Below are 51,906 nucleotides of genomic sequence, written 5' to 3'. Positions count from 1 at the left end.
CCGGCGGCATGAAATCACCAACTCAAGGGAGAGGATGGAGCATTACCTCGGCAATCGGTTTCCTGGGTACAGCTTCAAGCTGGTCGCCTTCGCGCCAGTCGGCGACGAAGACGATTTCCGCGTCCTGCCGGTGATGAACTTCATCGACGGGGAGGGGGTAAGCCGGATGTGCGAGGAGCCGAAGCGGTGGCTGCTGCAGGAGATCGGTGCTGCTTGCTCGGAATTCGAACTAAAAGGAAAGCGAAGCTTCGCAGCCTAGAAAAAAACGCAGAAGTCGGAATGGTTCGTTTGGTCAGTTCCGACCTTTTATCAACTGCGCTATCTGGCTGACGATCTTTGTGAAGCCTGAGGTCCCTGACTGGGTGATTGCATATATGATGCCGATCGCCAACCCGTTTCCGAAGGTGAGCTTCTGGCTGTATACAAGCCATCCCAGGCCTGCGAGAACAGCAATCGCTGCCAAGACTTGGATGGCGAGTGCCGTGTAGGCTTGAGCGCGCCCAAAGTTGAAACGCGATGTGCGCGACTTTTTCGAAAACTCACGCGCCTCATCGTTCATCGCTTTGATGAACCCGGGGTCATGCTTTTCGATGACCTCAATAAGTAAATCCGGTCTGTCAGTGTATTGATTAATTTGAGCAATTATCTCGGCGTATAGAGCCGGGGGGATGCCCTCTGGGGCAGGCGGCAGGACATCGCCTTCTTTGACGTCATCCTGCCGCGCTGTTGTTTTTGGCCTTGAAGGGCCGCGCGGCTTACGCATGCTTAGCGCGCTTCCTCATTTCAGCGATGAACGCCCTATGGAAGAGCTTCGGGTACGCTGCTATCTCAAGCGCGAACGTATCCTCACTAAGCGTGTCCCATGCATCCTCAACTAGCGGCGGCTCAAGAGTGTAGCAGCTAGAGTAGATGCACTTGGAGCCAAACTTGTCTCGCGACGGTTTGGCCGTGGCGCGGACTATCTGCCGTTTGCTGACCGATTTTAACATGTCGCTACCTTTGGGTTCATACCCATCGATACGGATCCGCATCCATGGGCAGCTATCACACATAATATGGAGATTGAAAAGTTAATTTTCATCCAGTATATGCGCGTGCCTTGCAGGAAACTGACTAAAGGCAGCATCGTTCCGCTTTTCAGGCTGGACTAGGTAAAGCATCTACATAAGCGTTCAATGCCTTTCAAAATCCAGGCAACGTATTCAGCACCATCCTGACCAAGCCGATTACCTCGACTGAAACGCCGTCGTCAGTATCGAACTGCCGATGCACGATGATTGGTTTGTGCTTCGGATTGCTCGATCGAGGATGAAACTCCGTCCGGTCTTCGTAGATCTCGATCTGCTTGACCGACCATTCCCGCATGTGGCCGCCGTCGCGGGTGCGCTGGACGACAACCACCATTCCATCTCTCAGCACGACACGGCCGGCGATATCCTCGTAGGCGGTGGCGACGACCGTATCGCCTGGCAGGATCGGGCGCGGCTTCAGCTCGTTCATGCTGTCACCTTCCACGTCGAATATGAGCTGCCTGGCGTTCGGGAAATTCTCATCGCGCGGAACGGTGATCTCTTCCGGCTCCGACTGGTCGAATTCGTCGACTTCACGAAATAGGCCGGCGGCGACGATCCCGGCCTTTCGTGCCGGCACCCACTTCGATGAAGAAGGCTTGATCTCACCACCTGGCGGGTCAACGCCAAGATATGCGGCGATCTTCGGTATTTCGTTGACCTTGAGCTTCCGCTTGCCTTTCAAAAGCTGGGTGATCTGCGGATGCGCGATCCCGAGGTGGGCGGCAAGGCCTACCTGAGTTTTGCCCGGCTGTTTCAGGGCTTCCCGGATCCAATCCAGATACATGTCGGTCGGTGCGTCAGTCATTGTACAATTTTCGCACAAGCCCGAAAAACATGCATTTAGGAAAATCGTACATTCACTATTGCCTAAACTGTATGAATAACGTACATTGCTGGTATGAGATGCGAACCGGCAAACACGATCATCAAGAAGTTCAAGGGCTTGAAGCCTCTCGCTGAGGTGACCAACGTCCAGCCGCACACCGTCATGCGATGGCGCATGCCGAAAGAGAAAGGCGGGACCGGCGGTGTCGTGCCCCACTGGCATATCCCGGCCATTCTTGAAGCTGCTCGCGAACGCGGTCTCGACATCCGTCCATCTGATTTTGCACCGGTGCTGGAGACTGCAGCATGACGAACGCACAAGGCGTAGCCCGCGACCAACTCCGCGCCTTCATTGAGCGCATCGAGCGCCTCGAAGAGGAAAAGAAGACCGTCGCCGACGACATCAAGGATGTCTACGGCGAGGCCAAAGCCATGGGCTACGACACGAAGATCATGAAAAAGGTCATCGCGCTCCGGAAGAAGGATGAGCAGGAGCGCACGGAAGAGGAGATGATCCTCGATTCCTACCTCGCTGCACTTGGCATGATCCCTCAGTTCGAGATGTTCGAACCGGACGAGGTAAAACCGGCATCCCGAGAGGAACGCCGTCGCCAGCGCATGTCGGAAGACATGGACGACCACAAAGTCCTCATCGACGAGATGGCCGATGCTGGCCTGATCTCCGAAGACGCTCGCGCAGAGAACAAAGCCCTTGCGGATGCAGTCGCCACAAAGTTTGGCAACGGTCCTGCAAAGGCTCTTCAATCCCCGCGCAAGGCGGCGGAGGCGGTATCCGAGAGGACCCGCACCAATCCCGTGGCGAACGTCGGGGAGGAGGCTGCGGACGAGATCGCCGCTGTTTCTGATGATCCGGCTAGTAGGGCCTCTGAGGAGAGCGAGCGTCAGCGCGCCTCGATGGTCGGCTTTGCTGACGATTGCCGAACCGGAGGCAAGGAGCAGTCGGCTGCGGCCGCTGCACCGGTAGGGGATGCCGCCGCGAATGCACATGGCATCCCCGACACCTTTTCCGAAAACGACGCCGTCGCGGCTGTAGCGACGGTTCTCCCCAGCGCCGAGCGCGTAACTCCCCATAGGTCGGGCAGCGCCGCCGCCAACGCAGGAGGCGATCATGTAGACCGCGAACAATCCTCCGCTGCAACGGCCGGAGCGCTCGTCAGACAATCCGCTCCGGCCTCTTTCAACCTCAGACCTCATTGCCAGCACCGCGACATGTGTCGCTCGGGAACGATCGACCACTGCCATTCGTGCAAGGTCGCGATGCGGGAAAGGGAGATGGCATGAGCATCCTGGTCACCCACGACGGCACTTGCATCATCGTCGATCCCGAACTCGGCCCGGTCTCTGGCCGGAACCGGGAAGAAGCCGAAGCCGAAATCCGCCGGCGCAAAGCATTGCGACAGCGGTCCGACGGCGGGCTCAACATCATTCATCGGCACGTGGAAATCCAAACGGGGAGGGTCGCATGACCGCGGCATTCGTCACCATTGGAATTGCTTTCGCCCTGATCTGTATCGGCTGCGCGGTGATCTTCTGCATCGTTGGAGCCAGGTGCGAGCAGGCAAAGGACGAAATCGGGACTGAGTTTCCAAAACTGGCGGGCGGGGACTGATCACACCTCCGTCAGGGCTGCCGGTCCGTCTCCTCCTCCCGTGGACCGGCAGCCATCACTTTGATCCTCACCCTATCGTCTTTGAGCCGCATCACGACGGCTTGGACGAGAGGGCCAAGGGGTTCGAACGGGGCCGAAGACACCGGCGGAGTGTCTTCGGCGGCAGGGCAAGCGGCGGATTTAGCCCTGCGAGGGAAGGGAATTACGGCATCCAGGCGGCGTCCTGAGCCGGAGAGGGAAATGCCCTGATTGGCGTCAGTGCTTCCCTCTCCATCAATATCGGTCCTGCACATCTGAAGTCTCCGTGGAACGAGATCAGGTTTAGCGCAGGAGGCCGACAAGGTGTTGGGTTTCAACGACAAGGATTTGGGTTCTCGCCCCAAGGAAGTAGCTGACAGGAAGAAGGTAATGAGTCCGACTTTGACGGCTAAAAACTTGATGAGGGATGCGTGGCCGCTCCAGCGGTACGTCAAACTCGACAACATTTTCTATGAAGCAGTGCGGTTCATTTCACCGCGCGTCACCAAGAAATTTACCGCCCGTCGCGCCCGCTCGATCTGGGAAGGCACGGCGCGCCGGATCGATAGCGATGAAATGGACGCCTTACGGGCGGCTCTGATCGAGGAGAGCAAAATTGAAGCACGAGAACTCCGCGCCCGTCTGGCTTCGCTGGATCAAAAGATTGCCTCCTTTGAGGCGGCTGCGCATCGCCAAGCGGTGGCGCGCCCGGGCCAAGAAATGGGCCGATAGGGCGGACTGGATTTGCCCGGAATTGAAAGGGGATGACCAACGATGAGCATCCATCAGCCGACCCTATTCGAAGGCGTTAAGCGCCTGGTCTATGACGAGGCAGTCGAGATGACGCTCCAGTCGATGCAGGCCTATGGTCCCGCTCACGACCATTGGGTGTTTGCCTTCTCTGGTGGCAAAGACAGCACCGCGACACTGACCGTCATAATGCACCTGATGGATGCCGGCCGGCTTGATCCACCAAAGACGATCACCGTCCTTTATGCCGATACCCGTATGGAGCTCCCGCCGCTTGCGATCGCCGCTGCTCGTCTGCTCGATCGCCTCCGGGCTCGCGGGATTCATTGCGAGACCGTGTGCGCCCCGATGGATCAGCGCTTCCTCGTTTACATGCTCGGTCGTGGTGTCCCGCCTCCGAACAACAACACCTTTCGTTGGTGTACCCGGCAGATCAAGGTCGACCCGATGACGGCGGCGTTGGAGCGTCGGATCAACGAGCTCGACGGTTCTATCCTCATGATTACCGGAGTTCGGCAGGGCGAGAGCGCTGTACGCGATGGTCGCATTGCCATGTCCTGCGGCAAGGACGGCGCTGAGTGCGGGCAGGGCTGGTATCAGCAGGTCGTTCCTGAGGCCAAGGGTATCCGTGGTCGGATCGCAACGCTCGCCCCGATCCTTCACTGGCGCGTCTGCAATGTCTTCGACTGGCTCAAGATATACGCACGGATGGAAGAGTACGGCGCCTGGGATACCTCGGCCCTCGTGGATGCCTATGGTGGCGACGAGGCGCAAGAGGTCAACGCTCGAACCGGATGCAACGGTTGCCCGCTCGCTGCTCGCGACTTGGGGCTCGAGACTGTTATCCGCGTTCCGTACTGGTCTTACATCGCCCCTCTGCTCGGCCTGAAACCGCTTTACCGCGAACTGCGCGAGCCGCGCAATCGGCTCAAGAAAACCGGCATCGATGCCAACGGCGATATTGCCACGGCGAAGAATAAGCAGCGCATGGGGCCGCTCACCTTCGAAGCCAGGCGGATGGCGCTCGATCGTGTCTTGTCGATCCAAGCCGAAATTAACCTGTCCGCTCGCCAGATTGGCCGTCCAGAAGTCGATCTCATCGATGCGGGAGAGGAAGCCCGCATCCGCGAATTGATCGCTCTCGGTACCTGGCCGAACGGCTGGGCCGGCGATGAACCTACCGCGGACACCCCAATGGATGCCGTCTTCGCCGACGGATCCGTTCAGCCGCTATTGATGTGAGCCTCCGATGAGACGCCCGAGACCTTTCGATTATCTAAGCTGCGCGTTGCCTAGGGCGCGGTCTTCTGCGGCGCGGCTCGACTTCTCGCAACCGCTCAATCAAGCGCTGGTTGAAGTCAAGCCGGTCGACCCCAAAGTGAGCGTGCCGGTGGCAGTCGGGGCATACTCCGATCACGTTGCAAGGGCTGTCGGGGCCGCCGTCGGACAGACGATGCACGTGGTGGCATTCGATGTAGAGGCTGCCGTTGGCGCGTTCAAAAGGTCCTGGACGCCGGCAATGCTCGCACTGCCCACCGGCGCGAGCCAAGACGTAGTCTCGAACGTCGCAGCTCCGAGCGAAGACACTGCGCTCTACAGGGACGCGTTCGGGAGTTGGCTCTGCAGCCTCGAATGCTCGGCGGCGAAGCTCTTCAATATCGACTTCCGCATTCGGCAAAATCGGTTCGACGTGTTCGATGTTGACGACGACGTCTCCTACGCGGCGCAATTCGAAAACGATTGCATCTCGCATCTCGTCATTGCGATCTGGCGCGCGTTCGTAATGGTGACGCTCGTAGACCATTTCACCATCATAGCGAAGCCCGCCGGGCACCGACGTGAACAGGTGGATAGCTTCACCGTTTTTCCAAGAATCCACAATAGCTCGGTTGCCAGACTTCATTTCCATCGGCCCGACCTGACCTTGGCCAAAGTACTCGAAGACACCATCGCCTCTCCAGCGATCGGCATAACCGTGCTGGCGTCCTTCCTCGCCGCTTATGATGAAAATGATGGGGGTGTTGGCGGGAGTGATGATGCCGCTGCGCTGTTGCCCGTTGTAGACGCCGTGGATATCCGCGACGCGATTGTAAATCTGGCCGATGTTAAAGGGCATGCCGTCCTCGCTGAAATCACGCCTACTCTTATGGGGTGCGGCTCTTTCTGCAACGTTAAGGAGGCGGTCGAATGAATTACGTCGACTTCCTCAAGAACAAGATTAAGCTCGCTCCGGTCTCAGGCCTGCACGTTGATCCGCAAGACGTAAACCCGATCTTAAAGCTCCACCAGCGCGATATCGTCGTTTGGGCGGTGCGAGGCGGAAAGCGCGCGATCTTCGCGGCGTTCGGTCTCGGCAAATCGGTCATCCAGATTGAAATTCTCCGGCTGGTGACAAAGGTTGCCGGTGGCCGTGGGCTGATCGTTCTTCCCCTCGGCGTCCGTCAGGAGTTCCGCCGTGACGGCCAGATGCTCGGCGTCGATATCAAGTTCATCCGCCGCATCGAAGAAGCTGGTGAAACCGGCCTCTATATGACGAATTACGAGACGGTCAGGGACGGAAAGATCGACCCGAACCAGTTCCTCGCCGTCACCCTGGACGAGGCCTCGGTTCTTCGGTCCTACGGCTCAAAAACCTATCAGACGTTCCTCTCGCTGTTCGACGGCGTGAGGTACCGGTTTGTCGCGACGGCCACGCCCAGCCCGAACCGGTATAAGGAGCTGATCCACTATGCAGGCTTCCTGGGCATCATGGACACCGGACAGGCGCTCACCCGCTTTTTCCAGCGTGACAGCACCCAGGCGAACAACCTGACGCTCTATCCTCATAAGGAAAAGGAATTCTGGCTGTGGCTGAACTCCTGGGCGATCTTCCTGCAGTCGCCGGCCGACCTCGGGTATTCGGCTGAAGGCTACGACCTCCCGCCGTTCACGGTCATCTATCACGAGGTTCAGTCGAACATCGCCGACGGCGGTGTCGATCGCGACGGCCAGTCTGCCTTGTTCAGGGACACGGCCGTCGGCGTCGTCTCCGCATCTCGCGAGAAGCGCGACACGCTTGATGCCCGAATTGCCAAGATGACCGAGATCCTGGCCGAAGCGCCAGAGGATCATTTCATCATTTGGCATGACCTCGAGGACGAGCGCCGCGCGATCGAAAAGGCCGTTCCGACGGCCGTGTCGATCTACGGCAGCCAGGACCTCGACGCCCGCGAGGACGCCATCATCGATTTCAGCAATGGCAAGTTCCAATACCTCGCCGCCAAGCCGGTGATTGCCGGCTCCGGCTGCAACTTCCAGCGCCACTGCCACAAGGCAATCTTCCTGGGCATCGGCTTCAAGTTCAATGACTTCATCCAGGCGCTGCACCGCATCTACCGATTCCTGCAGGTCTATGAGGTCGAAATTCACATCATCTACGCCGAGAGCGAGCGGGAAGTCCTCCGCGCGCTGCAGGCGAAATGGGAGGCTCACAATCGCATGGTCGAGAATATGAGCGAGATCATCCGCCAGCATGGCTTGGACAAGCTCTCCGCAGCGGAGGTTCTGTCCCGCACGATCGGGGTGGAACGGATCGAGGCGAGGGGCGACGGCTGGCAGGTTGCCAACAATGATTGCGTCGAAGAGACGAAGCTGATCGCTGACAACTCCGTCGACCTGATCGTAACCTCTATCCCGTTCTCGAACCACTACGAATACACGCCGAGCTACAACGACTTCGGCCATACCGACAACGACGATCACTTCTTCCAGCAGATGGATTTCCTGACGCCGGAGCTGTTGCGCATCCTCAAGCCCGGCCGGGTCTACGCCTGCCACACCAAGGACCGGATCCTGTTCGGCAATGTCACCGGCATGGGAATGCCGACGGTCAATCCGTTCCACGCCCGAACGCTCTTCCACACCATGTCACACGGCTTCGCCTACATGGGCATGATCACCGTCAACACCGACGTGGTGCGCGAGAACAACCAGACCTATCGCCTGGGCTGGACAGAGAATTGCAAAGACGGGACGAAGATGGGCGTCGGCTCGCCCGAATACATTCTGCTCTTCCGCAAACTGCCGTCCGACACCTCGAAGGCCTATGCCGATGAGCGCGTTATCAAGGACAAGGAAGATTATACCCGTGCCCGGTGGCAGGTGGACGCTCATGCGTTCTGGCGGTCATCCGGCGATCGGCTGCTGACGCCGGAGGAGCTTGCAGCGCTCGGGCCCGACATGTTGGCCAAGGCTTTCACCGAATGGACGTTGAAAAACGTCTACGACTACGAGACGCATATCCAGATCGGCGAAGCGCTGGAAAAGCGCGGAGCTCTGCCTTCGACGTTCATGAGCCTGGCGCCCGGCGCGCACGATGCCTTCACCTGGCACGATGTGAACCGGATGCGGACGCTCAACGGCGACCAGACGAAGAAGGGTCTGGAAAACCACATCTGCCCCCTGCAGTTCGATATCGTCGATCGCCTGATCAAGCGGTTCTCGAATGAGGGCGAGCTCGTCTTCGATCCGTTCGGCGGGTTGTTCACGGTCCCGTATCGGGCGCTCAAGCTTGGCCGCCGCGGCCGCGCCTCCGAACTTAATCCCGGATATTTCCTCGACGGCATCAAGTACCTGCAGGCGATGGAGCGGGAAATCGCCACCCCGACGATGTTCGACATCTTCGAACGCGAAGAGGTGGCAGCCTGATGGTGTTACGCACTTACCAGCACGCCAGCCTCTCGGGCAGCCTCTACAAATGCGCTTCTAGCCTCGTCAGGCTTGTTCTTGCGTTCCAAAACGCCTGCGCACATCGCCAGGGCGCGCGTCAGTGCCGGGCCTTCCTCGATCGGCCAATCCTCAATGAGAGCCCAGGACGCGTCCTGTGTCGTGCCCACCGTCGTCTCGACCGGGGGCTCGCCGACAGCAACAACGACGGGTTTCGTCCAAGGCGTCTGCATCAAGTCTGTCCTTCAAATGTCGGAGGCAGACTAGAGCATATGTCACATCGACGCGAGGTGGCATAATGACCCTTTGCGAAACCTCGTGGCGTCATCAGAGAGGCCGCAATTGCAGCCTCTCCTCGTTCCGGGAACGATCAAGCGGAAATTCGTCCGCCGCCCGTCGTTCCGCCGATCATCCAGGGCTGGACCGCCGGCGCCTTCACGAGAATGCCCTTCTTCTTTCCGAAGGCCCGCATTGCGTCCCGCGCCACGTTAAGCGGCTTATGTCCGTCGTGGGCCATGAAGCAGGTCTTGAGGGTGACCTCATGGATGAGGTCTCTGTCGCGTTCGGGCCAATCCTCGAGAAAATCGATAGCATCATCGAGGGTGGTTATCTCACGGACGATGCCTTTCTTCTCTTTGAGATAAACCGGTCGGTCGAACATCTTCGGGGTCATTTCTACCTCACTGAAAACGTTGGTGATCAACAAGGAAAGCGCTGCGGCGCAGCGCCATCGTATGATCTGTGTTTTCTCGTTTTCCCTTTCAAGATCGCTGACGGGCATGCCGGAGTGGAATGCGAGAGGAGGGGGATCGCATGACCTTCTCCGAAGCCTATCAACGCCACGGGCCCGATACGATCGCCATCAGCGAAGCCCTCGGCATCCCCGAGCACGAGTCTGACCGGCTCATTAATGAGCGGATGGACCGGAAGTACTCCGACAAGGTCGAGAATGGCCGTCCCCGTGCCGATTTGCGCGACATCCGCGCCTGCACCCGCGCAGCGAGGCGATAATGTCTGAATTGTCTTTCGAAGACGTTTTTGAGCTACTTCATCTCGATACCGAGACTGGCAAGCTGTTCTGGAAACCTCGTGGCCCGCACCTTTTTAGCGAAGGCGGAAAGCGCGGCGCGCAAGGAAACGCGAACTTCTGGAATCGGCGGTTCGCCGGTCAGGAGGCTTTCACCGATACCAACGGAAGAGGATATCTCCGCGGGAGCATTTTCAACCGAAGGTATCGAGCCCACAGGATCGTTTGGCTGCTTCATACTGGAAAATGGCCGGCGGATCAGATCGACCACATAAATGGCGATCGGATGGACAATCGGCCGATCAACCTTCGCGAAGTAGATACTGCCGGCAATACAAGAAACCAGACACTAAGCCGCGCGAATACAAGCGGCGTTTGCGGCGTCCATTACCATAAGCAGATCAACAGATGGGTTGCTGAAATTACTGTTGATCGGAAGAGGATTTTTCTCGGGTCTTTCGACGATCGGGAATCTGCTGCAATCGTACGACTTGCAGCTCAAGAGAGATTTGGCTTCTCGGCGAGACACGGGAGGCCGGCATGACCGAACGCATGTCCGCCAAGCAGTACCAGGATGCGATGGCAAAGCCGAAGCGCGGGAACAAGTTCGGCGCCCGAAAGACAGTTGTCGACGGGATTACCTTCGACAGCAAGCGCGAGGCGGAAGTCTACGGCGAACTGAGGCTCCTTGAGCGCACTGGCCGGATCTCCGGTTTCGAGCGCCAGCGCAAATTCAACCTGATCGTCAACGGCAAGATCATCGGGAGCTATCGCGCCGACTTTGCCTTCATAGACCACGACCAGGACAGCCGATTCCGAGTGGTCGACGTGAAAGGCGTGATCACTCGAGACTTCCGGCGCGTCCAGAAGATCATCAAGGCAGCCTACAATATCGACGTCGAGGTGTGGAAATGACCGACTGGTTCCGCTCCTGGCATGGCGCTCCGACAGATCCGAAATGGCTTGGCATCGCGAAGCGTGCCGGCGTGGCTCCTGGGATCGCCGTGGCGGTGGCTTGGGCGTTGATGGATCGTGCCTCCCAGGCAGCCGACCGCGGATCGATCGAAGGCTATGACGCCGAAGGCCTTGCATATTTCTACGGCTGCGAGCCCGAGAACGTTGAAGCCATTGTCGCCGCCATGGAAGACAAGGGTATGATCGCCAATGGCAGGTTCTCCAGTTGGGAGAAAAGGCAGCCGAAGCGAGAAGACGGCGCTGCCGAACGCGCAAGGGAATGGCGCGAACGCAAACGAACGCAAGCGAACGCAAGCGCAACACCAGATACAGAGACAGATACAGATCCTTCGGAAGACGCGCGCGCGCCTGAAGTCGATCTTCCTTTCGAGGAATTTTGGGAAGCATACCCCAACAAGACGGGCAGGCCTTCGGCAGAAAGAGCCTTCTCCCAAGCCATCAAGCGCGCCAGCCTCGACGAGATCATGGTCGGCGTCCGTGCCTATGCCGCCAAAACCGACGATCGCCAGTGGTGCTCCCCGGTCAAGTGGTTGTCCGACGACCGCTGGAAGGATCAGCCAGCACGGCCTCCCGACAAGCCGCCTCCCAAGCCGAACGGCCTTGCTCACCTGCAGAAACCTCAAACCCGAGAAGAATACCTCCGCTCCGAATTGGAGCGTTCCGAAAGGAGCTTCAGATGATTGCGGTAACGAGTAGCGACAAACCGGACTTCCGGTTCGGAAAGCGAAACAAATCTTCACCGCTATGCCCGGTGAGCCCGCGCGAGCTGGAGTGCATCCGCTGGGCCTCGTTCGGCAAATCTGCCGAGGAGATGGCTGAGATCATGGGGACGACGCCCACGGCAGTGCGGGCGGCGCTCAACCGAGCCGGTATCAAGACCGGTTGCTATGGCCGCCCGGCACTGGTGGGTAAAGCTCTCAGGGAAGGGTGGATCGAATGACCCGGCTCGCTCGCGTAGACATGGATTCCGTTGCGCCGCTTCTTCCTGGTGACAAGGTTGCCGGCCGGGTAGCGGCGAAGGGGGAGCATTTCGAATGGGCGCCGACGCTGGCCGGCAAGGTTCATTCGAGCGATCCACTTATGACCCGCGCCCCGACGGCGCAGGAGCTCGGCCAGCCGGCGTTCATCGATCTCAAAGGCATCAAGATCGGTCGTCTGACGGTGATCGGCATCGCTGCTGAGGTCGTCTCGTCCAATGGCCAGAATTGGGTGGTTCGCTGCGTCTGCGGCGCCTACGAAACGCGGAAGGCCAGATACATCAAGGCCTGTGTCGCCGGAGACAATCCCGGCGCGACGGAACCGATGTGCGATTGGTGCCACCAGACCCGGCGGCTCCAGATGGGCCGGTGTAATCCGAAGAAGGCTGCTGCGGCTACCGAGGCGATCATGGAGGCATGCCGATGAGCGGCACGGCGAATACCTCGGCACCTCAAACACCAGCGCTAAAGAGCAGCTTGGAGCCCGCCATAAATGACGATGACGCCAATGAATATACCTACTATCGCCGCCGCTACGCAGCATCCGATCAGTATCATGCTGCCGCCTCCAAACTTTGGTTTCGGACGGTCGCTGCTCCGACCCGCTTTCCGGGTTTCCATGGCATTTCCGATCTTGTGACCATTGAAGACCCCGAACTACCGCCAAGCCGCGGTAGTTCCCAATGAGGATGCGCCAGCGCCCGGACTGAGGGCAATGCGTGCCCACACTACTGATGCAGATAGGTAATCCCGAGCGGCGGCTCGAACACGAGGGAATGAAGATGGCGGAAACAAACTGGTATGCGGTGCGCACGGTGCCTGGCTCTCAGCGGATGGCGCGTGTCCTTGAGCCGGCGAACGATGAGACGGAAGAACAGAAGGCTGACCGGGTGCGGCGCAAGGGCGAAAGCATTGTCGAGCGCAATCTGCGAAACGAAGGCATCGACGTTTACATGCCGTCGTTCTGGGCCATCACTCAGCACCAGCGGACGAACAAAATGCGGGAGAAGCGCTTCCCGCTCCTCATCGGATACGCATTCGTCAACATCCACCAGCGCGACTTTGAACGGGTTAGGGGTGTCGAGGGCGTCATGTGCTTCATGCGGCCCTCGCCGGATCGTGGCCCTATCGTCTTCAGGGATACCGATATCGGTGGCCTCATGCTCGCAGATTTCGAGAAGCAGCAGGTATGGGAGCGCGAGCGCGAGGAGCGGCTGATCAAAGCTCAGTCCTACCGTCGCAACGCGCTCAACAAGCGCCTCGGCCTGATATTCCCAAAAGGCAAGCGGAAGAAGATGCCGCTGAGGATCCTCGCCGAAGCAGCGATCGACAGCCTCTCACCTGCCAGTCGTCAACATGTTTTGTTGATTCTCAACGAACTTAAGGCCATGGACCAAGAGATGGAGGCTTGCCGCAGGAGCGCAAATCACCTATATTCCGCAGCGTGATTTGGGCGTTCAGTCGGACCTTGCTATGAGCAAAGGGAATACTCGACGGCCCACCGGGGAGAAAATCCGCCTCCCGCTCCATAGAAGAAATGCGTCCTTTGCAGTCTCATCGGAAAAGAGCAGCTGAATGCCGGCGGTACCAGTGGATCACCGCATCCCGCTGGTTCATATGGGTCCATTCACAGCCGAGAACCTCGTGCTGTCGTGTGGCGGCTGCAACCGAGAGCGCGGGCACATGTCGATTATCGAATACCTGCTGTATCGAGCGGTTCGAACCTAGTCCCTAGGCGGAAGCGGCGTAGTTGGCCGCACTCCGCGGAGCACATCGCTCGCTTCGGCAATTGCCATGCTGATCAGGTATTCAAGCATCGTGTATTGGCGAGCCCGAGCGATGGCGGAAAGCTCGATGAGCATCTGCAGTATGTAGGCTAATCTTTCGTCCGTGTTCAGATTTCTCGCTGCTTCCGGCATGGCGTCCCCTCTAACCCAGCGGTAGCAGAGTACGCCAACGCAATGGGACATCAACTCCCTATATTGAGGGTAGATTGGCAGAGATCGGGAAGGCGGGCAGTCGTTCGTGAAGATTGGGGTTCGTGCCCGGTCGTCCCTTCCCGCCTCCGTTCAACGGCAAGCCAAGGCTTGTTCGTTCTGCCGAGAGGGTGACATCTATCCCGCCCATGCCACGGCATGGCTCGGCAACCATTCACGCAGGCAGGGCAAACGGTAAGCCACGCGGCTCATAACCGCGAGATAGTCGGTTCGATTCCGGCGCCTGCAACCATTCCCGCGCCGGCGGCTTCCGGCAAATCAAAAAGGAGAAGACGCATGAGCGTACAGGCAATGTTCTACGTGAAGGAAATCAACCACCGCGCTACCGGTCAGCCTGACGCGGTGAACGTCGAGGTCAAGATGGCCGCCGCATTCGGCAGCTATCTGCAGGGCCTGCCAGAAAGCAATGGCGATTGGTCGAAGTGGACGCCGTCCGGCGAGCTTTCCATGACCATCACGAACCCGTCGGCCATTGACCAGTTCGAGATCGGCGCAGTCTATTCGCTGACCTTCGATAAGGCCAGCTGATGCAATAGGAGGCGAGGCCTACAACGGCCCGCCTCCGTTCCCATCAGGCGTCCCATAGGCGCGCTCCGGCAGTTCACGAGTATCTGGCAGACCGGCGGCCCTGGTGATCCGGCTGAGGCGGTTGATTAGCAGCATCAGCAATGAGCCGCATCCGCCTGAAAATTTGAGCTTTGGGTCGCCAATCCCCATCTCCCCCGTCATCGTGTTTCCAAAATTGTTGCACTGAAGTGAAAGCTCTGGCTCATTCAGTGAAATACCCAGGGCATGAGCAAATTTATTCCTGATCCTCCTCAGATCATCGATAACGGCGACCTCGTCACTATGCAGGATTCCAAGAGCACGTAGCATTTTTGTCCGGCTGCTAAATTCGTTCAGTGGCCCGTTCGGGCCAAAGAGCGCATCTCGCTGCCGTGGGTTAAGCGCAACGAAGTGCTCATTCAGCATTCTCATCAGAACATCGTCAATGATCGATGCCCATACCAGCACGAGACCGCGATGGGTGCCGGTGGCATTCTCAGCGTTTGCATCCGCCAGGTATCGTTGAATAAGTTCTTGAACTTCCTGTGGCGTCATTCCGCCCTCCCACATCAAACCCAAACCCGCGCAGATCAACGCATTGGTCGAGAAGAAAGGCAAGAGCCGGTGATGGCCGAAATGCCAAAACGCCCAATCCCACCGGAAGAGATGATCGAGGATACATCCATCCGCTTTGAGCCCGCTCCCGATCTGGTAGAGTGGGCCCGGTCCACCTTCATTGACGAGGCCGCCAACCTCGTAAACGAGGATCATGCTCACCTGCGCTTCGCCTCGATCGGCGCCTTATGGACGAATGTCCCCAATGGGAGACATGGCCGCCGGATCATCGGTCAGTGCGAAATGGGATTGCCGCCGGCCGGCAAGTGGTCGCGCGCCAGGACCGAGCTTCAGTTACAGCAATGGTTCGGCGACGTGCCGGACTTCCTGCTGACGTTCGATGCCCATTACGCCTCGACCTGCTCGGATGCGGAGTTTATGGCGCTGATCGAACACGAGCTATACCATGCAGGACAAGAGCGCGATGCGTTCGGCGCTCCGAAGTTTCGCCGCAACGGTAGTCCAGCTTTTGGGCTTCGGTCACATGACGTCGAAGAGTTCGTCGGCGTCGTCCGTCGTTATGGGGCAGACGCCGCAAACGTTCGTGCTCTCGTAGACGCAGCAAACCGACCGCCAGAGATATCCCGCGCCAGCACCGGCCATGTGTGCGGGACGTGTCAGTTGAAGGTGGCTTAGGCGTACCCCCATCGCGATCGGATCTGGCGGGCGACTACATTCGAAGCGTCATACGGATCATAATCCACGTTAACAGTGAAGGCGTTGGGGTCGAACCTGATGAATGGCGTCACCGGTCGCCTATTTCCAGTTAAGCAAATTCCTTCGATCCGCCATTTCGCTACGTTCACGAAATGGTCGAGATAGGCGAGAGCGTCGTGCGGGCAGGTAGTGGTAGCATCATGGCGCAGCGCGACGATGAGATGGGTAGTGTCTGCGCCTTGGATTTCTCTCTGCACCATCGCAACGAAATCAGGCGGCGGTAGAGCTTTGGGCCTCCGCTCCTGAGGAGCGCTTATCTCAACGAAGACTCTGATCTCTGCATTGTTAGAGAGTGCCAGCCGCCAGTCAGCTTGCCGGTTCCAGGCGCCAGTCAATCCCCGAATTGCCGATGACTTCCTGGTGTTAGCATCGCCGACAATTGCCCATACCTTCATTTAATCCCCCATAGCTTACCTTGACTGGAGCCTGACACACCAATGGCGAACGGAAAGTTACCGGAGGCTGTGAAAACCTTCATCGTGCAGAGCCTCGCGTGTTTTGACACGCCGTCTGTAGTCGTCGAGGCGGTCAGGAAGGAATTTGGCGAAACCATCACACGCCAGTCGGTGGAAGGCTACGACCCGACAAAGAAGGCAGGGTCCAACATCGCAGATAAGTGGCGTGCCCTCTTCGAAGAAACTCGCAAGACCTTCCTCGAAGACACTGCATCGATTGCGATAAGTCACCGGGCGGTGAGGCTTCGCGCTCTCCAGCGCATGGCCGACAAAGCCGAGACGATGGGAAACATGGGGCTCGCGGCGTCACTCTATAAGCAAGCGGCAGAGGAATCTGGCGGCGTCTATACCAACCGGCGCGAGCTGACAGGGAAGGACGGAAAGGACTTGCCGGTTCCAGTATCGCCGGTGACGATCTTCCAGTTGCCCGACAATGGCAGGGGATGAGAAGGGCGCGGCAGCCCAGACTATAATCAGGCCGCAGCCCGGGCCGCAGACGCAGTTCCTAAGCTCTCCCGCAGACATCGCCATATATGGCGGCGCGGCTGGCGGCGGGAAGACATGGGCGCTGTTGATGGAGCCGCTAAGGCACGTCAGCAATCCGGCATTCGGCGCAGTGTTTTTCCGTCGGAACCTGACGCAGGTTCGCAATGAGGGCGGTCTCTGGGACGAAAGCGAAAAGCTCTATCCTCACCTGAGCGCCACGCCGCGCTCGGCGCCGGACCTGAGTTGGACATTCCCGTCAGGAGCAGGGGTGGCGTTCGCCCACCTCGAGCACGAGAAGACGATCTATAATTGGCAGGGGTCTCAGATCCCGCTCATCTGCTTCGACGAGCTGACGCATTTCAGCGCCAAGCAGTTCTGGTACATGCTCAGCCGTAACCGTTCGATGTGCGGTATCCGGCCATATGTGCGGGCGACATGCAATCCCGACGCGGATAGCTGGGTTGCCGAATTCATTGCATGGTGGATTGATCAGGAGACCGGATTAGCCATCCCCAAGCGGGCCGGTGTTCTTCGGTGGTTCATCCGCATAGGCGATTCCATCATCTGGGCCGACAGTCCTGAGGAACTGGCCCACCATACAAACCCGCTGACTGGTGAGCCAATCCCGGCGAAGTCTGTCACATTCATTCCTGCCAAGCTCAGCGACAACGCCATGCTGATGGCGGCCGACCCCGGCTATCTCGCCAACCTCATGGCGCAGCCGACCGTTGAACGGGAACGCCTTCTCGGCGGCAACTGGAAGATCCGACCGGCGGCGGGGCTTCTGTTTCAGCGCGGATGGTGCGAGGTCGTCGATGCGATCCCTGCCGGAGTGGTCCGGTGGATGCGCGGCTGGGATTTGGCATCAACCCCGAAGACGGAAGGTAACGATCCTGACGCGACGGCCGGAACCAAGATCGGCAAGCTGGCCGATGGTCGATACATCGTCGCCCACCACTGCAGCGACCGGTTGTCACCATCCGGCGTCGAGCGGCTGATCAAGAACACCGCCGAAGCCGACGGCAAGGAAGTACATATCTCGCTGCCACAGGATCCTGGGCAAGCCGGCAAGTCACAGGTGACCAATCTCACGAAACTGCTCGCAGGCTTCACGGTCAGGGCAACACCGGAATCCGGCGACAAGGTCACGAGGTTCAGCCCGTTCTCGGCGCAGGCTGAGGCCGGTAACGTGCTCGTTCTTCGGGCTCCGTGGAATGATGGCTGGTTTACATCGCTGGAAGGCTTTCCGGAAGCGAAGCATGACGACGACGCGGACAGCACGAGCCGCGCATTTAACGCGCTGCTAAGCGCGAGCACCTACACGCTTGCCAATGTCTAAGGAACAAGAATGTCCAACGTGATCGCATTCATGCGAGATAGCTTGACCAATCTTGTTTCCCGCATGGGCACGGATCGGGACAAGGCATCCTCGTCCTTCTATGCTCACTCGGTCCTGTCGGATGAGCAGTTGATCGCGGCCTACAGCACCTCATGGCTGCCGCGGAAGATTGTCGATATTCCGGCACTGGACGCCTGCCGAAAGTGGCGTGACTGGCAGGCCAAGAAGCCACAGATCGAGGCGATCGAGGAAGAAGAGAAGCGCCTGAATGTCAAGGGCAAGATCCTTGAGGCTGCAAAGAAGGGCCGCTTGTTTGGCGGCGCTGCGGTCTATATCGGGACAGGCGAGCCGAACCCCGCCGAGCCTCTGGACGTTGAGCGCGTCAAGAAAGGTGGGCTGCGCTATCTGAACGTCATGACGCGCCGTCAGCTCGCCGCCGGTGAAAAGGAGCGCGATCCGGAGTCGGAATGGTACGGCAAGCCGAAGAACTATGTTCTCAGCGGCGCCAACGGGACACAGCTGACCATCCATCCGTCGCGCCTGGTGCTGTTCAATGGCGCCATGCCGGCAGACGATGAGATCACGACCAGCGCATGGCAGGGCTGGGGTGACAGTGTCCTGCAGTCGACGCTGGACGCGGTGAAGAACGCGGACAGCACGGCCGGGAATATCGCTTCCCTTATTTTTGAAGCCAAGGTCGATATCATCCGCGTGCCGGACTTCATGGCGAACCTCAGCAATGAGACTTATCGTCAGAAGATCATCGAACGGTACACTCTGGCCAACACCTCCAAGGGCATCAACGGCACGCTGTTGCTCGACAAGGAAGAGGAATATGAGACCAAGAGCGCGCAGCTCGCCGGTCTGACAGACATCCTCATGGCTTTTATGCAGATTGTCGCCGGTGCGGCCGATATCCCTGTAACGCGCCTTCTGGGCCAGTCACCTGCCGGAATGAATGCCACCGGCGCCTCGGACATGAAAAACTACCACGATCGCATCCAGTCGATGCAAGAGTTAGAGTTTCAGCCGGCGATGCGCCGATTGGATGAGGCGTTGGAACGGTCTGCCGGGGTGAATGACCCCAAAGTCTACTATCGCTGGTCTCCTCTGGAGCAGATGAGTGAGAAGGAGCGTGCGGACATCTTCAAGACTACGGCGGACGCCGCTCGTGCGATCGTCGGCTCCGGCACAGGGCAGGAGATCATTACGCGCGATGCCATATCAGAGGCTCTGATCAACCGATTGGTGGAAGATGGCGTCTTGCCCGGCCTCGACGCTGCTGTGAAGACGCATGGGACGCTTGGGGAAAACGAGCCCACCGAAGAGGAGATCGCAGCCTCCGTGGCTGCAGAGGCAGCGAACAGAAATAACGTGGCGCGGATGCAGGCCGCAGCGAATGACGCCGCGCCCCGGACGCTCTACATCCGCCGCGACGTGCTCAACGCCGACGATATCCGCGTCTGGGCAAAGGGGCAGGGCTTCGACACCGTGCAGGACGGCTTGCACGTCACCGTCATCCATACCCGCACACCGATGGACTGGATCAAGGTCGGCGAGGACTACTGGGGCGAAAACGGCAGGATGACGATTGCCGAGGGCGGCCCGCGCTTGATGGAGCGGTTCGGAGACGCGATCGTGCTGCAGTTCGCTTCGTCGCGCCTGACCTGGCGGCATGAGGACATCAAGCGGCTCGGCGCCGCGACTGACTTCCCCGAGTACCAACCACACATCACCATAACTTGGGCGATGCCGGAGGGAATGGACCTCTCCAAGGTTCAGCCGTACCGCGGCAAGATCGAGCTCGGCCCGGAGGTCTTCGAGGAAGTGAGGGAACTCGGCAGGGGGTTAGAAGACTACAATCAGCAGTCCCGCCCAGAATAGTGCCGACAGTTCTGCCGCTACCAGGAATCCGAATATCGTATCACTCAACTGCTCCTCCCTCAGGCAACCTCCATTGCCTGAGGGAGGATAAGCGAGAATCTAAGGTTTTGCCACCTGCGTTCTGGGGCCGTCCCTTTGAGCGTTACTCAGCTGAGCAGTGAATACATCACAGCGCCGACAGAACTCCAGAAACCGACCAGCACCAGAAACATCACAACAAGGAACAGTTTCGTCATAGTTGGATCTCCACGGTTCATACCACGACGGGGAATTTCTATTGCTGCGGTCTGCGCTTTCCATCGGTCTCAAGTCTGAGGCCAAGTAGGACTATGGCCCCAGTTGAGCGGGGCATTCGCCGAGGACAATCGAGGCAAACAATGCAACTCTTCGACACTGTCACCTTGGACGGCCTTCGCCGTACCCAGGATGGATACCTCGTTGCCGACGCTCGGGTAGCCCGTACCGGCATCCAGTTATACACCGGGCTGGAGGTTGATCCGGAGGACAAGCACGGTCTCCGCGATAAGGCGGTGGTGCGCGTGTACCGGCCCGAGGAAGAGGTCTTCGCCAAGGATGCGATGCACTCCTACGCCTACCGCCCGGTGACCGAGGATCATCCCTCGGATATGGTGACGGCTGATAACTGGAAAGAACATGCCGTCGGCCAGACCGGCGGCGAGGTCGTGCGGGACGGCGAATTCGTCCGCGTGCCTCTCGTCCTCATGGACAAGAATGCCATCGCCAAGGTCGAGGGCGGCAAGCGCGAGCTGTCCATGGGCTACTCGACCGAGCTCAAGTTTCAGGACGGCGTTACGCCACAGGGCGAGCAGTACGACGCGATCCAAACGAGCCTCAGGATGAACCACCTCGCCGTAGTCTCCGCGGCGCGGGGCGGTTCGCATTTGAAAATCGGAGACAAGTCCCAACCGAAGGAGAAGGACATGACCCTGAAGACGGTAACCGTCGATGGAATCCCGGTCGAGGTGACCGACCAGGGTGCCACGGTGATCAACACGCTGCAGCAGCGGCTTGTCGATGCCGGAAAGAAGTTCGCGGACGTAGAAACGGCACACCAGACCAAACTCGCCGACGCCGAAAAGGCCCATGCCGCCGCGATCGCCGAAAAGGACAAGGCTCTCGCCGCCAAGGATGCCGACCTCGCCAAGAAAGACGCCGAGATCGATACGCTGAAAGGCAAGATCGTCGATGGCGCTGCGCTCGACAAGCTCGTCGCCGACCGCGCCGACCTTGTCGCAACAGCAAAGGCGATCGCCAAGGATGTGAAGACCGAAGGTCTGAGCGACGCTGACATCCGTAAGGCCGCCGTCGTCGCCAAGCTCGGGGACGCCGCGGTGAAGGACAAGGCCCAGGCCTACATCGATGCGCGGTTCGACATCCTGGCGGAAGACGCGAAGAAGGCAATGAATGCCGATCCCTTCGCAAACGTGGTTCGTGACGGCCTCACTGCCGCCAGCGATGCCGACAAGGGCGTCACCGACGCCTACACGCAGATGATTGCCGACATGAAGGCCGGCAAGACTTCCGCAACGGTCAACTAAGGAGGACGCTCAGATGGCGACTTACCAGACCACCTACACCAACGCTCCTCCGAAGGGCCTGCACGGCCAGATCGCTTCCGAGGAGAAGTGCAACAAGATCAGCCGCACGGTCGAGGATGCTGCAGGCATCAAGTTCGGTACCCCGGTTCAGCGAGGCGCCGGCGATCACGGTGTCACCGCAATGTCGAGCGGCGACTTCCTCGGCATCGCTGTGCTCAATCCCGCCGTCCCGGCCAATGCCGCCAATCCGGATGCCTATCCGCAGTACTTCGCCGGGGCTTTCATGACCATGGGACCGATGTACGTCCTGGCGGGTGGGAACGTCTCCGACGGCGGCGAGGTCTTCTACAACACCTCGACGGGCCGTTACGTCGGCGCGGCGGGAGCCAATATCATCGGCCCACTGCCGGATACCTTCTTCGAAACCTCCGGCGCCAACGGCGACGTCGTCGAAATCTCCGTCCGTCTCCGTCCGGTGACGCCGGCGCCCGCGGCTTAACCGATCCCGAAAGGAACAACCACCATGAACCAGATTATTCGTCAGCCTTTCGCGGACGCGCAGGCTGCGTTCCCCTTCGTGATCTCGCAGGGGCGCAATATTGAGACCCGCATCTATCAGCGGCGCTATCCGACCTTCAACTACGGGGCGCACGTTCCCGTGGTGACCGAGGGGAACGCATGGGCCATCGGCACCATGTTCTTCACCGTAGACATCGCCGGCGAGGCCAAGTTCATCTCCGGCGCTGCGAACGACCTGCCGTTCAGCTCCGCCACTCGCGACCAGGCGGCGCATGATTATGCGATGATCGGCGCCGGGTGGGAATGGAACCTTGAGGAGGTCAACCAGTCCGCCCTCTACGGCATTCCGCTGAATGACGTGAAGGCGATGAGCTCCTCGCAGTCGATCGAGCGTCTGCTCAACTCGATTGCGATGGTCGGTTCGACCGAGAAGAACTGGACCGGCCTCATCAACAGCCCGGCCGTGTCTCGCGTCGACGTGGCAGCCAACGGCAGCGGCTCGTCGACCTACTGGTCCACCAAAACCAATGACCAGATCCTCCAGGATATCAACGATCTGCTCGGCAGCATCCGCGACAATACTCTTGAGGTCGAATGGGCCGATAGTCTCCGTCTTCCTCCTGAGGCTTTCCGCCTGCTCAACAACCGTCGCCTCGGGGCGGGGGATGGTGTGCTGAACCTTCTCGATTACCTCCGGAAGAACAACGTCTACACGGCGGAAACCGGTCAACAGCTCGACATCCAGCCGCTTCGCGAATTGGCGACGGCATCGCAGGACGGCGGCGGCCGCATGGTCGCCTATCGCCGGGACGAGGAAGTACTTCGCTTCCATCTTCCGATGCCGCGGCGTGTGCTTCAGCCTCGCCAGAAGTCCATCATGGGCTTTGAGCAGGGGGTAATCGCCCGCACCGGCGGTACCGAAATCCGGCTGCCGGGCGCAATGGCATACGGTGACGAGATCACCGCGCCGGCGGCTTGAGGGGGGACCTGATCCATGAAGGTCACGAATAACAGCAAGGCACCGCAGGGCGTCCACACGCTCCGCGGTGTCGCGTTCATCAAGCCTGGCGAGAGCAAGGACCTGGAACTGGACGAAGCACAGGCAGGCCGTGCCGCGCGGCTCAAGTTCCTCGAGATCACGGGGCGGCCTTCCGAAGCGCCGACGGTGTCCGTAAACTCGCCGGCCATCGAAATCCCGCCGAACGAAGTCGACCAGTTGCGCCAACAGCTCGAGGCGAAGAGCGCCGAGATCGAAAGGCTGACTGCTCTGGTGGCTGAGCGGGACGCCGAGATCGAAAGGCTGAAAGAGAAGGCGGCATCCGGCAGCAATGGGGACGCACCGATCGGCCCCTTCGAGGTCAAGGAGACCTCGCCCGGCTGGTTCGCAATCTTCGGTGCCGACGGCAAGCAGATCGGCAACAAGATGCGCGAGGACGACGCCAAAGCCTTCCAGGCGATGAGTCCCGACGATCAGGCCAAGTATCTGGCAGATTGATCTTTGGCCCGGCCGGCGACGGCCGGGCCTCCTGTCACCGGAGAGAGACATGGCAACGAACCCTTTCAACCGCGGCATGAACGTGGCGGCCGATCTCGCGCCGGTAACGCCAAATGACGGCACAGACTTGCCGGAATATGGCCGAGGCATCCGGGTTCGCCCCGATGGTGCGGCCGGTACCGTTCATTTCCGTAACAATGCCGGCGTCGAGCGGACGACGGCCATGGCCGCAGGGGAAACGATCCTCGTCGGTGTCACCCGAATTTATGCCGCAGGCACCACGGCCACCGGCATCGAGGTTCTGATCTGATGGCCGGGTATGGCACCGACGACGGGTTCAAGGCCTATGCCGAAGCCGCCGGCTATGTCATCCCTGACGGTACGACCGATCCCCAGATCGCCGCCGCTCGCCAACGCGGGGCGCTGTTCATCGATCGGTACGAACCGAAATTCCCCGGCACTCGCACCGACGGTTATCAGCAGGAGCGCGCATGGCCGCGCACCGACGCCACGACGTATTACGGAGAGGCGATCCCGTCGGATGTCATCCCCACGGCCATCGTCAATGCTTCCTATGAAGCCGCCTTCCTCGAACTGACCAACCCCGGCAGCTTGTCGCCGGTGGTGACCGGTACGGCGATGGTGAAACGCGAGAAAGTTGGACAGCTTGAGGTGGAATATTCAACCTCCACTTCAACGGACATCGACGACATCGTGGCTCTCGCCACACCGGTCGTCACGGCAATCGAGGGGATGCTGTGGCCGTTCCTGATGCCATGCCTGCCTGGGATCTTAGTTGTGTGACGGGTATCAGTTCGCCGGGTACTGATACCAGACCTTTGGGCAACCGGGCGGCGGATTTTGGACCAGGCAGCGATCTGCCATCTCCTTGCCCCCCTTGGAATAGTCCGCGGTCGCAAGGTTCTTGAAGGTGATCTTGATGGTGTTGCCGCGACTTCCCTCGGTATAAGCCTCGTTTGACACCGCCAGCCCCAACGTTCCGCCCACTCCAAGAGGGATCGATTTCGCATCGGCCGAAGCGGTAGCCTTATTGGTGGACTTCGCCGCAACATTGAACTCGATGATGGCCTCGTCCGCGATCATGCCCGCTTTCGGACGATTTGCTGCTCGTTGTTGTACCTCGTACAGCGCATCGGCCACCTCGATGACCGCGGCCCTGACTGTAATGTCCGACGGTTTCGCTGTCTGGATTGGTGTAGTGCATGCGGATAGAAGCAGACCGGTCAATACTGCCGGCGCAGAATAACTAATTTTCATTTCGCCCCCCGATACTAATCGTCCTAGCAAATCAGAGCGTGGAGAATAAGTCTATGGCGACTTTCGACTATCCACGTTTGAGAATAACTGCGAAAAACATAATAACTAAGTTCGGCCAGTCCGGCGCCATCAAGCGCACCACGCCTCCCGATCCGATCTTCGGCGGCGATCCCACGGTAACAAGCTACCCCGCCGAGCTTGTGCCGATGACCTATGACCAGCGGTATATTGACGGGACGAACATCCTCACCAGCGATCGGCAGATTTACATCTCCTCGGTAGGGCTCGCGATCGTGCCCCAGGTAGGTGATATCGCGACGACCGGCGGGGTGGATTTCCACATCATCAACATGGACCCATACAATTTCGACGGCATCGTGAACGTCGTGTTCGTCTGCCAAGGTCGGGTGGCCTCGTAACCCGAACGGGGGATGTATTCTGTCTAATGATCAGAAATATTGAGCCGTTGGGGCCGGAGGGGCAAATGAAACTGGTCATCGTAAGTATTGCCGCAGTCATGCTGGGCGGCTGCACGACAGCAGAGCAGGCCGAGTTCGAACAAGCAATGTCCGCTCTTCTTATCGGCGCCGCGCACGGAATCTCGCAGGGCTCGGCTCAGGCTACACCTCGCTATTCGCCGTCGCCGACGCTTCCGGGCGCGGATGAAAACATCGCCCGAATGCAGGCGCAGATGCGAGAGAACGAATTGCGACGCCAGCGGATTATGCAGATGGATACAAGACAGCTTGTCGACTATTCCAGGTCGCAAGGCGGATACGCTCAAGGTCGAACCGGCAACATGGAATGCAATGCTATTCCAAAGCCGAAAAACAGGCTCTGCGGATATAATTAATCCGCTTCGGTAGTGTCGTGGACGGGCTCGTTTTGGCGACTTCTTCTCTATGGAAGGAGTTTAGCAAGACTGGTCATTTTTTCAGGATGGCGTCGCTCACCTCCCGCCCCGTGTGGCGCGGCCTGATGAGTTTCGTCAGGTCAAATCCCTGCCTTCGAGCTTCCGCTAGGTAGTCTTCCAGGGTGCTGTCCGAGATAGCACTTTCTCGCGCGAGCACCCAGAGAAACTTGCGATCGGGCGTGCCGACCAGTGCGACCCGGTACTTAGGATCGATCTTGAGCACCCAATAATCGCCGTCAGTGAAAGGTAACCAGCGAAGCGCAGCCGGAAGGAAGTTGACTTTCAGCTTCGCGTTCGTCTCGTCGATGGGCCTCGCTTCGCCAATCGCTTGCTTAGGACGATCGTTTTTGTCGAAGCAACGGTTGTCGACGAGGATCTTGCCGTTGGAATTGACGGAGTAATGAGCCGTGATGTCCGTCGCGGCATCATCTTCAAATCTGAGCGGTAGGCGGGCGATCTCATACCAGCGCCCCAGGTAGCGCTTGAGGTCGAGGCTCGGGATTGCTGTGACTTCGCTCATGGTTTCGGTTCTCCTTCAACGAGGACCGGCAACGCCTGCAGCGTGTTTCTGTTCCGAGGCAAGCAGATTGGATTATCTATGACCTTCGACGAGCTGCTCGACCAGTACGAGCCACGGCTTGCTGCTGCATTCCGCGAGAGCATAGAGGCGATCAAGTCGAGTATCGTTCTTGCCCGTGTGGTCGAGCGGCTTGAGCGCGGCGACATTCTCGGCGCCATCGAAGCCATGGAGCTTGATCCGGATGCCTTCTCAGCGTTGGAGATCGCGCTTCAGGACGTGTTCAACGCGGGCGGCATCAACATGGTCGAGGAACTGCCGACCAGGGGGCCGGACGGCGGTCGGGTAGTCTGGCGCTTCGGCGTCCGCAATCCGGAAGCGGAGAGAATCCTTCGGGAGCTCTCCTCGACGATGGTGACCCACATCACCGAAGATCAGCGCCAGGGCCTGCGCCAGGCGCTTGAATATGGCCTCGCGAGAGGTCTCAACCCGCGCGCCACTGCACTTGACGTCGTCGGCCGCCAGAACCGTGTCACTGGCCGGAGAGAAGGCGGTGTCATCGGCCTGACGCGCCATCAGATCGAATACATCGAGCGGGCGAGGGTAAACCTCACTTCGGGCGATCCACGGTTGATGCGGCAGTACCTCGAGCTGAAAACGCGGGACCGGCGCTTTGACCGCACCGTCCTTGCTGCCATTCGGGACGAGCGGCCAATCCCGGCCGAGATGATGCAAAAGATCATTGCCCGGTTGAATGACCGCAACCTTTTGCTCCGCGGTGAAATGCTGGCGCGCACCGAAACCATGATGGCTCTCGGATCTGCCCGGGACAATGCCATCCGCCAGCAGATCGCAGCCGGCAAGATCGAGGCCCAGGACGTGACGAAGGTCTGGCGCTCGGCCGGAGACAATCGGGTCCGACATACCCATCGTGTGCTGAACGGCAAGAGCGTCGGCGTTGATGAGGCGTTCCAGAGCCCATCGGGGGCCATGCTCCGCTATCCCGGTGACCCACAGGCGCCGATCAGCGAGATATCCGGTTGCAGGTGTCGCCTACAGTACCACATCTCGTACATTGATGCCGTGGTGCGGCGATATAAAGCGGAAATGGCTTAACTTAAACTACTGATTCAGCTATAAAAGTCGAGCCGGAAAGACGTTGGCGCGTCCGACCGGCTCTAACCGAAACGACGATCACTGGAGGATCATCGAATGGCTGAGCGATTCAAACCATGTTCCGTCGACGGCTGCAATGGCAATGCAGCGAAGCCGGGGGCCGGCAGAGGATACTGCGTCAAGCATTATCTACGTTGGCGCCGGTATGGCGACACATCTACCACCAAGATCAATAGAGAACAGACCGGAAAGCCGTGTTGCGTAGAAGGGTGCAACAAGCCGTCTGGGTATCAAGGGATGTGCCAAGCGCATTATCGGCGCGTGAAAGTGCGTGGCAGCGCATCGGATGATGCTTTGCACCCGAGGTACAAGCGGCGCATCAAGTGGCTAGAGGCCAACAAGGATTTCGACGGCGCAGACTGCCTAAAGTGGCCGTTCGGGGTGAATGATCAAGGCAGAGGCGAGGCTACATTTCAGGGCGTCAGGATGACCGCCCCGAGCATCATGTGCACATTAGCTAACGGTCCTGCTCCGACACCAGATCATGAGGCTGCGCACAGCTGCGGCAAGGGCCATGAGGGTTGCATCCATCCGAAGCATCTTCGGTGGGCAACGCGAGTGGAAAATGAGGCCGACAAGCTCCTGCACGGGACGATTAGGCGCGGTGAGGGCATCAACACGAACAAGCTCTCTGAGCGGGACGTTCACCAGATACGGTCTATTGGTAGATCAATGCGCCGCAAGGAGATAGCAGCCATGTTCGGCGTGTCACATTCCACCGTTTGGGAAATCCAGACCTACCGCTCGTGGGCTTGGCTTGCCTGATGGCAAAATTGACATTCAGCGCACAAGTGGCGGCTTTCGCAGAGAAGGTGCCCGGGGCCGTCGAAGCCGTCTTCAGGGAAAGTGTGCAGGAAGTCTCAGAGGAGATGCTTAAGCCGGTCGGGCAGGGTGGCCGTATGCGGGTGGACACCGGGTTCTTGCGGGCTTCCGCCATGGCATCAACCACGGCCATGCCGCGCATTATCGCCGGCTCTGGTCCTGTCGATGGTAAGGCATACCCATTCGATTTCGCTCAGATCGAGGCGGTGATCGCGGGAGCGGACATCACGGATACGATCTATGTCGGCTTTACCGCTGGCTACGCGGCGCATCGGGAGTTCGGTGCCAACGGTCAGCCGCCGGATGCATTCGTTCGTTCGGCGGCCCAGCAGTGGCAGACCATCGTCAATCGGAAGGCCGCTGATCTGAAGCGTCGGCTTGGGCTATAGCGTCCATCTTCTTGAGCAGAGCGGCTTGAAGGGTCGTCAGGACATGCAGAGTGGTCCGAATGGCCGTGTCGCCATGTCGGGTTTCGCCGCGCGCGCCTGCCAGAACGAGAAACGCCTGATGCAGGCGATCATAAACTTCGCTGTCGGTGAGTGGCGGCTTTTCGGACATCGATAGGGACATACACGAATGCGGATTGGTGTGGAAGCGGAAGCGACATGGAAGCCGAGGCGATAAGAAAGCTGGAGGCCGTCGACGTTGGCCTCCGTTCTGTACTTGCTTTGTAGTGGTCGTTCGCCCCTTTTCATTTCGTGGTTGGCGGCAAAGCGGGGTCAGTCCAAGGGCTTCCGCATAATGGAGATTGACCCACTTTCGCGCTATCTAGGGAGACTAACTGCACATACTCCGGTCTACATAGGTCTTGTTGCCATTGCCATTGATGTAATAGCAGCCACCCCGTGGCCCCGTAATGTAAAGCCGAGATGGGGCAGAAGGAGCTACAACGGGAGGCGTGTAGAGAGGTGTAGGGCTTACAGGTGCTGGCGCGGTCGGATACACCTGCGCAGTAACAGGGACGCCGTAGCGGGTCACAGTGGGCGCCGCTGGATAACCTCCGCCATACCCGCCGGGCCGAACGGAAGCCGCACGGTTGCCGCAAAGATTCCCGGCTGCGTCGCGTTGCCATGAGTATTGGCAGTTGCCTTGGTATGTCGGAGGAGGGCGGTAATAAGTGTTGGTTGAAGCACACCCGTTGGAACATACCGCAGCAGCTGCACCAATTAGCGCAACGGCGGCAAGGGCTGCCGCAGCTTGGTTCTGTTGTTGGACCATCGGCGGGCAGTCGAAGGGATTGAGGCCGCGACGATTAAGTTCCGCTAGGATCTGCTGCTGGAGAACGGGGTCTGGTGTTTCGAGATAGGTTCGACAGAGGTTTACCTTTGGCACTTGCCGGGGGTTCTGCGCCATCTCCGTTGGCGTCGTTGTGCAACTCGATAATGCAATAGCTACCGCAGCGGCTATGCTCAGCCGCGCAAACGAAACGAACGTCACGTTTAATCCCCCGATTGCCCGCGGGAGATCATGGCACAACTTTACCAAGAGTCGAGTGTGTAGTTAGCGAATGGTAAATGATGGCAGAGGCGGTTCTTCGGAGCCGCCTTTTTCTTTGAGGTTTTGATGCTAACAGGAACAGAAGCCTGCATCTTCAAGGCGATGATGGATCATCTGACGATGCTGACCTTCACGCCCGCGATGCCCATTGCCGGCGCGAACGTGACGTTCCCGCCTGCGGGGCAACCGACGCCGAGCAAGTACCTCCGGCTGGCATTCATGCCGAACCGGCCGATCCCGTACCCGATCGGTGACGACCCGGAACCACGGCAAGGCATCCTTCAGGTTTCGGTCATCTGGACGAAGGGGAGCGGCATCATCGATCCGCTCAGAGTGGCCGGGCAGATCATCGACCACTTCAAGAACCAGACACTATTCGCCACTGGCGTGAAGATCACGATCAGCAGCGAGCCTTGGGCCGTCGGCCCGCTCATCGAGGACGCTTCAGTCCAGATACCCGTCACCATCCCTTACATCGCCTTTCCACAGGAGGCTTGAGCCATGGCGAACAAAAGCACGAAGAAGGGCAGCAAGGTCTATGTCTGCGCCACTGCCCAGAATGAGGACCTCGATCAGGCAGGCTTTGAGGGCCTGACCTGGGTGCAGGTGGGTAAAGTAGGGAACATCGGGGACTTCGGTGCCGACAGTACCATGAACTCGTACAATACCTTGGACGAGGCCGTGACGCAGAAGCAGAAGGGCACGGCGAATGCCGGCGATCCGCAGATCGAGATGGCGGATATCGCCGACGATCCGGGCCAGGTGATCCTCCGCACGTTCGGCGATCCGCTGAACCAGAACAACTTGGCCATCAAGATCGAGCGCAACGACAAGCCGCAGGCCGGCTGGTCGAATACGATCCTGTATAGCCGTGGCGTCGTGTCCGGCCCGCTGTATCCCGGTGGCGGTTCCGACGACTTCGAACTCGCCCGCTACACGATCGGCCTCAACCAGCTCCCGATCCGCGTCAATCCCGAAGATCTGACCCCGTAAGGTGATCCATGGATATTTCCAAGCTCGTCAACTCCGAAGACCTTTTCGAACTGAAGCTCGTCGATCCGGCGACGGAGGAACCGCTCGGCATCACCTTCATGATCCGCTCCTCCGAGAGCAACGAGGTCAAGAAGATCGTCCGGCAGCATTCCGACAAGTTCCTCGCCAGCCGGAAGAAGAAGCTGACGTCCGCAAAAGTCGAGGAGGAATACCTCGACCGCGCCGCCGCTTCTGTCGCCTCCTGGGATTGGGGCGGTCACACGTGGAAGGGCGAGAAGCCCGAACTCACCTTCGAGAAGGCGCGCGAGGTCGTCGAGGAGGCAGGCTGGATCTACGATCAGGTCTCGGCAGCCAGCGAGGACCGCGCAAATTTTACGAAGAGCTCGGCGAAAGGCTCTGCGAAGCCGTAGCCATCACGGCGCGGTACGATTGCGTTCGGGACAAGGAAGGCGAGACCCGGCGCGAACGCAACGAAGCTTTCGAGGTGGAAAGCCCTGAAGCAGATATCCCCGATGCCGGCGCCTTCCTCTGGGAATGGTTTTGGGAGATCAGGGCAGGGCAGGCGTCAGGGTTCAACGGCGCCAGCCCTGTTTCGAATTCCGAGCTTCTGGCGTGGCTCCAGGTCACCGGCAACATCCTTCGGCGAGAGGAAGTCGCGATCATCCGGGCTATGGATAGCCGGTATGTTACCGAGATCGACAAGGAAGCAGAGGCGATAAGGGAGCGGGAGGCGAACGAATAACGCCAACGGGCGGAGGCGATTTAACGATAGGATGTGTTTTAACATCCGGGCTTCTTCTTGAGATGGACAAATGTATAGAATTTCCTATTCTCAACTCATGGGGGAACAGAAGGCGATACTTACACTGAAACTCGACACGGAGGAGCCGGTCGAACTGCGCGATTTTGTCGGCGCCTTCACGTCATTGGCGAATGAGTTCGAGCGGTTCATTGACGCAGAGTTTCCCGACGCTCACAGCGATCCAAAGATGTTTGTTCGCGAGGTACGGCGCGGGAGCATCGAGGCGGATATCCTAACCGGTCTTACCATCGCCGTGGCTCACCTCGACCAAGTCATGGTCCTGGAAGACTTCATTCGGCGATGGGGCGAGCGATTTAAGGCACTTGTTTCTGGCAACTACGCGCCGGGGCAGTTGGAAACTACGTCAGAGCTAAAAGATTGGGCAGATACCGTTAGATCAATAGCTGCCGACCCAATCGCCTCTCATCGGCTGCAGGTCGCGAAGTTCGAAGACGGCAACCGTGAAATAAAGGCATCGTTTTCATTCACCACGCCTGAGGCGCGAACGGCTTTGCAGAATATCGAGGACCGCCGACAAGCGCTCACTAAACCCGACCACAACGCTCACGAGCGCGCGCTGATGGTTTTCACTCGATCTGACATAAACGATGCTGACGTTGGGAAGTCATCCGGCGAACGAGTTAGGATCGAAGAGATTTCCGAAAAATCGCTGCCGCTCATGTATGGGTCGGAAATTGCCGAAGCTCGCATCAAACATGAGATTCGTGAGGCGGACGAGAACGTCTACAAGAAGGGGTTCGTGGTGGACGTCGTTGTCAAACTGAGGAACGGCAAACCTGTGGCATATTCAGTAACCAACGTCCACGAGGTCCTAGATCTTCCGGATTGATGACCGTCCCGCAGCGCTAGTTATTCCAAGCGATGCAGATGTTCACGATGGTCAGAATTAACATGACCGCGGTCATCCCCGTGATCCACCTAGTCATGTTTCTTACTTGTTCCGTGAAGTCGAGCATGCGCTGATTTTGAACTTCGGCATCACGGCGCGCAATTTCGTCGCGGTAGAAGTTGAGGCCGACGACGGTCGAACCAGCAATTCCGTCGTACTGCTTCTTTAATTCCTCAGTTGAGGTGTTCTTTAGGTCTTCGAAGCTCAGCGCCATCTTGCCCCCTCCGCTTGTCGGTTCCAAGGAGAGCACCGGACTAACCGGAAGTCGAGTCGGGCGCCACAGGAACGAACTTGTGGATAACCGCTTGGCACCGAAAGTCGCACCATCGGGAACGTTTCCTCGGTAACTCAATTACTTAGCAGGTGGGCAACTGACTACAAATCAGTTACGGGCTGAGGATCACCAAGCACTTGGCCCTGAATGCATGTCAAATTCTGTCTGGTGGCCAGCTTACCCATGTGGGCTTGCCAAACGCGTTAGTCCGCTTCCTAATCGTGCACAGGATCGGGAGAAGGGAGGTTACCAGGCGATCTTCGCAGCGACAAGTTTAGGAACATCCAGTTGCTCGACGGTCACCTTGGCGTATCCGTCGCGGAAGCCGACGACAGCGTTGCCGGGATATTGGAGCTTATGGTCCGCCAGGTGAGGGATCAGGTCGTTTCTCGGACGGGTGGCAGAGAAGGTGAAGAAAGCCTCTGGCATCAGGGCTTGTTCTTGCGGGAGATGCGGGGAGTGTGTTCGTCCCCTGGATGAAACTCGGCGTTCCTCTCTGTGTCTTCCGCGCGGAGCCTGGAAATCTCGCTGTTCGGGTCCTCATAGTCCGCCAGGATACTAGTAAGGATCGATCTCGCCTTCCTGATCTCGTCGCGAAGGAATTCCCTCGTCGCCGCGGCCCTGTCAGGGTTTTCGAAATTGTGAGCGCTGACGTCCATGTCATCGAATGCGTATTCGAGCATGTGGACGATTTGGGAGTTCATCGACCGCCCGTTTTCCTCGGCATGACGTCTTATCCTGTCTCGCAACTCTTCTGGGAGTCTGAGCGCAATTTGAACGGAACCTTGTCCTGCACGCGGCTGCACCATGAAATTTCTCCTTTGGTGCAATTACTGTAGTTTTATGGCTTGACCGTCAATGCAATTGCTGTAGTTTCAACTACCGTAGTTGCAAAGAAAGGAGTCGAGATGGCATTAGCAACCCGCGCTTCCGAGCAGTTTGCACTTCGTTTCCCAGCGGGGATGCGGGAGCAGATCAGAGAAGTTGCAGACAAACATGGTCGATCGATGAATTCGGAGATCGTGATTGCGCTTTCGGCGCATCTAGCGGCAGCGACGGGGGGAAAGTTTGGCGACCCGACCCCCGCCGCTGCTTCAAGCAACAACGCCGCCCTGGCAGGCGGCGCGTCTATCAACCAAGGCTAACGGAGAGCCCCAGATGAATGTCGAAATGAATATCATTTCCGCCGTCGGCGGTAAACCGCTCACCATGTCGAGCCGTGAAATCGCGGAACTGTGCGGTAAACGTCATGACAACGTGATGCGCGATATCCGGACCACTCTTAACGATCTTGGGGGTCTCCTCAATTTTGAGGGCACCTATTTCGATGCCCAGGGCAAGGAGCAGAAGTGCTTCAATCTCCCGAAGCGGGAAACGCTGATCGTGGTTTCTGGCTATTCCATCGAACTTCGAGCCCGCATCATCGATCGCTGGATGGAATTGGAGCAGGGCGTATCGAAGTCACCAGGCATTGACTTCTCCGACCCGCGGATGCTGCTCGGTGTGCTGACGCACTTGCAGGGTGAAGTTGCCAAGAAGAATGAGGTGATCGCCGAGCAAGGCACCCGTCTCAAGAAGCTTGATCGTCTGGAAGGCGCAACGGGTTCGATGTGCATCAGTGATGCCGCCAAGACGCTCGGCGTCGGACGAGATTACCTGTTCCAGTTCCTTTCATCCCGCAAATGGATATTCAAACGTGCCGGCAACAAGAACTGGCTGGCTTACGATGCAATCCGAAAGGCGGGCCATCTGGAACACGACGATCATCTCTATATGGACGATCTGGGCCGCGAACGGGTTTCCACCCGCGTCCTCGTAACGGCAAAAGGGCTGGTCCGCATCGCGGAACTGCTCGAACAGCCGCTGCATTAAGGGAGGTCGTCTGATGGATCGCAGAACCGTCCTCAAAGGGGGTCTCGCTGTAGCCGCAACCGCTCACACTGCCCCTGTGGCACCCGAACGGCCATTGCCGCAGACGCCTGCGGAGACCCCGAAGGATATCATCGCTCGCCTCTCCCGGCAGATATCGGAGTTGCTGAACCACATTGATGACGTTCAGTTCGTTGGAATTCAGGCAGCACGTAACCCAAACCCGATCACGACTTTCTTCACGGTGTAAGGATTGGCCCGCTTCGGCGGGCCTTTTCACTGCATCGCCTTCAGCATATCGCGGCAAAGCTGAGGAGTTATTGCTTTCGTATCTGCCGGTTTCAGCGCGGAAACGATGATCTGCAACTTCTCCTGCGCTTCAGCGTCACTGTAGCCAGCAGCCTTCAGCCGGGTTGGAGCCTCCAACACCGCGGCATCATATGGCTTCGGATCTCCGGTCACATCCCGACACGTGTGTGCCGTGGCAATCTTAACCGCAACCGCTTGGTACGCGGCATCTTTGGTGTCAGCCGACGCGGCACCCGCGGTGATCAACAAAATCATTAGCGCTCTCATCGAATCCTCCTTCGTGGGGAGGCGACGATAGCGCTCGTTTCCTGAAAAGGACAACCTATGGCAGACGTGGCCCAGCTTGGCATTCAAGTGCACACTGACGGCGCAGATCGCGCAACAGGAGAGCTGAACAGGCTCTCTGGAGCAGCGGCAAGGGCGGAAGCGTCGACCGAAGGATTAGCTGCCGCCAACCGCGGCGCGACTGGGGCTGCTTCTATTGCTGCTCAAGCCTATGCTCGCGAAGGGGCCGCCGCTCAGTCAGCATCCCGCCAGATCGAAATGATGAACCGCGCTGCGAACAGCAATATTGCTGGCCATCGCGGTAACATCGTCAACCTCGCTGCACAGGTTCAGGACTCGATTATCAGCGCGCAGGCAGGTATGGCCGCCCTCACAATCGGTTTCCAGCAGGGTACGCAGGCTGCAATGGTCCTGGCCTCCATGGACAAACCGATCCAGGGGCTCGCGCAGGCGTTTGCGATGGTCCTATCTCCGGTTTCCCTCGTCACGATCGCGGTGATCACGCTAGGTGCAGCCCTGATCCAAATGGTCAATTGGGGCAAGCTCGCAGGATCGACGCTCAGGGCGTTGGCCGAAATCCTCGACGACATCGCGCCGTATGCGGTCGCCGCCGCCGCCGCGGTCGCCTTGCTCTATTCGCCGGCGATTATCTCGGGCGTCGTGTCCCTCATCGCGTGGCTCGGAAGGCTGGTCGCACAGCTTGGCGCGGTAGCGGTCGCATTCGCTTTGGCAAATCCCGCTGTGGCTTTCATCGCCGGCCTCACAGCCGCTGTCGCCGCTGCAGTGATATTCCGCGACGACTTGGCAAGCATCTTCGGCCGCGACGTCGTTGCGGATGCCAAGCGAGGAGCAAACCTCATCATCGGGTCGTTCGTGGCTGCCTACGAGGACATCAAGTTCGTCTGGAACAACTTTGGAAACATCATCGGCAAAGCCATTGAAGGCGCAGTGAATGCAGTCATCCGAGGCGTAAACCAGATGATCCAGCAGGCCGCCGCCGGTGTCGATGAACTCATCGGGATAATGAACAAAATCCCTGGAGTTTCGATCACGCCCATCGGGGATATCGGTGACACGATTAAGCCCTGGGATGGCGGCTTCGGTGATCTGGGGGGAGCGATCGACGCCCGCAACAAGGCTGTCCAAGACGCCCTGAACCGCGATTACATCGGTGAGCTTGGCGAAGGCATCAGTCGGGGCGCTTCTGCGGCATCAGAGAAGTTGAAGGAACTCGCCAAGTGGATCGAGACGGTTGACGAGAAGGGCAAAAAGAAGCGCGGCAAGACAGAGGCCGAGCGCTACGACGACATCGTCGATGGAGCGAACCGTCGCATCGCATCCCTTCAGGCCGAGCGTGACGCCCTTGGCCTGACTGAGCAGGCCGCGCTTAAGCTTCGGTACGAGACCGACCTTCTCAACCAGGCACAGCAGCGCGGCATTACGCTCAGCGCCGGCCAGCGGGCCGAATTGTCTGGTCTTGCCGAGCGCATGGCCTCTCTCGAGGTCGGCACGAAAGCTATCAAAGAGCAGATGGAGTTCGCAAAGGACACCACGCGGGGGTTCATCGACGATTTCCGTTCCGAGCTTGAGAACGGCGAAAGCGTCTGGAAGTCGTTCGGGAACGCGGCGCTCGGAGTGCTTGACCGGATCACGGACAAGCTGCTGAACGACGTTCTCGACGCCGTGTTCAAGGTGAGCAACGCCAGCAGCGGTGGAGGTGGGTTCCTGGGCAACCTCTTCGGCTCGCTTTTCGGGGGTGGCACCAGCGCCTTTCCTTCTCGTCCTGGCGTAGGGCTTTACGCCGCCGGCACGCCGGCCGCGCGTCCGGGCCTTGCGTGGGTGGGGGAGAAGGGTCCGGAACTCGTCCGCTTCAAGGGCGGCGAGGAGGTGATCCCGAACCATCGCATCTTCCCGGCCGCAAACCAGAATGCCTCCGCCACCAACGGCTCGCAAATGAGCTCTCAGCCACGGGAGATCGTCCTTCGCGTGATCGGGGAAGAAGGTCCGATGTTCCGGCCCACGATCCGTTCGGAAAGTCAGGACGTGGCGGTCACGGTCGTGCAGGAGAGCAACAAGGCAAGGGAGAACCTCTACCAGAACGGTGAGGCACAGCATGGCTGACCCGATCCTGCTGCCCGCCATTGGCTGGGTCGAGTGCAGTTTCGACCCGGTCCAGCCCCGCGATACCAACCAGATGGAGGGAAGGCGCACAGAGGCGCAGACCTTCGGCACGCCCTATTGGGTGGCCCGCTATGTTGCGAAGCCTCTTCTGCGCCCCGAGTATGGCGTGATGGACGCTTTCATGATGCAGGCGGGCGACGATGGCGAGACATTCCTTGCCTATGACGCCTTCCGTCCACGGCCGGTCGCCCATGACAACGGTCAACCTCTCTCCGGGACGCGAGCCCAAGGGGGAGCGTTCAACGGGCAGGCGGTCCTTCAGTCGATCACGAACAGCCGCACGATTGTCGTCTCGGGCCTGCCGGCTGCGTTCAAGCTTTCGCCCGGCGACTATGTCGAAATCCGCAAGAGCGCCTTGGTGCGGTCCCTTCACCGGATCATGACGGCCGCGACGGCGAATGCGTCCGGTGTGGTGACGCTCTCGATCAAGTATGGGCTCGACACCGGTGTTTTCAGCACGGCGAATACGGTGCACTTCGAAAAGCCCTCCTGCACTATGCAGATCGACCGGGGCAGCTATGATGGGACGAAGTCATGGGCGAGCCGGTCACCGTCGTTCACTGCGACTGAGGTGTTCTTCTCATGAGCGTGCTTGATCCTGATGTAGAGGCACTTGTCAATGCTGGCCGGCTGCGGCGCCTCGACCTCATCCGCTTCGATCTTCCCGGCAAGACCGTCGGCTATCACCGCGGCGGCCGGCCTTACACGTACAATGGTCTGACCTACCTGCCGAACCGCTTCCTGCAGATGGGCAGCATGTCGAGCGCGGTTGGTGTGGCGGTCAGCACCCGGACGATTGTCTTCTCGAATATCCCGGTCGCCAGTCCCGATGACGCAGTCGCCCAGATCGAGAGCTACAATTACCAGAATGCGCCCGTGATCATCGCCCACTTGGCCGGTGACCCGGACACGGATCAGGTGGTCGGTGTCCTTGCCTCTTCCATCTATGAGATCGACCAGGTGCGGTTCAACGAAGGTGCTGTTTCCGGGTCCGAGCGTTCCCTGACGCTGTCGATCGACCTTCAGCCGCCGGGACGCTCCGCGCGCGGCTCGACGGGCGTCAAGCGCTCAATCGCAGAGCAGCAGTTCGACAACCTCGCGACCGACACCGGTCTCGAATACGTCGCCACCAACGCCACCATTCCCGAAGAATGGGGACAGGTCAGCCGGTAAAGCCATGAACAGATTTCGTACTGTCGAAGCTACGCTAAACGCGGAGCTTGCGAAGCCGTATGCCTATGGCACTCCCGAAAAGTCCGACTGCTTCATGATGGGCTGTGCTCTGGTCGACGCACTCGAAGGAACGCAGATCGCCGGGAAGTATGCCGGAGCGTACAAGACCCTTGCCGGTGCGCAGCGTGCCTTGCGCAAACGCGGCTTCAGGAGCCTCATCGACTTCTGGACCGCTGAACTTGGCCGGCCATCCGTGAGCGCGGCTGGAGCCCGCTTCGGCGATCTCGTCATCCTTCGTCTGGCGGATGGCGCCGAACACGTCGGCGTCTGCCTCGCGACGCGCTTTGTGACGAAGACGGAGAAGGGCAGGGAAGATCACGGCCTCTCCGACGTCGTCGCAGCCTTTCACCTCGGATAACCTGAATGGCTATTTTCACTGCGATCGGCACGGCGATTGCCGGTGCGCTGTTTGCTGGGTCGGCTCTTGCCGCATCGGTCATCGGCGGCGCGCTCGCGTTCGGGGCGCAGCTTGGTATCAGCTATCTCAAGCGGCCGAAGAAGCGGAAATACAGCGCCGTGCAGGGCGAAACCCAATATGGGGGTGACGTCCCGGTCGGCACGCTCTTCGGGATCGGCAAGGCGAAAGGGCAGCGGCAGTTCTATGCGAAATGGGGCAAGGGAAACCGATATAATGCCGAGGTCTTTATACTGGCGAACGGCTGGTGCGACGGGCTTGAGCCTTACGTCTATTTCTTCGGTGAAAAGCACGATCTGATCTCCAAGGCGGTGATCGGCAATGAGGCTGCTCGATATTGGGTGACTGGCTTTGAGAACGGCTCCGATACGCTTTTGGAGCTCCGGTTCTATGACGGTCGTCCTGGTCAGGGCGTGGATGAGAAGCTGGTTGCCGATACCGCTGGCCTGGGCCAGACGTGGAAGTCCACGAGCGTCAATGCCGGGCTTTGCTACGTCATCGTCGAGCGAAAGTATGACGCCGACTATTTTTCGAAGGGTAAGCCGGATATCGAGTTCGTGCTTCGCGGCTTGCGCGAATATGATCCTCGCAAGGATTCGACCGTGGCCGGCGGCTCCGGTCCGCAGCGCGTCAACGATCCTTCGACCTGGGTCCACACACAGAACCCGGCTGTTCACCGGCTGAATTACCAGATCGGCCTCCGGGCGATGGTCTCGGGCCGCACGCTGATCGGCGAAGGAAAGAGCCTCGGTCAGCTCGATCTCGGCACGTATTTCGTCGCCATGAACGTCTGCGACACGCTCCGGACGGATGGCAAGAAGACCTATCAGTGTTCGCTCTGGGCGACCGGCGAAGACGATCACACCGAAATCCTGAAAGAGTTCGACGACGCAATGGCCGGCTATGGCCTGAACCGTCGAGGCCTTTCGGGTGTCATCCCGGGCGCGCCGCAAATCCCCGTGCTGGAAATCACGGCAGACGATATCCCGATCGATCGCGCCAAGGAGATTCAGTACCGCAAGTCGGCCTTTGAGCGGTTCAACCACCTTTCCGGCCAGTTCCTGTCCATCGAGGCATTGTGGAGCCCGGAAAGTCTGAAGCCGGTCTATGTGAATGCGGACGTTGCGGCCGATGGCCGCAATCGTCAGGCGCCCAACGACTTTCTGCAGGTCACAGACCCCGACATAGCGCAGTACCTGCTCAACATCCGGTATCGCCAGAACCGGAAAGGCGGGACGGTAACGCTGCCCGTCAGCCGTCGGGTCGGCCTGAAGGTGCAGGAGGGCGAATGGGTCGTCTGGCGCGGTCGGGAGTGGATGATCTCTGAATGGGTGTTGGACGAGCAGTTCCGTATCACCCTGAAGCTGACGGAAACCGGCGCCGACATTTACGATGACGAGGATATCGAGCCCGGCCCGGTAATCATCCCGCCGACGCCGCCGATCAATCCGTCTCTGCTTTCGACCGTTCAAAACTTCAACGTCGAGGCTGGACTGATCACTGGCGCCGCCGGCTACCAAGTTCCTGTGCTGGAATTCACGTGGACGCCGCCTGACGATCCCACGATAACGGCCGTTCGCTTCTTCTATCAGATCGAGGGCACGACAGAGCTTTTTGAGGACCAGTCCGCTGACCCGGAGAGCGGTCGTCATGTCACCACGAAGAATGTCGTTTCCGGCAAGGTCTATGTGGCGCGCGCTACGATTACCACCGTGCCCGATCGCCTAAAGACCTATACGCCTTGGGTATCGACCGACGATCCGACAGGGAATTTTACGTCACCTTACAATGGCGTGATCGGCTTCGAAACGCTCGGCGACGACCTCAAGGACTATCAGGATTGGCTCGGCGCCGGCCGGCGAGAAGTCCTCGATCGCCTTGAGGAGATCGCTCTCCTCGTCGCCGACCAGGATCTGGGAAATTCGTGGGAGCGCAAGCAGATCCGCGAGGCTCTGACGGCGACACGGGATAACATCACCGCCGAATACATGCGGCAGGTGGATGTGCTTGTATCCGCCGACCTGGCGCTCTCGACCCGCATCGAGACGCTGAACACGTCCTTCGGAAGCTACCAAGCGACGGTCACCAGCCAGTTGGCGGCGCTCTCCAGCGCAGATGCGGCTTTGGCACTTTCCGTCGACCAGTTAGAGGCGCAGGTCTTTGATCCGTCGACCGGTCTACCGTCCGTCGCGAATGCCGTTTCTGCACTGCAGGCGGAGGTCAGCACGATCGACGGCGAAGTCTCGGCCGTGGCGAGCGCGCTCACGTCGATCTCGGCCGCCTCGACCAGCGGTGACGTGAACACCGCGAACTTCCGCATGCAGGCCATGTCGGGACCAAGTGGCTACTCGCGCATCGGGGCGGAGGCTCGCCAGGGCGGAACGGGTAGCTGGCGGTCGGCCGCCTGGTATCTCGACGTTCCGAACAATGCGGCGCTGCCGACGCGGTTCGTCGTCGAAGCCGGCCAGTTCATCGTCGTGGCCGGCGGCAATCTCAACAATCCCTTCGTGGTCGACGGCACTGCCGTCAGGATGAACGTGGCGAACATCGGCACGGTCACCGCAGGCATTCTTCAGAGCGCGAACGGGAAGATGGTCATCAACCTGAACGCTGGAACGATCCGGATAAGCTCATGACCGAACTTCATATGGGCAACGACTATGAAGGCGTGCAGTCGATCAAGATCACAAAGGGCACGATCGACCCGACCAATACTCCCGACAGTCAGGTGTCTGCCTTCTACTACAACTCGAAGTGGGCGAAGGACATCAAGGTTGACTCGATCAAGAACTTCACGATCCAGGCGACTTCCATCTACACGCCATCCGGCGCTGGTCCGAACACCTATACCAGCGCCTATTACGATCAGTTCAACCAGACGCTTTGGTTCGTCAGGAACACCTTCTTCCCGACGCTGCCTTACGTGCTGCCCGTCTTCGACGTAAAGATCAGGCGGAAAGCGGACAACAAGTTCGTCGAGCTGAACCGCAGCCGAACGCAGGGCCAGCCGGACAATTTCGGCCGTGAGCCCGGCTATTACGAGACGATCGATCGCGGTGCGCACGTCTGGTTTCAGGACATGCCGTCTGTCGGTGGCGCTCCTGGCGGGCCGCTCGACCAGTATTTCGGGCGGCCTGGAAACGGGCTTTATCTCCCGCAGGTGACTGCTGGTTTGGCAGCGGCAGATTACGACAAGGTTGTGGTGCTCTGGCGCTTTCCTGGTGATGAGGAGGATATTCTCGACGGTGAGGAACGGGCGCCCGTAGTCGGGCAGCTGACGTTCGACATCTCGAACACTGCCTGCCGCGTTGCAAAGCCCGGCTATGATGTTCGATTTGCAACGCCAACGCAGCTTGCGTTCGACACCTCGTCCCGCCCGGCCTCGGTCATCGCGGGCGACGACATTGCCCTTCCGCTTGGCCAGACGGTCTACGAGCTTGGTTTTCCGGTCAACATCAACACGGTCTGCGATCTCTTCCTGTACGAACAGGAGATCGTCTTCCCGATGAGCCAGTACGGCTCGTCTTTGGTTGTGGAATACTGGTTTTCCGGAACTAAGCTGTACGTCAACAATCTGGTGAAGGCGTGCCGCATGCGGTTTATCGTCATCGCTTTCGATGACGTGCCGCCGTCCTCAGGCACGAATGACGTGCTCCGACATTTCAATGACGGCACTCAGGATGTCGTGCAGTTCCTGCGGCCCGGTTCTGGCAATCCGCCAAGGTTCTCCGACATCTTCCTGGATAGTCGGTGGCCCTGCCTGCAGGTGCTGGCGCAGGGCTATCAGTCCATCGCCTCACAGCCGAACCGGGTTCCGCCCGGTGACGTGAACCCGGGCCAATCGTTCACCGTCCCGTTCAACAGCGCCGGGCTGTTCCCAATCGTCAAGTACATGACGGTCCACCAGCACCCGACGCTTGGCAAATGCTGCCGTCCGCCCCAGACGCGGATCACCGAAAACTACAACAACTCGACCCGGTACCATCAAGGCAACTCGACCTTCTGCGTGCTTTCGGGGAACGCCGCTACCTTCTGGACCTTCAAGGGTAACCCCTCCTTCGAGCGATGGACGTCGGAATGGGAATTCGACTACCCCCCGGATCCGATCATCGGCATTCGCTACTACATCCTTGGCATCCCCACACCATGAGCACTCCCATGAAGATCAATCCCGAGATCGCATATAGCGAGCTAGCTGCGCAGCATGAGTTCCTGAAGGGGCGGATCCTTGTCCTGGCCCAGTCCGTCGCCGACCGAGCCAGCGAGCGCGATCAGCTGCAGGCGGAACTCACCGCGATGCAAACCGCACGAGACGCGCTCGCGGCGGAACTCGATGCCGTGAAAAAGGAGCGCGACGACCTGCTTGAGGATCGTCGCGTCACTGCCGAACTGCAGGAGGAAGCCAATGGCGCTGCTGAGTGATTACACGGCTGGCACAGTCACCGTCTCAGCCGGCGGCACTGCGGTGACCGGCTCCGGCACGGCCTGGCTGACGGCTGGTTTCCGCGAAGGCGACGAGTTCTTCGCGCCCGGCTGGCATGGCATCGTCCAGAGCGTCAATTCGAACACATCTTTGACGCTCTATCCCATCGGCATTCGTGGTGCCGCACTCTCCGGAGCGGCCTACCGTCTGCGCTTCCAGGGCGACAATTCGCGGGTTACGGCGCAGGCGCGGCAGTTGATCGAGCTGCTTGGCGGAACGGGGAATTTCGAGGCGTTCGCCGGTCTCGTCCTCGCGGCAAACAAGCTTCCGTATGGCACTGGCGCCGGGACGATGGCGCTGACGGATTTCACGCCGTTCGCGCGAACCATCCTCGACGATGCGGACGGCCCGACCATCTACCAGACGCTCGGCACGATACCCGATGGGCAACTGCCAGCGCGGTTGCGGGCAATCGCCATGACTGCCGCAGATTTCGACGCGATCACAGAGGACGGATGGTATCGAGGCGGCGGCGCGGTACCCGGCAACCCGGCTGGCCAATACGGGATGCTCAATCACATCCAGTATGATGCGAACAATGCTACGCAGGAGTTTTATCCCGGCTCTGCGCCTCGACGCTATGTCAGGCGGAAGGTCTCCGGAGCGTGGCAGGCGTGGGATGTCACCAGCGATCGCCTGCTTGGTTCCACCTCTCAGTCCGGTGGAGTGCCGACGGGCGCGATCATCGAGCGGGGCAGCACTGCCAGCGGCGAATATATGCGGCTCGCCGATGGAACCCAGATAGCGGAGGCTACCGCTCTTCTGAACCTTGGGGCGGGAGCTACTGCTGATGTCACCTATCCGGTGTCGTTTGCAACATCGAGGCCTTGGGGCGGTATTTCGGCCACGTTCGCGGGAACTGCAAACCTGCAGGATGTCTACAAGTGTTCTATCGGGGCAACCGGCACGGCATGGCGAATTCGCAATAACGGCACGGCGTTCAGTGCGGAAACCTCTGTCCGCCTTGTGGTAACCGGAAGGTGGTATTAATGCGCATTTCCTTCTTTCCCCAGCGTCGCGACGACACGCTAGCCGTGATCAAGGCCGGCGACACCTTCACTATCAACGGCGAAGGCTTCGACTTCGGCGGCCTTCTCGACGGAGCGACGATACCGGCCGGCGAAGTGCCGTGCGAGTGGATCATCGGCCCGGTCGAGCGAATCGGCGGCGAGCTGCGGCTGACACTGATCCTCCCGCATGGTGCCAACCCGTCGGCGGCTGTCGCCTTCCCCCTCCCGCTGATCAACCCGCCTGACGGGGCGCTGGCGATCCCGTTTGATCCACCGCCGGCACACATGCCCGAACCCGAAGAAGAGGAGCCTGCCGATGTGGACGGTTGACGCCGCCAAGATGATCACGGCCGAGCAGAAGGCCGACGCCGCACGGCAGACGCTTTGCGATGCTATTAACGCCGAGCGCACCCGCCGTATCGTCGCCGGGAGGGTCATCGACGGTATTCGCGTCACCGGCCGGGATGAGGATGCCCGCAACCTAACCAATCTGGCGCTTGCGGCGCAGCTCCGGCTTGCGGCGCAGGACACCGAAACCCTCACGACCTTCCGGGACGGCGACAATGTCGACCATGAGCTGACGCCGCCTCAGATCATGTCGCTCTGGCAGCAATCCTCCGAATACGTCTCGGCGCTCTATGCGGCGAGCTGGGCGCTCAAGGCGCTCGATCCCATACCGGCGGATTTCGCCGACAATAGTTATTGGCCGGAATAACAAGAGGCCGGCGTCTGACGGTGAATGGGAGCACCGGCCTCCGGCTGCGGCTGGGCTGGGGTGGGTGCTCATGCTCCGCAGCATATTCTAACATCCATACGGCCGCGCTGTTCCCAGGTGTTTGCATCAGAACAAGAGGCCGGCGCGTGACAGGGTAACGCAACCGACCTCCGGCCGCAGCCCTGCGGGGGCAGGAGTCCCGCTGCAGCGCATCCTAACAGTTCGGTGAACACGCCGTTCCAATGAGTGAGGCCATCGAAGTCACATAACGACGAGAGGCCGGCGCAAATGGGCAAAGCAACCGGCCTCCGGCCACGACGCGGAGGTGTTGGAACTCACGAGTCGCAGCATCTTTTAACTGATTACCGGGCAGCCGCGTTCCACAAGCGAGGTCCGGCACAGAATTGGGGGTAAAGTGCCGGACCTCTGTCCGCAGGTGGTGGGGTAACCAGATGGAACTGCGGTGCTGGAAGTGTGCCACTGGTTTGAGGTCACTCAAGTTCCGTTACCTGCCATAGCTAATGCTTCGTAAACATCCACAGTTCTGTACCGAAGTGAGACAAAAGAGGCCGGCGCATTAAGGAAGGCAGATGCGCCGGACCTCACCGCGCGCGCCGGTGAAGAAGCTATTGCGCCGCGGCGCAAATAAACGCGGCGAAGAAATCCAAGGTTCCACTTCATCAACATCGGAAAATACTTACGGCACGACGCATCAATGCGGCGGCGCCTTCCCGTGCCCAAAGGAGGGCTCTTCATGGATAAATATTACGTCTACCGCCCCATGCTCGATCTCATCGGCTTCACCGAGGGCACGGACAAAGGGAACGCCTATAACGAGACGCTGGCGTATGGAGCCTATACCGGCGGCGACGTGAACCTCGTCTCGATGACGCTCGCCGAGCTCGACGCGCTGCAGACAAGGATGCTGAAGCATCCGAAGAACGCGCTGAACTCTTCGGCTTGTGGTCGGTACCAGATAGTCCGCACGACGGCGCGCAACATCCGGAAGGATCTGCCATCGCGCTACCCAGCAACCCGCAAGTTCGACAAGGACTGCCAGGACGAGATGGCCTGCTACCTGCTCGGGCAGCGGGGGATCGATAAGTATCTCGCCGGCCGGCTAAGCGAGGACACGCTGATCGACAATCTCGCCAAGGAATGGGCGAGCCTGCCGACGACCGCGGGGAAGGGGCATTACGGCGGCCAGCATGCCGCGGTGACGACGCTCAAGGTTCGCTCTGCCCTGGCTGAGGTGAAGCGTCGCCATGCGGAGGGGCAGCCGGTCGAAAAGGTCGAGGTACCGGTACCGGTGGAGAAGCCTATCGTTCCGGAGAAGGTGGAAAAGGAAGTCCGGCAGAAGACGAATTGGCTCTCCGGTATCTTCGGTGGCGGGTTCTTCGGTGGCGGCTTTGCCGCATGGTTCGCCGGGATCGACAAGGACGTTCTGATCCTCATCCTGATCGTTGCGGCGATTGTTATCGCGGGCGTCCTCTTCGCCGGGGAATGGATCGTGCGCCGCGTGAAGTCGATCCGCCGGGAAATCGAGGCCTGAGATGTTTGGCCTATTGGATTATCTCAAGCTCGGGGCAGGGGCTATCGTCGGCGCCGCCCTGATGGCAACGCCCGCCTATCTTTACGGCAAGAGCGCCGAGCGCCAAGCCGCGAAGATCGAGGAAGCAAAGAACGCCCTCGATCGCATCCAAACCCTGGAGAAGAACAATGCGAACTTCCGTGCTCTATCGGATCGCGACCGTTGCCTTGTGTTCATGCGTGATAGTGGCTTGCCAGAGCAAGAGTGCGACTGATGGCTCCGGTTATCAGTTCGTGCGATTCTCTGATCCGGCTACCGCCCGAGCGGCTTCGCAGGATGCGACGGCAGGCCCGGCGATCTCGTCCAACAATGATCAGTGCCGGCGCGATTCCGGCTGCCGCAAGTGAGACCCGCTGATGCGCTTGTCCCTCGATCTGTCCCTCACGAGCATTCTCAACCTGAACAAGGGCGGCGGGGCACCCTACGATCCGATTGCCGCGCTTGGAGCCAATCTCCTGTGCTGGTGGGATGCGGATCATGCGGATCTGATCACACGGGCTGGTGGTTTCGTCTCCTCGTGGGCCGACCGGGTCACTGGCTTTGCATTGACCGCGGCCGGAGCGATGCAGCCGCAGTATCTGCCTACCGCCTTCAACGGGCGTCCGTCCGTCGTCTTCGATGGTGTGGATGATGTCTTGACCGGATCAGGCTTGCCGCCCGGCGTTCCGAGCGGTTCGAACCCTGTCCGCATGTTCGCGCTCATCGATCAACAGGCCCTTGCGACAGACACGACGCAGAACCCGCGCCTTGCATTCGCCTATGGTGGCAATGTCGCGAATAGCCGCCGATTGCAGCGTCTTGCCAATACCGGCGTAAACCGGGGCGAGGCATCGCAGGGGAATGGAACGTCAGGAGTGTCGGCCCTTAACCGGGATGTCGATCTCACAGGCCGCCACGTCATGCAGGCGATTATTGCGGCCGATAGCGTCAGCGTTATCGTCGACAATGCGCCTGTCGTCACGACCGCTGTGGTACCGGCGACAAACACGGACCGGACCCGTATCGGCGGCTCGACCGCTAGCCCCACCAGATGTTCCCGATGCAGTGGATGGTGACATCGGGCGCGAAGATCCGGGTGTTCGGATCCTTCCAGATCCTCAAGCACGACTTCGTTCTCGCGGATATGAAAAAAGTATCTCGCCATCGGGCGAAAAAACCTCTGATGAGTTTAGCATCCGGTGAGCGGGACCACATTGGAAGGGCGGCCCTTGCGGACTTCGCCAAGCAGCCTTCTGTACTCGTCTTCCGGTTTTCCATAGGCGTCGCGCGCGAACTCTTCGAGAGCTGCCCTGTTCCTGATCGTTATGTGACCACGTTCGGAATAGATGAAGCGGTTGCCCTCAAGCACATGAAGCGATGTCGTCACGGTTGGCCGCCGAACCGCAAGCAAGAGGGCGATATATTCGTGCGTGAGGTTCAATTCATCTCCGTCGATCCTGTCGTGGCACATCAACAACCAGCGAGCCAGCCGTTCATCCGCGCTGTGGGTCGCGTTGGACAGGGCAGTGAAGGTCGCCTGAATTGCCAGGGCCTGAGTGTAGCGGGAGAGGATCTTGGTAAACCTGGGGCTCTCATCCATCGCTACACAAAAGGCGGCAATCGGAATTCGACGGCCGGCACCTGCCACTTGCATGACGATTTCATGCGGACTGACGTTCGAGCCGACGGCGGCCTGGACGGGAGAAAAGCCGTCTCGACCAAACAGACCGGCTTCCACCTTGTTGCCCTCGGGGGAGACCGCCACGACCGAACCGATCCCTGAATCGGGAAAATAGACATGCTCGATGGCGCCGCCTGCCGGTGCGATCAGGAAGTCCTTTGGCAGGTCGATCGGCTTCAGTTGAAGACTGAACATGCCGAGTTCTTCCGGCGGAAGCAGGCGAAGAAGGTAGTTTTGAACGGAAAGCGAATGGTCCTGGAACATCGCGCTCCTCCCCAGCATTGCAGGCGGGAGCACGTAGTAACCCTCAGCCGTCAGCGCCTACGAATTCGGTTGCCGACGATGTCCACAATCATCTCAGCTACAATCTCCCGGGCTGCTCGAACGGCTTCGGCCTGCGCTTGATCGATGGTGGCGAATTCTGCTCCTTCAGGATCTTGCTCAACGAAGCCGTCTTTGCGAACATGAAAATAGTACTTGGGCATACCTTCTCCATCAAAGTTCCGGATACGAACTTCGAACCTCTTCCTCTGTTCCTGGCGGATTTCAAGACGTTATTGTCATCGGCTCACCTGACGAGGCGCACCGATCGCACGGTGGCGGGAGCCGCGACCCGGACGTCTGGATGAGTGAAGAATGAGATCTGCTTGTGGAGGGGCGGTGATTAGCTTCTTGCTCTCCATTCAGCGAGTAGAAGAAATAGACCGACGGCAAGTAGAAGTCCGACGCCTGACGCCATCACATATGGTGTTATAGTGGTCTGCTCTCCCAGGCATGGGGTTACAGTGGATGCCTGAACTTCCATTTCCTTACCTCCCATTTTCGTCGAAATTTAGGGGAGGAAGTTCCAGCGGCAATCCATCGTCGACATCAAAAGCGGCCGGGACCTCCACACGTGCCCCGACCGCTCAGAGCGCCGACGCCTGCGCCGCCGGTGCCAAGCGAACAGAAGCCTTGTCGATGCGCGATTTCAATCCCCCAAAATCGGGGGGAGCTTGATGCGGTGAGGTGCCGCGAGAGCTGCGGGAGTGGAGGGCGTCTGTCCTGGGTAGAAGCAATGCCCTCGCGGCTCACATCGAACTGTGGGCAATTCTGATCGTTCCCGTCGCTTGATGACGCGCAGCCGTTTTTTTCCAGTGGCCGACGTTTGAAGACCCTCGGCACTAGTGCGGGGTGCTACTGCGCGGTGCAACCCGCCTGATTTCGGCTACGTAATACGGCCCGATGTTCGGCAAGAGTAAGAGTTCGACATCGCTCAGACGCGTTAAAGTGGAAAGCCGCTCGAAACCCGACCGCTCAAGAATAGAGATTAGCCGCTCCGGCAGATCGCTGTTGTCTATGTAGTCATCAAAGTTGGTGAACCGATAGTTCCTACGCATGTACCCCCTCCAACATGATCGGTTCATAGTATTACAGGTGAATCGGACGCACATCACCTATTCAGGGGATGCGGTCTCCACGGTTCGCCTTCAGTTTGCGAGCCGTTCCGATTGCGTTCCCCTACCGATGCAATTTCTCGCATACCTAAATTCACAGTTAGCTTACCTTCTTCCCGTCTACGCGCGTCACAGAGCGGAAGACGCCACGGACATCTGGCGGAAAGTCAGGGTCTGCATTCCAGTCCGCATCCGTGGAGCAGCGGGGGCACGGCATGCCGGGTGACCCACATAAACATGCGCTCGGTCCGCTCCACGGCTTGTTCGGGTGAGCCTCGCACACCCAGCCAGTATCTTTGCAGCCCATGCAGTGCGGCATCGCCGTGCCTCCGAAAATCATCGTAACACAACAGACGAGGTCGCCAATGCGTTTCCTCCACACTCAGCCGTTCGCGGTGCTGTGCATCGCGGGCTTCGTGCTGATCACTATCGCGTCGTGGTTCTGGTGATCCGCGGGGCTCTTCTTCTTCTCTCACATACGCATACGAAAGGGCATGGGGACTGATGGCAGGGAACGATGACATGGCAAACGGAAACGACCACCGCGTTTATACAGATGCCGTCACGGCGCAGCTCGGGGAGCGGGTCACCAACCTTGGGCGCCGGCAGACCGATATGGAATCGGAGATGCGGGCCGGTTTCAAGGCGATGGAGGCCGCGGTCACGTCGCTGGCGAACGAGACGAGGGCGTCGATCGCTGCCTTGTCCACAAACCTTGCGGAACGGAACAAGCCACAATGGCAGGCCCTGGGCGTGGCCCTGACCTTTGCCGCCATGCTCGGCGGCCTTGCATATCTGCCGATCCGGGAAGCGACCAGCGACCTGAAGGCGAGCGTTTCCGCGTTGGGGAGCAGGGTGGTCACCCGAGACGAAATGGAATGGCGCACCGCGCGGGCGGCAGAGGATCGGGCGAGAACCGACGCCGGCGTGAAAGAACTTCGTGATGCCCAGGTGCCGCGGGACGAGCTCGACCGGGTGTTCATGAGCTATGACCAGCGGTTCACCGACCAGCAGCGGCAGCTCGACGACGTGAAGCAGGCCCAAGGCAACGTCTACGGCGCGAGGGACATCCTGCTTGATCTGAGGGAGCGGATTGACCGTATTGAGCGCCAGCGGCTTTCAGGGGGCACCTAGACGATTTCTCTCATCGGCACGCAAGTGCCCTCTGTCCTTCCTGAGATGGAGGATTTTTGCTTACAGGAATCGACACGTTGGCGGCAACTTTGCGCCAAAAGCGGACAAACAAAGAGCGTCGCTCCATGCCGCGGCAGGAGAAATTGACGTGCAAGATCGCCTCGGCAGAGCGCCAAGGTTTTCCACGAACTGTTTGAAAGATCAGCCGATTACCCGGATCGTTGAAAAGACTGACAGGAATTCAGCTTTTCACAAAGTCCGCCCCGCTGAGGGGAACAGGTCTGTAGCCGTCAACGTCGGCAATGTCATACTCCCGACCCAGCTCTGCCGCGACCAGGACACGCCCGGATTTCGACATCAGCGCAGGGTCCCGCCAAAGTCCGGCGATGACATGGCCGATGAACCTCGGGGACTCGGAGTTGGACAAGTCGAAAAATTCGGCGTTCTGCATGATGGCTTCGGTGCGTACCAGCCCGGGATAGAGTGCGACGGCGGCGACTTTATGTGGACGCAGTTCATGTGCGAAGTCCGCGGCCATCTTGTCGGCGGCGGCTTTGGCCATGCCGTAGATCGCGTTGCCGTCGTAGAATTGAGCTGCCCAGAATGAAATATTGACGATCAGACCGCGCTGCGTCGAGATCATCATCGGCGCCACTGCACGCGACATCATGAAAGCCGCCCTCAGCGCGGTGCCGATCATTGCGTCCCACCGCCAGACAGGCTGCTCCCAGAAAGGGCGCGGCCACGTAAAATCGCCATCCTCGACCATGTTTTCATAGCCGGGCCATGCATTGTTCACCAGAATGTCCAGC

67 protein-coding genes, 1 tRNA gene and 1 pseudogene (2 of these 69 running past the window's edge) are annotated in these 51,906 nt (G+C 59.4%); 54 read left to right on the top strand and 15 right to left on the bottom strand.

The window, feature by feature from the left end:
• Positions 1 to 259, top strand: the 3' portion of a protein-coding gene (locus QTA58_RS22835; protein WP_289670980.1) for a hypothetical protein. 44 nt of this gene lie to the left of the window's left edge; 259 of the gene's 303 nt are visible here — the last part of the coding sequence; its start codon lies beyond the left edge, outside the window; the stop codon is at positions 257 to 259.
• Between the two features lie 33 nt (positions 260 to 292).
• On the opposite strand, the gene QTA58_RS22830 is transcribed toward QTA58_RS22835, so the two are convergent.
• The gene (locus tag QTA58_RS22830) at positions 293 to 763 is read right to left on the bottom strand and encodes a hypothetical protein (protein ID WP_289670979.1); all 471 of its coding nucleotides are present in this window, start codon (positions 761 to 763) and stop codon (positions 293 to 295) included.
• A gap of 419 nt (positions 764 to 1,182) precedes the next feature.
• Positions 1,183 to 1,878, bottom strand: coding sequence for a helix-turn-helix domain-containing protein (locus tag QTA58_RS22825; protein ID WP_289670978.1), 696 nt, complete (start codon positions 1,876 to 1,878; stop codon positions 1,183 to 1,185).
• Positions 1,879 to 2,016: 138 nt separating this feature from the next.
• On the opposite strand from QTA58_RS22825, the gene QTA58_RS22820 reads away from it, so the two are divergent.
• The 8 genes and pseudogenes from QTA58_RS22820 (at position 2,017) to QTA58_RS22785 (ending at position 8,982) form a co-directional block, all read left to right on the top strand.
• The gene (locus tag QTA58_RS22820) at positions 2,017 to 2,208 is read left to right on the top strand and encodes a hypothetical protein (RefSeq protein ID WP_131818958.1); all 192 of its coding nucleotides are present in this window, start codon (positions 2,017 to 2,019) and stop codon (positions 2,206 to 2,208) included.
• Positions 2,205 to 2,447, top strand: a pseudogene (locus QTA58_RS22815) (DUF2312 domain-containing protein); the annotation flags it as partial. The gene QTA58_RS22820 and the pseudogene QTA58_RS22815, both read left to right, overlap by 4 nt.
• Positions 2,448 to 3,196: 749 nt before the next feature.
• Positions 3,197 to 3,385: a hypothetical protein gene (locus tag QTA58_RS22810; RefSeq protein WP_289670977.1), complete on the top strand. Its 189-nt coding sequence runs from the start codon at positions 3,197 to 3,199 to the stop codon at positions 3,383 to 3,385.
• Positions 3,382 to 3,528 (top strand): hypothetical protein, encoded by a 147-nt coding sequence (locus QTA58_RS22805; RefSeq protein ID WP_289670976.1) that lies wholly within the window; start codon positions 3,382 to 3,384, stop codon positions 3,526 to 3,528. The genes QTA58_RS22810 and QTA58_RS22805 overlap by 4 nt, the downstream gene beginning before the upstream one ends.
• 342 nt (positions 3,529 to 3,870) lie before the next feature.
• Positions 3,871 to 4,278 (top strand): hypothetical protein, encoded by a 408-nt coding sequence (locus QTA58_RS22800; protein ID WP_341850273.1) that lies wholly within the window; start codon positions 3,871 to 3,873, stop codon positions 4,276 to 4,278.
• 42 nt (positions 4,279 to 4,320) lie between these two features.
• Positions 4,321 to 5,538 carry a phosphoadenosine phosphosulfate reductase family protein gene (locus tag QTA58_RS22795; protein ID WP_289670974.1) on the top strand — a complete coding sequence of 406 codons (1,218 nt, stop codon included), beginning with the start codon at positions 4,321 to 4,323 and terminating at the stop codon, positions 5,536 to 5,538.
• A gap of 7 nt (positions 5,539 to 5,545) precedes the next feature.
• On the top strand, positions 5,546 to 6,487 hold the full coding sequence (locus QTA58_RS22790) for a hypothetical protein (RefSeq protein ID WP_289670972.1): 942 nt from the start codon (positions 5,546 to 5,548) through the stop codon (positions 6,485 to 6,487).
• Positions 6,484 to 8,982 (top strand): DNA methyltransferase, encoded by a 2,499-nt coding sequence (locus QTA58_RS22785; protein ID WP_289670971.1) that lies wholly within the window; start codon positions 6,484 to 6,486, stop codon positions 8,980 to 8,982. Before QTA58_RS22790 ends, QTA58_RS22785 begins: the two co-directional genes overlap by 4 nt.
• Before the next feature lie 5 nt (positions 8,983 to 8,987).
• Here the strand turns inward: QTA58_RS22785 and QTA58_RS22780 are convergent, their stop codons facing one another.
• A complete protein-coding gene (locus tag QTA58_RS22780; protein WP_289670970.1) occupies positions 8,988 to 9,233 on the bottom strand; it encodes a DUF982 domain-containing protein in 246 nt (81 codons plus the stop codon).
• A 137-nt stretch (positions 9,234 to 9,370) separates the two neighbouring features.
• Positions 9,371 to 9,673 (bottom strand): DUF982 domain-containing protein, encoded by a 303-nt coding sequence (locus QTA58_RS22775; RefSeq protein ID WP_341850283.1) that lies wholly within the window; start codon positions 9,671 to 9,673, stop codon positions 9,371 to 9,373.
• 140 nt (positions 9,674 to 9,813) lie between these two features.
• Here QTA58_RS22775 and QTA58_RS22770 point away from each other — a divergent pair, with 140 nt between their 5' ends.
• The 10 genes from QTA58_RS22770 to QTA58_RS22725 all read left to right on the top strand — a co-directional run bounded on the left by QTA58_RS22770 (position 9,814) and on the right by QTA58_RS22725 (position 14,504).
• The gene (locus tag QTA58_RS22770; RefSeq protein WP_289670968.1) at positions 9,814 to 10,011 is read left to right on the top strand and encodes a hypothetical protein; all 198 of its coding nucleotides are present in this window, start codon (positions 9,814 to 9,816) and stop codon (positions 10,009 to 10,011) included.
• Positions 10,011 to 10,571, top strand: a complete 561-nt coding sequence (locus QTA58_RS22765) for an HNH endonuclease (RefSeq protein ID WP_289670967.1) — start codon at positions 10,011 to 10,013, stop codon at positions 10,569 to 10,571. The genes QTA58_RS22770 and QTA58_RS22765 overlap by 1 nt, the downstream gene beginning before the upstream one ends.
• Entirely contained in the window at positions 10,568 to 10,942 is a 375-nt protein-coding gene (locus tag QTA58_RS22760; RefSeq protein ID WP_289670966.1) for a DUF1064 domain-containing protein, read from the top strand. Before QTA58_RS22765 ends, QTA58_RS22760 begins: the two co-directional genes overlap by 4 nt.
• The gene (locus QTA58_RS22755) at positions 10,939 to 11,682 is read left to right on the top strand and encodes a hypothetical protein (RefSeq protein ID WP_289670965.1); all 744 of its coding nucleotides are present in this window, start codon (positions 10,939 to 10,941) and stop codon (positions 11,680 to 11,682) included. Before QTA58_RS22760 ends, QTA58_RS22755 begins: the two co-directional genes overlap by 4 nt.
• The gene (locus QTA58_RS22750) at positions 11,679 to 11,942 is read left to right on the top strand and encodes a helix-turn-helix transcriptional regulator (protein ID WP_289670963.1); all 264 of its coding nucleotides are present in this window, start codon (positions 11,679 to 11,681) and stop codon (positions 11,940 to 11,942) included. Before QTA58_RS22755 ends, QTA58_RS22750 begins: the two co-directional genes overlap by 4 nt.
• Complete coding sequence (locus tag QTA58_RS22745) at positions 11,939 to 12,406, top strand: hypothetical protein (protein ID WP_289670962.1); 468 nt, start codon at positions 11,939 to 11,941, stop codon at positions 12,404 to 12,406. Before QTA58_RS22750 ends, QTA58_RS22745 begins: the two co-directional genes overlap by 4 nt.
• Positions 12,403 to 12,666, top strand: a complete 264-nt coding sequence (locus QTA58_RS22740) for a hypothetical protein (protein WP_289670961.1) — start codon at positions 12,403 to 12,405, stop codon at positions 12,664 to 12,666. Before QTA58_RS22745 ends, QTA58_RS22740 begins: the two co-directional genes overlap by 4 nt.
• 95 nt (positions 12,667 to 12,761) lie before the next feature.
• Positions 12,762 to 13,427: a transcription termination/antitermination NusG family protein gene (locus QTA58_RS22735; protein WP_289670960.1), complete on the top strand. Its 666-nt coding sequence runs from the start codon at positions 12,762 to 12,764 to the stop codon at positions 13,425 to 13,427.
• 706 nt (positions 13,428 to 14,133) lie between these two features.
• A tRNA-Ile gene (locus QTA58_RS22730) sits at positions 14,134 to 14,208 on the top strand.
• Positions 14,209 to 14,252: 44 nt separating this feature from the next.
• The gene (locus QTA58_RS22725) at positions 14,253 to 14,504 is read left to right on the top strand and encodes a hypothetical protein (RefSeq protein WP_289670958.1); all 252 of its coding nucleotides are present in this window, start codon (positions 14,253 to 14,255) and stop codon (positions 14,502 to 14,504) included.
• Between the two features lie 18 nt (positions 14,505 to 14,522).
• Here the strand turns inward: QTA58_RS22725 and QTA58_RS22720 are convergent, their stop codons facing one another.
• Positions 14,523 to 15,077, bottom strand: coding sequence for a hypothetical protein (locus QTA58_RS22720; protein ID WP_289670957.1), 555 nt, complete (start codon positions 15,075 to 15,077; stop codon positions 14,523 to 14,525).
• Positions 15,078 to 15,149: 72 nt separating this feature from the next.
• Between QTA58_RS22720 and QTA58_RS22715 the strand changes: the two genes are divergently transcribed.
• Complete coding sequence (locus QTA58_RS22715; RefSeq protein WP_289670956.1) at positions 15,150 to 15,773, top strand: putative metallopeptidase; 624 nt, start codon at positions 15,150 to 15,152, stop codon at positions 15,771 to 15,773.
• On the opposite strand, the gene QTA58_RS22710 is transcribed toward QTA58_RS22715, so the two are convergent.
• Complete coding sequence (locus QTA58_RS22710; RefSeq protein WP_289670955.1) at positions 15,770 to 16,249, bottom strand: hypothetical protein; 480 nt, start codon at positions 16,247 to 16,249, stop codon at positions 15,770 to 15,772. The two genes, QTA58_RS22715 and QTA58_RS22710, sit on opposite strands and share 4 nt — an antisense overlap.
• 42 nt (positions 16,250 to 16,291) lie before the next feature.
• Here QTA58_RS22710 and QTA58_RS22705 point away from each other — a divergent pair, with 42 nt between their 5' ends.
• The 9 genes from QTA58_RS22705 (at position 16,292) to QTA58_RS22665 (ending at position 24,395) form a co-directional block, all read left to right on the top strand.
• Positions 16,292 to 16,756 carry a DUF2280 domain-containing protein gene (locus QTA58_RS22705; RefSeq protein ID WP_289670954.1) on the top strand — a complete coding sequence of 155 codons (465 nt, stop codon included), beginning with the start codon at positions 16,292 to 16,294 and terminating at the stop codon, positions 16,754 to 16,756.
• Positions 16,743 to 18,134: a phage terminase large subunit gene (gene terL / locus QTA58_RS22700; protein WP_341850272.1), complete on the top strand. Its 1,392-nt coding sequence runs from the start codon at positions 16,743 to 16,745 to the stop codon at positions 18,132 to 18,134. Before QTA58_RS22705 ends, terL begins: the two co-directional genes overlap by 14 nt.
• A 9-nt stretch (positions 18,135 to 18,143) precedes the next feature.
• The gene (locus QTA58_RS22695) at positions 18,144 to 20,018 is read left to right on the top strand and encodes a phage portal protein (protein WP_289670952.1); all 1,875 of its coding nucleotides are present in this window, start codon (positions 18,144 to 18,146) and stop codon (positions 20,016 to 20,018) included.
• Positions 20,019 to 20,395: 377 nt separating this feature from the next.
• Positions 20,396 to 21,577 (top strand): DUF2213 domain-containing protein, encoded by a 1,182-nt coding sequence (locus tag QTA58_RS22690; protein WP_289670951.1) that lies wholly within the window; start codon positions 20,396 to 20,398, stop codon positions 21,575 to 21,577.
• Positions 21,578 to 21,590: 13 nt separating this feature from the next.
• Positions 21,591 to 22,076: a hypothetical protein gene (locus QTA58_RS22685; protein ID WP_289670950.1), complete on the top strand. Its 486-nt coding sequence runs from the start codon at positions 21,591 to 21,593 to the stop codon at positions 22,074 to 22,076.
• Positions 22,077 to 22,100: 24 nt separating this feature from the next.
• Entirely contained in the window at positions 22,101 to 23,075 is a 975-nt protein-coding gene (locus QTA58_RS22680; RefSeq protein WP_289670949.1) for a DUF2184 domain-containing protein, read from the top strand.
• A gap of 15 nt (positions 23,076 to 23,090) precedes the next feature.
• The gene (locus tag QTA58_RS22675; protein WP_289670948.1) at positions 23,091 to 23,591 is read left to right on the top strand and encodes a hypothetical protein; all 501 of its coding nucleotides are present in this window, start codon (positions 23,091 to 23,093) and stop codon (positions 23,589 to 23,591) included.
• A gap of 49 nt (positions 23,592 to 23,640) precedes the next feature.
• Positions 23,641 to 23,901: a hypothetical protein gene (locus QTA58_RS22670; protein WP_289670947.1), complete on the top strand. Its 261-nt coding sequence runs from the start codon at positions 23,641 to 23,643 to the stop codon at positions 23,899 to 23,901.
• Positions 23,901 to 24,395, top strand: coding sequence for a DnaT-like ssDNA-binding protein (locus tag QTA58_RS22665; RefSeq protein WP_289670946.1), 495 nt, complete (start codon positions 23,901 to 23,903; stop codon positions 24,393 to 24,395). Before QTA58_RS22670 ends, QTA58_RS22665 begins: the two co-directional genes overlap by 1 nt.
• Before the next feature lie 6 nt (positions 24,396 to 24,401).
• Here QTA58_RS22665 and QTA58_RS22660 read toward each other — a convergent pair whose 3' ends face one another.
• Positions 24,402 to 24,869, bottom strand: a complete 468-nt coding sequence (locus tag QTA58_RS22660; RefSeq protein ID WP_289670945.1) for a hypothetical protein — start codon at positions 24,867 to 24,869, stop codon at positions 24,402 to 24,404.
• Between the two features lie 53 nt (positions 24,870 to 24,922).
• On the opposite strand from QTA58_RS22660, the gene QTA58_RS22655 reads away from it, so the two are divergent.
• Entirely contained in the window at positions 24,923 to 25,288 is a 366-nt protein-coding gene (locus tag QTA58_RS22655) for a hypothetical protein (protein ID WP_289670944.1), read from the top strand.
• 65 nt (positions 25,289 to 25,353) lie between these two features.
• The gene (locus QTA58_RS22650; RefSeq protein WP_289670943.1) at positions 25,354 to 25,722 is read left to right on the top strand and encodes a hypothetical protein; all 369 of its coding nucleotides are present in this window, start codon (positions 25,354 to 25,356) and stop codon (positions 25,720 to 25,722) included.
• A 73-nt stretch (positions 25,723 to 25,795) separates the two neighbouring features.
• Here QTA58_RS22650 and QTA58_RS22645 read toward each other — a convergent pair whose 3' ends face one another.
• Entirely contained in the window at positions 25,796 to 26,302 is a 507-nt protein-coding gene (locus QTA58_RS22645) for a lipocalin family protein (RefSeq protein WP_289670942.1), read from the bottom strand.
• Positions 26,303 to 26,380: 78 nt separating this feature from the next.
• On the opposite strand from QTA58_RS22645, the gene QTA58_RS22640 reads away from it, so the two are divergent.
• The 7 genes from QTA58_RS22640 (at position 26,381) to QTA58_RS22610 (ending at position 32,439) form a co-directional block, all read left to right on the top strand.
• A complete protein-coding gene (locus QTA58_RS22640) occupies positions 26,381 to 27,415 on the top strand; it encodes a phage minor head protein (RefSeq protein ID WP_289670941.1) in 1,035 nt (344 codons plus the stop codon).
• An 824-nt stretch (positions 27,416 to 28,239) separates the two neighbouring features.
• Positions 28,240 to 28,686, top strand: coding sequence for an HK97 gp10 family phage protein (locus tag QTA58_RS22635; protein WP_289670940.1), 447 nt, complete (start codon positions 28,240 to 28,242; stop codon positions 28,684 to 28,686).
• A 1,174-nt stretch (positions 28,687 to 29,860) separates the two neighbouring features.
• On the top strand, positions 29,861 to 30,292 hold the full coding sequence (locus QTA58_RS22630) for a phage tail terminator-like protein (protein WP_289670939.1): 432 nt from the start codon (positions 29,861 to 29,863) through the stop codon (positions 30,290 to 30,292).
• Positions 30,293 to 30,295: 3 nt separating this feature from the next.
• Entirely contained in the window at positions 30,296 to 30,787 is a 492-nt protein-coding gene (locus QTA58_RS22625; protein ID WP_289670937.1) for a hypothetical protein, read from the top strand.
• Between the two features lie 8 nt (positions 30,788 to 30,795).
• The gene (locus tag QTA58_RS22620) at positions 30,796 to 31,197 is read left to right on the top strand and encodes a hypothetical protein (RefSeq protein WP_289670936.1); all 402 of its coding nucleotides are present in this window, start codon (positions 30,796 to 30,798) and stop codon (positions 31,195 to 31,197) included.
• A gap of 74 nt (positions 31,198 to 31,271) precedes the next feature.
• Entirely contained in the window at positions 31,272 to 31,529 is a 258-nt protein-coding gene (locus tag QTA58_RS22615; protein ID WP_289670935.1) for a hypothetical protein, read from the top strand.
• A gap of 70 nt (positions 31,530 to 31,599) precedes the next feature.
• A complete protein-coding gene (locus QTA58_RS22610; protein ID WP_289670934.1) occupies positions 31,600 to 32,439 on the top strand; it encodes a hypothetical protein in 840 nt (279 codons plus the stop codon).
• A 16-nt stretch (positions 32,440 to 32,455) separates the two neighbouring features.
• Here QTA58_RS22610 and QTA58_RS22605 read toward each other — a convergent pair whose 3' ends face one another.
• The 3 genes from QTA58_RS22605 to QTA58_RS22595 form a co-directional block, all read right to left on the bottom strand.
• The gene (locus QTA58_RS22605; protein ID WP_289670933.1) at positions 32,456 to 32,713 is read right to left on the bottom strand and encodes a hypothetical protein; all 258 of its coding nucleotides are present in this window, start codon (positions 32,711 to 32,713) and stop codon (positions 32,456 to 32,458) included.
• Positions 32,714 to 33,019: 306 nt separating this feature from the next.
• Positions 33,020 to 33,202: a hypothetical protein gene (locus QTA58_RS22600; protein WP_289670932.1), complete on the bottom strand. Its 183-nt coding sequence runs from the start codon at positions 33,200 to 33,202 to the stop codon at positions 33,020 to 33,022.
• The gene (locus tag QTA58_RS22595; RefSeq protein WP_289670931.1) at positions 33,202 to 33,582 is read right to left on the bottom strand and encodes an Arc family DNA-binding protein; all 381 of its coding nucleotides are present in this window, start codon (positions 33,580 to 33,582) and stop codon (positions 33,202 to 33,204) included. Before QTA58_RS22595 ends, QTA58_RS22600 begins: the two co-directional genes overlap by 1 nt.
• 99 nt (positions 33,583 to 33,681) lie before the next feature.
• Here QTA58_RS22595 and QTA58_RS22590 point away from each other — a divergent pair, with 99 nt between their 5' ends.
• On the top strand, positions 33,682 to 33,918 hold the full coding sequence (locus tag QTA58_RS22590) for an Arc family DNA-binding protein (RefSeq protein WP_289670930.1): 237 nt from the start codon (positions 33,682 to 33,684) through the stop codon (positions 33,916 to 33,918).
• Positions 33,919 to 33,931: 13 nt separating this feature from the next.
• On the top strand, positions 33,932 to 34,645 hold the full coding sequence (locus QTA58_RS22585) for a phage regulatory protein/antirepressor Ant (RefSeq protein ID WP_289670929.1): 714 nt from the start codon (positions 33,932 to 33,934) through the stop codon (positions 34,643 to 34,645).
• 273 nt (positions 34,646 to 34,918) lie between these two features.
• Here QTA58_RS22585 and QTA58_RS22580 read toward each other — a convergent pair whose 3' ends face one another.
• Positions 34,919 to 35,218 (bottom strand): hypothetical protein, encoded by a 300-nt coding sequence (locus QTA58_RS22580; protein WP_289670928.1) that lies wholly within the window; start codon positions 35,216 to 35,218, stop codon positions 34,919 to 34,921.
• 57 nt (positions 35,219 to 35,275) lie between these two features.
• On the opposite strand from QTA58_RS22580, the gene QTA58_RS22575 reads away from it, so the two are divergent.
• From QTA58_RS22575 to QTA58_RS22515, 13 genes are all read left to right on the top strand, one after another.
• A complete protein-coding gene (locus QTA58_RS22575) occupies positions 35,276 to 37,357 on the top strand; it encodes a phage tail tape-measure protein (protein WP_289670927.1) in 2,082 nt (693 codons plus the stop codon).
• Positions 37,350 to 38,003, top strand: a complete 654-nt coding sequence (locus tag QTA58_RS22570) for a hypothetical protein (protein WP_289670926.1) — start codon at positions 37,350 to 37,352, stop codon at positions 38,001 to 38,003. Before QTA58_RS22575 ends, QTA58_RS22570 begins: the two co-directional genes overlap by 8 nt.
• Entirely contained in the window at positions 38,000 to 38,590 is a 591-nt protein-coding gene (locus QTA58_RS22565) for a DUF2163 domain-containing protein (protein WP_289670925.1), read from the top strand. Before QTA58_RS22570 ends, QTA58_RS22565 begins: the two co-directional genes overlap by 4 nt.
• A 4-nt stretch (positions 38,591 to 38,594) precedes the next feature.
• Positions 38,595 to 39,008 (top strand): NlpC/P60 family protein, encoded by a 414-nt coding sequence (locus tag QTA58_RS22560; RefSeq protein WP_289670924.1) that lies wholly within the window; start codon positions 38,595 to 38,597, stop codon positions 39,006 to 39,008.
• A gap of 5 nt (positions 39,009 to 39,013) precedes the next feature.
• Complete coding sequence (locus QTA58_RS22555) at positions 39,014 to 41,701, top strand: phage tail protein (protein WP_289670923.1); 2,688 nt, start codon at positions 39,014 to 39,016, stop codon at positions 41,699 to 41,701.
• Entirely contained in the window at positions 41,698 to 43,215 is a 1,518-nt protein-coding gene (locus QTA58_RS22550) for a hypothetical protein (protein ID WP_289670922.1), read from the top strand. The genes QTA58_RS22555 and QTA58_RS22550 overlap by 4 nt, the downstream gene beginning before the upstream one ends.
• Positions 43,216 to 43,223: 8 nt before the next feature.
• A complete protein-coding gene (locus tag QTA58_RS22545; protein WP_289670921.1) occupies positions 43,224 to 43,487 on the top strand; it encodes a hypothetical protein in 264 nt (87 codons plus the stop codon).
• Entirely contained in the window at positions 43,471 to 44,538 is a 1,068-nt protein-coding gene (locus QTA58_RS22540; protein WP_289670920.1) for a pyocin knob domain-containing protein, read from the top strand. The genes QTA58_RS22545 and QTA58_RS22540 overlap by 17 nt, the downstream gene beginning before the upstream one ends.
• Complete coding sequence (locus QTA58_RS22535) at positions 44,538 to 44,888, top strand: hypothetical protein (RefSeq protein ID WP_289670919.1); 351 nt, start codon at positions 44,538 to 44,540, stop codon at positions 44,886 to 44,888. The genes QTA58_RS22540 and QTA58_RS22535 overlap by 1 nt, the downstream gene beginning before the upstream one ends.
• Positions 44,875 to 45,273 carry a DUF4376 domain-containing protein gene (locus QTA58_RS22530; protein ID WP_289670918.1) on the top strand — a complete coding sequence of 133 codons (399 nt, stop codon included), beginning with the start codon at positions 44,875 to 44,877 and terminating at the stop codon, positions 45,271 to 45,273. The genes QTA58_RS22535 and QTA58_RS22530 overlap by 14 nt, the downstream gene beginning before the upstream one ends.
• Positions 45,274 to 46,027: 754 nt before the next feature.
• Entirely contained in the window at positions 46,028 to 46,825 is a 798-nt protein-coding gene (locus tag QTA58_RS22525; RefSeq protein WP_289670917.1) for a hypothetical protein, read from the top strand.
• A gap of 1 nt (position 46,826) precedes the next feature.
• Positions 46,827 to 47,078 (top strand): hypothetical protein, encoded by a 252-nt coding sequence (locus QTA58_RS22520; protein WP_289670916.1) that lies wholly within the window; start codon positions 46,827 to 46,829, stop codon positions 47,076 to 47,078.
• Between the two features lie 142 nt (positions 47,079 to 47,220).
• Entirely contained in the window at positions 47,221 to 47,919 is a 699-nt protein-coding gene (locus QTA58_RS22515; RefSeq protein ID WP_289670915.1) for a hypothetical protein, read from the top strand.
• 113 nt (positions 47,920 to 48,032) lie between these two features.
• Here the strand turns inward: QTA58_RS22515 and QTA58_RS22510 are convergent, their stop codons facing one another.
• The gene (locus QTA58_RS22510; protein WP_234811282.1) at positions 48,033 to 48,719 is read right to left on the bottom strand and encodes a Crp/Fnr family transcriptional regulator; all 687 of its coding nucleotides are present in this window, start codon (positions 48,717 to 48,719) and stop codon (positions 48,033 to 48,035) included.
• Between the two features lie 119 nt (positions 48,720 to 48,838).
• The gene (locus QTA58_RS22505; RefSeq protein ID WP_289670914.1) at positions 48,839 to 49,009 is read right to left on the bottom strand and encodes a hypothetical protein; all 171 of its coding nucleotides are present in this window, start codon (positions 49,007 to 49,009) and stop codon (positions 48,839 to 48,841) included.
• Positions 49,010 to 50,482: 1,473 nt separating this feature from the next.
• On the opposite strand from QTA58_RS22505, the gene QTA58_RS22500 reads away from it, so the two are divergent.
• Positions 50,483 to 51,094 (top strand): hypothetical protein, encoded by a 612-nt coding sequence (locus QTA58_RS22500; protein WP_289670913.1) that lies wholly within the window; start codon positions 50,483 to 50,485, stop codon positions 51,092 to 51,094.
• A gap of 241 nt (positions 51,095 to 51,335) precedes the next feature.
• Here the strand turns inward: QTA58_RS22500 and QTA58_RS22495 are convergent, their stop codons facing one another.
• Positions 51,336 to 51,906 carry the 3' portion of an SDR family NAD(P)-dependent oxidoreductase gene (locus QTA58_RS22495; protein ID WP_289670912.1) on the bottom strand. Its footprint extends 272 nt past the window's final position, so the window shows 571 of its 843 coding nt (coding positions 273–843); its start codon lies beyond the right edge, outside the window; it ends in the stop codon at positions 51,336 to 51,338.

It is taken from the genome of Neorhizobium sp. CSC1952 (genome assembly GCF_030378245.1).
GTDB lineage: Bacteria > Pseudomonadota > Alphaproteobacteria > Rhizobiales > Rhizobiaceae > Neorhizobium > Neorhizobium oryzae_A.
Note: the sequence above shows the minus strand (reverse complement) of the source record. Positions and strands in the feature narration are given on the sequence as shown.

What these genes read in the sequence shown, in the direction of transcription:
- QTA58_RS22830 (WP_289670979.1), bottom strand. Translation starts at nt 763, where the DNA reads ATGCGTAAGCCGCGCGGCCCTTCAAGGCCAAAAACAACAGCGCGGCAG.
- QTA58_RS22825 (WP_289670978.1), bottom strand. Translation starts at nt 1,878, where the DNA reads ATGACTGACGCACCGACCGACATGTATCTGGATTGGATCCGGGAAGCC.
- QTA58_RS22810 (WP_289670977.1), top strand. Translation starts at nt 3,197, where the DNA reads ATGAGCATCCTGGTCACCCACGACGGCACTTGCATCATCGTCGATCCC.
- QTA58_RS22805 (WP_289670976.1), top strand. Translation starts at nt 3,382, where the DNA reads ATGACCGCGGCATTCGTCACCATTGGAATTGCTTTCGCCCTGATCTGT.
- QTA58_RS22795 (WP_289670974.1), top strand. Translation starts at nt 4,321, where the DNA reads ATGAGCATCCATCAGCCGACCCTATTCGAAGGCGTTAAGCGCCTGGTC.
- QTA58_RS22790 (WP_289670972.1), top strand. Translation starts at nt 5,546, where the DNA reads ATGAGACGCCCGAGACCTTTCGATTATCTAAGCTGCGCGTTGCCTAGG.
- QTA58_RS22785 (WP_289670971.1), top strand. Translation starts at nt 6,484, where the DNA reads ATGAATTACGTCGACTTCCTCAAGAACAAGATTAAGCTCGCTCCGGTC.
- QTA58_RS22780 (WP_289670970.1), bottom strand. Translation starts at nt 9,233, where the DNA reads ATGCAGACGCCTTGGACGAAACCCGTCGTTGTTGCTGTCGGCGAGCCC.
- QTA58_RS22775 (WP_341850283.1), bottom strand. Translation starts at nt 9,673, where the DNA reads ATGACCCCGAAGATGTTCGACCGACCGGTTTATCTCAAAGAGAAGAAA.
- QTA58_RS22770 (WP_289670968.1), top strand. Translation starts at nt 9,814, where the DNA reads ATGACCTTCTCCGAAGCCTATCAACGCCACGGGCCCGATACGATCGCC.
- QTA58_RS22765 (WP_289670967.1), top strand. Translation starts at nt 10,011, where the DNA reads ATGTCTGAATTGTCTTTCGAAGACGTTTTTGAGCTACTTCATCTCGAT.
- QTA58_RS22760 (WP_289670966.1), top strand. Translation starts at nt 10,568, where the DNA reads ATGACCGAACGCATGTCCGCCAAGCAGTACCAGGATGCGATGGCAAAG.
- QTA58_RS22755 (WP_289670965.1), top strand. Translation starts at nt 10,939, where the DNA reads ATGACCGACTGGTTCCGCTCCTGGCATGGCGCTCCGACAGATCCGAAA.
- QTA58_RS22750 (WP_289670963.1), top strand. Translation starts at nt 11,679, where the DNA reads ATGATTGCGGTAACGAGTAGCGACAAACCGGACTTCCGGTTCGGAAAG.
- QTA58_RS22745 (WP_289670962.1), top strand. Translation starts at nt 11,939, where the DNA reads ATGACCCGGCTCGCTCGCGTAGACATGGATTCCGTTGCGCCGCTTCTT.
- QTA58_RS22740 (WP_289670961.1), top strand. Translation starts at nt 12,403, where the DNA reads ATGAGCGGCACGGCGAATACCTCGGCACCTCAAACACCAGCGCTAAAG.
- QTA58_RS22735 (WP_289670960.1), top strand. Translation starts at nt 12,762, where the DNA reads ATGGCGGAAACAAACTGGTATGCGGTGCGCACGGTGCCTGGCTCTCAG.
- QTA58_RS22725 (WP_289670958.1), top strand. Translation starts at nt 14,253, where the DNA reads ATGAGCGTACAGGCAATGTTCTACGTGAAGGAAATCAACCACCGCGCT.
- QTA58_RS22720 (WP_289670957.1), bottom strand. Translation starts at nt 15,077, where the DNA reads ATGACGCCACAGGAAGTTCAAGAACTTATTCAACGATACCTGGCGGAT.
- QTA58_RS22715 (WP_289670956.1), top strand. Translation starts at nt 15,150, where the DNA reads ATGGCCGAAATGCCAAAACGCCCAATCCCACCGGAAGAGATGATCGAG.
- QTA58_RS22710 (WP_289670955.1), bottom strand. Translation starts at nt 16,249, where the DNA reads ATGAAGGTATGGGCAATTGTCGGCGATGCTAACACCAGGAAGTCATCG.
- QTA58_RS22705 (WP_289670954.1), top strand. Translation starts at nt 16,292, where the DNA reads ATGGCGAACGGAAAGTTACCGGAGGCTGTGAAAACCTTCATCGTGCAG.
- terL (WP_341850272.1), top strand. Translation starts at nt 16,743, where the DNA reads ATGGCAGGGGATGAGAAGGGCGCGGCAGCCCAGACTATAATCAGGCCG.
- QTA58_RS22695 (WP_289670952.1), top strand. Translation starts at nt 18,144, where the DNA reads ATGTCCAACGTGATCGCATTCATGCGAGATAGCTTGACCAATCTTGTT.
- QTA58_RS22690 (WP_289670951.1), top strand. Translation starts at nt 20,396, where the DNA reads ATGCAACTCTTCGACACTGTCACCTTGGACGGCCTTCGCCGTACCCAG.
- QTA58_RS22685 (WP_289670950.1), top strand. Translation starts at nt 21,591, where the DNA reads ATGGCGACTTACCAGACCACCTACACCAACGCTCCTCCGAAGGGCCTG.
- QTA58_RS22680 (WP_289670949.1), top strand. Translation starts at nt 22,101, where the DNA reads ATGAACCAGATTATTCGTCAGCCTTTCGCGGACGCGCAGGCTGCGTTC.
- QTA58_RS22675 (WP_289670948.1), top strand. Translation starts at nt 23,091, where the DNA reads ATGAAGGTCACGAATAACAGCAAGGCACCGCAGGGCGTCCACACGCTC.
- QTA58_RS22670 (WP_289670947.1), top strand. Translation starts at nt 23,641, where the DNA reads ATGGCAACGAACCCTTTCAACCGCGGCATGAACGTGGCGGCCGATCTC.
- QTA58_RS22665 (WP_289670946.1), top strand. Translation starts at nt 23,901, where the DNA reads ATGGCCGGGTATGGCACCGACGACGGGTTCAAGGCCTATGCCGAAGCC.
- QTA58_RS22660 (WP_289670945.1), bottom strand. Translation starts at nt 24,869, where the DNA reads ATGAAAATTAGTTATTCTGCGCCGGCAGTATTGACCGGTCTGCTTCTA.
- QTA58_RS22655 (WP_289670944.1), top strand. Translation starts at nt 24,923, where the DNA reads ATGGCGACTTTCGACTATCCACGTTTGAGAATAACTGCGAAAAACATA.
- QTA58_RS22650 (WP_289670943.1), top strand. Translation starts at nt 25,354, where the DNA reads ATGAAACTGGTCATCGTAAGTATTGCCGCAGTCATGCTGGGCGGCTGC.
- QTA58_RS22645 (WP_289670942.1), bottom strand. Translation starts at nt 26,302, where the DNA reads ATGAGCGAAGTCACAGCAATCCCGAGCCTCGACCTCAAGCGCTACCTG.
- QTA58_RS22640 (WP_289670941.1), top strand. Translation starts at nt 26,381, where the DNA reads ATGACCTTCGACGAGCTGCTCGACCAGTACGAGCCACGGCTTGCTGCT.
- QTA58_RS22635 (WP_289670940.1), top strand. Translation starts at nt 28,240, where the DNA reads ATGGCAAAATTGACATTCAGCGCACAAGTGGCGGCTTTCGCAGAGAAG.
- QTA58_RS22630 (WP_289670939.1), top strand. Translation starts at nt 29,861, where the DNA reads ATGCTAACAGGAACAGAAGCCTGCATCTTCAAGGCGATGATGGATCAT.
- QTA58_RS22625 (WP_289670937.1), top strand. Translation starts at nt 30,296, where the DNA reads ATGGCGAACAAAAGCACGAAGAAGGGCAGCAAGGTCTATGTCTGCGCC.
- QTA58_RS22620 (WP_289670936.1), top strand. Translation starts at nt 30,796, where the DNA reads ATGGATATTTCCAAGCTCGTCAACTCCGAAGACCTTTTCGAACTGAAG.
- QTA58_RS22610 (WP_289670934.1), top strand. Translation starts at nt 31,600, where the DNA reads ATGTATAGAATTTCCTATTCTCAACTCATGGGGGAACAGAAGGCGATA.
- QTA58_RS22605 (WP_289670933.1), bottom strand. Translation starts at nt 32,713, where the DNA reads ATGGCGCTGAGCTTCGAAGACCTAAAGAACACCTCAACTGAGGAATTA.
- QTA58_RS22600 (WP_289670932.1), bottom strand. Translation starts at nt 33,202, where the DNA reads ATGCCAGAGGCTTTCTTCACCTTCTCTGCCACCCGTCCGAGAAACGAC.
- QTA58_RS22595 (WP_289670931.1), bottom strand. Translation starts at nt 33,582, where the DNA reads ATGGTGCAGCCGCGTGCAGGACAAGGTTCCGTTCAAATTGCGCTCAGA.
- QTA58_RS22590 (WP_289670930.1), top strand. Translation starts at nt 33,682, where the DNA reads ATGGCATTAGCAACCCGCGCTTCCGAGCAGTTTGCACTTCGTTTCCCA.
- QTA58_RS22585 (WP_289670929.1), top strand. Translation starts at nt 33,932, where the DNA reads ATGAATGTCGAAATGAATATCATTTCCGCCGTCGGCGGTAAACCGCTC.
- QTA58_RS22580 (WP_289670928.1), bottom strand. Translation starts at nt 35,218, where the DNA reads ATGAGAGCGCTAATGATTTTGTTGATCACCGCGGGTGCCGCGTCGGCT.
- QTA58_RS22575 (WP_289670927.1), top strand. Translation starts at nt 35,276, where the DNA reads ATGGCAGACGTGGCCCAGCTTGGCATTCAAGTGCACACTGACGGCGCA.
- QTA58_RS22570 (WP_289670926.1), top strand. Translation starts at nt 37,350, where the DNA reads ATGGCTGACCCGATCCTGCTGCCCGCCATTGGCTGGGTCGAGTGCAGT.
- QTA58_RS22565 (WP_289670925.1), top strand. Translation starts at nt 38,000, where the DNA reads ATGAGCGTGCTTGATCCTGATGTAGAGGCACTTGTCAATGCTGGCCGG.
- QTA58_RS22560 (WP_289670924.1), top strand. Translation starts at nt 38,595, where the DNA reads ATGAACAGATTTCGTACTGTCGAAGCTACGCTAAACGCGGAGCTTGCG.
- QTA58_RS22555 (WP_289670923.1), top strand. Translation starts at nt 39,014, where the DNA reads ATGGCTATTTTCACTGCGATCGGCACGGCGATTGCCGGTGCGCTGTTT.
- QTA58_RS22550 (WP_289670922.1), top strand. Translation starts at nt 41,698, where the DNA reads ATGACCGAACTTCATATGGGCAACGACTATGAAGGCGTGCAGTCGATC.
- QTA58_RS22545 (WP_289670921.1), top strand. Translation starts at nt 43,224, where the DNA reads ATGAAGATCAATCCCGAGATCGCATATAGCGAGCTAGCTGCGCAGCAT.
- QTA58_RS22540 (WP_289670920.1), top strand. Translation starts at nt 43,471, where the DNA reads ATGGCGCTGCTGAGTGATTACACGGCTGGCACAGTCACCGTCTCAGCC.
- QTA58_RS22535 (WP_289670919.1), top strand. Translation starts at nt 44,538, where the DNA reads ATGCGCATTTCCTTCTTTCCCCAGCGTCGCGACGACACGCTAGCCGTG.
- QTA58_RS22530 (WP_289670918.1), top strand. Translation starts at nt 44,875, where the DNA reads ATGTGGACGGTTGACGCCGCCAAGATGATCACGGCCGAGCAGAAGGCC.
- QTA58_RS22525 (WP_289670917.1), top strand. Translation starts at nt 46,028, where the DNA reads ATGGATAAATATTACGTCTACCGCCCCATGCTCGATCTCATCGGCTTC.
- QTA58_RS22520 (WP_289670916.1), top strand. Translation starts at nt 46,827, where the DNA reads ATGTTTGGCCTATTGGATTATCTCAAGCTCGGGGCAGGGGCTATCGTC.
- QTA58_RS22515 (WP_289670915.1), top strand. Translation starts at nt 47,221, where the DNA reads ATGCGCTTGTCCCTCGATCTGTCCCTCACGAGCATTCTCAACCTGAAC.
- QTA58_RS22510 (WP_234811282.1), bottom strand. Translation starts at nt 48,719, where the DNA reads ATGTTCAGTCTTCAACTGAAGCCGATCGACCTGCCAAAGGACTTCCTG.
- QTA58_RS22505 (WP_289670914.1), bottom strand. Translation starts at nt 49,009, where the DNA reads ATGCCCAAGTACTATTTTCATGTTCGCAAAGACGGCTTCGTTGAGCAA.
- QTA58_RS22500 (WP_289670913.1), top strand. Translation starts at nt 50,483, where the DNA reads ATGGCAAACGGAAACGACCACCGCGTTTATACAGATGCCGTCACGGCG.